This is a genomic window from Thiomicrorhabdus immobilis (assembly GCF_021654855.1).
Taxonomy (GTDB): Bacteria; Pseudomonadota; Gammaproteobacteria; order Thiomicrospirales; family Thiomicrospiraceae; genus Thiomicrorhabdus; species Thiomicrorhabdus immobilis.
On record NZ_AP024202.1, the window covers coordinates 1845483 to 1903153 of the forward strand.

Here is a 57671-nt window from a genome sequence, read left to right on the forward strand (position 1 = left end):
GGGGATTTCTATGGTGCGTATTTGACGTTTATCACCCTCTGATTGCAGAAAATCGGTTTTAACCACCTGGACATAAAACGCCCGCACACCAATCGCGACAAAACCTAAAAAAATCAGTGCAAAAACAACAGAATCACGTTTAATCTTGAACATGTTCATTATCCTGCGTCAAATTAGTAGGGTCTTGTGGATCTAGGTTGATTTCATGGATATACACATTGAAGAAATGTGCTTTGTCTAAAGTCATGTCGAGCTTTTTCTTGGCGACTTGTTCAACCATGATTGGTGAAGTTAGATGCTTCTTTTCAAGCATCAGGCGTCCCCACTGCTCCTTGGCGACCAAAGCCTGTTTCAAAGACTGGTAATACTGAGATTCTACATTACGGATTTGATGTTGTACGTGAACGATAGCCAGCAAACTTGCACAGACAAGAGTGACTAAAAGAAATAGAAAAAACCCACGCCACTTAAACGCATTTAAGTGGGTGGGTTCTGGGAACCGATTATGCATATCGACCTATCCGACAGTACAATCTAAGACTTAACTCCTCAAGAATATTCGCGGACTAACGAATACCTTAAAGAATCAGTCAGCTTGACGTCGTAAGAAAGCAGGAATATCTAAATAATTAGAACTTTCCATGCTACCGGCCGTCGCACCGTTTACTACCATCTTAGGACGAACCACTTCAGGTTCTGGCGCTAAGATTTCAGGCTGAGCCATTTCAATGGTTGTTTGCACCGCTTCGGCATTAACCACTTGAGGTGCTTCTTCAGCCACCGCTTTCACTTCTTGGTTATTAGCCTTAACCGCTTGCAGATTCGGCTTGACCACTTCTGGTCTGCCAGACATAGTCGCAACGTTTTCAAGACCGGTTGCCACCACAGTTACACGAATCTCATCGGTCATTGACTCGTCAACTGAAGTACCGATAATCACACGTGCATCCTGTGCCGCAACCTGGTCAATAACATCACCCACTTCATTGAACTCACCAAGAGTGAAGTCTAAACCGCTTGTGATATTAACCAAAAGTCCACGTGCACCAGAAACTGAAATATCTTCCAATAGAGGGTTGGCAATCGCTTTTTCCGCTGCTTTGATTGCACGATCTTCACCAGTGGCATGACCCACACCCATCATCGCCATTCCGCGCTCACCCATAACCGTACGTAAATCTTCAAAATCCACGTTGATCATACCTGGACGAGTCACCAACTCAGAGATACCCTGAACCGCACCGAACAACACTTCGTTTGCGTAATCAAAGGCTTTCGCCAAGACGAAATCACGGCCCAATACTTTCAATAATTTATCGTTTGGAACCGTGATTAAAGAATCCACATGCTCAGCTAATTCGGCAATACCGGCTTCAGCTATATGGTTGCGGCGTTCAAAACCGAAAGGCTTACTGACAACACCAACAGTCAAAATACCCATTTCACGAGCGGCTTGAGCCACAACTGGTGCAGAACCTGTTCCAGTTCCACCACCCATACCGGCGGTAATGAAAACCATATCCGCATCTCTAAGTTGCTCTTTAACTGCATCAATATCGTCTTTTGCAGCTTGTCTTCCACGCTCTGGATCCGCACCTGCACCCAAGCCGCCAGCACCCAATTGGATACAAGTGCCTACCGCTGAGTTTTCTAATGCTTGAGCATCCGTGTTTGCACACATGAACTCAACACCCTTGACATTAGAGCGTACCATATAATCCACAGCGTTACCGCCGCCTCCGCCTAAGCCAATAACTTTGATGACTGGCATACCAGGTGTCCGAACTGGTGTGACTTCTTTTCCGATAAAATTCATGACGACGATTCCCCTTAATCAGCATGATAATAAGTAAATTCAATTTTGATATTTTTTATAAGCGCTACACTTATAGTTTTTCAGCAATCCTCAATACCGCACTACGTGATCTTGAGTTTTGCTTGCACTCCTCTGTGCTTGGAAAGATAGGCTTTCCGATTTTCTTCAACACCGGCTCAATCACTTCAATTTGAATCGGTGAATCTGGAAACAGGTCTTTAATCATCGATTGATCTCTAATAAACACCTTAACAATCCTGTCTTCTAAGGAGTGGAAGCTGATGACCGAAAATCTTCCACCAGGTGCTAATATCTCAACCGCTGACTCTAATACATTCTTCAACACATCCAACTCTCTGTTCACGGCAATACGAATTGCCTGAAAGGTTCTGGTGGCTGGATGTTTATTTTTTTCTGTTTTCGGCGACACTCTTTTAACCAAGTCCGCCAAATCCAATGTTGTTTGTAATTCATCACGCTCCGAGGCTTCTTTAATCTCGCGCGCAATACGACCAGAGAAACGCTCTTCGCCGTAATTCTGTAAAACCAATTTCAAGGTTTTTTCATCTACTTGCTTCAACCAATCTTTAGCACTCAACCCCACTTCTGGATTCATTCGCATATCAAGTGGCCCTTCACGCATAAAACTGAAACCACGCTCAGCATCGTCCAACTGTGGAGAGGAAACCCCCAAATCCAGAAGCAACCCATCTACCTTGCCAACCAAACCTCGTGCTTCACAAAAAGCCTTTACATCTTCAAAACTACCGTATTGAATCTCAAAACGACTGTCGTGAATATGTTGTTTGGCATACTCAATGGCTTCAGGGTCTTGGTCGATGGCGATTAAACGGCCGTTTTCACCCAACCGCTTTAACAAAGCGTTACTGTGGCCACCACGCCCAAAAGTTCCGTCTATATAGACACCATCCGGCTTGATATTCAAACCATCTAAAGACTCATTTAAAAGAACTGAAAAATGGGTTTCTTGTGAATCCACATTGCTTGTTTGCTCTGTCACGGGAAGACCTCGTTACTACAAGTTGTTACAGCCATTACAGACTCAAGCTTGCAAGTGATTCTGAGATCTCGTTTGACATAGCCGTACCCAACATTTCTGGGCGACTGCTATCCCAAGCTTCTTGAGACCACAATTCAAATTTATTACCTTGCCCCAATAAAATGGCCGGTTTATCAATCTTTGCATGTTCACGTAGCAGGCTAGGCAATAAAACACGCCCTTGAGAATCAATTTCCATCTCAGAAGCGTGACCCAATAGTAAACGCTGGTACAATCGCGTCTGCGGATCAACGTTAGGCAAAGACATTAATTTTCGTTCAATGATTTCCCACTCATCCAGGGTATAAATCAATAAACAAGGGCTGTGCAAATCAATTGTGGCAACCAACTGGTTATCGCTGGCATCAGAAATCGACTCACGATACTTCTTAGGGATAGCCATTCTTCCCTTAGTATCGATACTGACCGAATTGATTCCTCTAAAAAATAGCATTTTTACCACTTTTCGCCACTTTGCCCCACTTAGTGCCACTATATGGAGTTTTAGCGCCACTGTCAACCTAGTAAAGACGTAAATTCCATTTAATGACAACAACTTAGCGTTAATTAAGAACAAAACACTTGATAACAAATAAAAACCAATCCTTATATTTTTCAATAAGTTATAAGCAACAAGAAAACCTGTTTTTAACTTAACAACACAACAGTTTGTCTGTTTTTGGGTAAAAATACATACTCAAAATACAGTGCATACAAAACAATATATAGTTGATAACACAAAGAAAAAACACTATATAAAGTGTCTTTATTTTTTGTTATAAAAAAAAATAAAAAAAGTGGGGAATTTTTCCCTTTTTTTACAAAAATGACAAAAAAGTGGAAATTAGCGGACGATTTTTAGAAAAAAATTACAAACAATGTGGGATTAATGGTTTAGAAAATGGCCATGGACTTATACAGTTAAAACAGCCATACCTAGCAACCAATAAAAACCGAAAGCTATTTCGATAAACACCGCAAATTGACTTCAAGCTAATCACTTATTCACAAAATAATTTCTTTTTTTCAATCAAAAACAGTGAGTTAAAAGACATTAAATTCAACTTAACTTCTTAATCGACTAAACCATCGACCCGATATATCAGGGACCAGAACCATCTTAAAATGGGTTACAGCAGATGAATATTGCAATCAAATATTCAAACTTTTCAGAGGCGGATTTATTGAACAAAATAATAAATGGATTAAATATTGAGATAGGTATCCAAGCAGGTTATTTTTATCTGGAAGGAAAAGCGAGGGAAAAAGAAAAAGTGGGTCTATAAGCCGGGTTCTGTACTCTTGCGAGCGACAACCATTCATCTGGACATAACATCACTGTTAGCCTCAAGCAACCTACCCGAAAACTCCTGCGAGCAGCAGGTTGTACCAAGCAAGCTTGATACGGTGTTTTCCTATTTGGTCTTGCACCGGATTGGGTTTTCACTGCCACTTCTGTTACCAGAAGCGCGGTGCGCTCTTACCGCACCATTTCAACCTTACCTGTTCACGCAAGCGTGTCATCGGCGGTATATTTTCTGCTGCACTGTCCGTCAGCTTTCACTGCCCAGCCGTTAGCTGGAATCCTGCTCTATGGTGCCCGGACTTTCCTCCGAAGGCAAAATGCCTCCCGCGGTTGTCCGACCCACTTTTTAGATGGCGTATAGTACAGCAATAGCGCCTAAAAGGCGAATAATCGATTTGCTATTCGAAAAAAACCTACCAGGCCTGGTAGGCTTGAGTTCTGCATAGAACATTTAATAAGCTTGTGCCAATTCCTTAGCCAGTTTGTTTCTGAAACGATAGGGAACTTTTTGGTTAATCATCATGGCAAACGGCAATAACCCCTGCTCGTTTTTCAAATAACCCGCCAAGGTGCTTACACCAATCAATGAACCGGATTTTGCAAATACACTCTGCTCAATTTCCGGAAGCAATTTCGCCCAAGGCCTAAACGCTTGCAAGACATCAACCAATTGCGATGGTGCTAGACGGTTATTGCGCGACAATCCCGCACCATCTTCGATATGAAAGGTTTGCCATCCAAAATATTCCGTTAAAAGCCGCTTGTAAACCAAAGCGACTTTCTGTTGGGTTGCTTCCCCACCCAGTAGCTCAGCACTTAAATTCAGGGCGAGTTGATTGGCTATAAAATTGGTCGAGTATTTCATCATCGGCTTGATCACTTCGGCCAAGGTGCGGCTATTGAAGTGGGTATACAACAGAACCGGATGATTGGCGCCGTTGTCTTGAGTTTTAGGCAGAGCCTTAAGAAGCACTTGGTTTTCTACATCCAAGCCTTGTTGCTCCATAAACCACCGCAATAACTCGGAAAAATAACGTTGATTGAGAGTCGCATCGTTCCCCAAATTAATACGTTGCACCAACCCTTCTTTGGTTTTTTTGAAAACCGTAATCGTTTTGGCGATTTGCAGCCCCGCTGGTGTCATTGGTGTTTGCGGCTCTGCAGAAAGCAGCTCTGAACCCTGTTTTTTAACAAAAATACTGTTGAAATTGGCGGCAATGGCAGCCGGAATCGCATCATAAGGATTATCACTTTCACCGGTTCCCGGCATTATCAGCCCCGGTTGGTAAAAACTACTGTCTAATTGAATGGCTTTAATGTGATGAATACCTTTCGCTTGCAGTTGCGTTTTTAAACCTTCAACCAACAAAGGGAACTCTTCTGAAACCAGAAAAGGGTCGCCATAGCCCTTAACCACCAATACGGCCGAATCTTCAACCCTTTCGGTTAGATAGAATTCGGTTTTAAAACGATAGTCTTCACCCCAGTGCTTTAACGCCAAAAACGCGGTAATCAGTTTAGTAGTGGATGCCGGAACATAAAATTGCTGTGAATTTTTAGACTCCAAGGGCTGTTTATGCTGATCCAACAATAAAAACCCCGCCTCATTCAGCGTCGAAAAATATTGCCAATTGGGGCCATGTAACCCAGACATTTTGTATTGGCTTTGTGCAGAGGCCACACCAGCTTGCGACAGCAACGCAAGACTCCATAGAGAAGATAGAATCCATTTTAAAAAAAGAGGTGTTTTTTTAATCATTTAACTGTGTCTTTTGGCTACAGGCCTTGGCAAAATAGAATTCATTATAAGGCAGATTTCGATATCTGAATATCACCCGTTTGCGTACAAGGATTTTTAGTTCCACTCATTTAGCATGTTTGGTTTAAGATATCTGCTAAATTTTATTGAAGCCGATTAAACTGATGAATGTGCAAAACCGCCAACCACAACAACAAACCTCGCAGTCGACCGCAAGACTAACGCATCCATTAACTAAAACTATTTTTTATGGTTTTATCTGGGCGCTGGCTTTTTCGGTTTTACTGCCGCAAAATAAAATTGAATTTTGGCAATACAGTTTTTTTGTAGGTTCAGTGCCAAGCACCCTACTATGGGATATCTTTAATATACAAAATAATCTAAGCATGGTTTTAGTCGCCCTTGCCAATAGTTTCATCCTATTCATTCCTTATATCTACTACCTCAAAACCGGGCAACAATATTGGTGGCTTTATTGGAGTATTTCGCTGTATGGCTTTATCAATGCCTCGCTCGGTTTTACCATCATCATTAGCGTTAAGGATTCCACATTTTAAATGACAAACCTCGCCTGCATAGCCAACACCTATCCCGACAAAGCATCGGCGTTAAGCCGTCAACTCGGGCTTTCCATTTGCAAAACATCCGAAATTGAGCAATGGTTAGATTGGGTAAGCGACAAAAAAGACTCTGAACTCAAGCTTGCATTATGCTCTAAAACCCAAGGCCCGGTTTTTGTCGATTTCTTAGCAGGGAAAAAAGCGCATCGTCGCCAATTTGGTGGAGGTAAAGGCCAGCCTTTAGTTCGTGCCATGGGGCAATTGGAAAATGCATTGCCGACAATCATCGATGCCACGGCCGGAATGGGAGGAGACAGTTATGTACTGGCCAGCCTAGGTTTTAAGGTCACCATGATTGAACGTTCACCGATTGTGGCCAGCCTGCTCGAAGATGCGTTGAATAGAGCCCAAGCACACAAATCGGAACTACCGCAAGAGTTAAAAGAGAGCATCGAAAAACTCAGCCTCATTAATGCCGACAGTGCCCGTTATCTATTAGACTTTCAGCCAGAAATTGATGTGATTTACATGGATCCGATGTACCCGGAAAAAAAGAAGAAAGCTGCGGCTAAAAAAGAGATGCAAGCTTTACAGCACTTGGTTGGCCCCGATTTAGACAGCGAAAAGCTATTGGAAGCCGCATTGAAAACAGCCCGATATCGTGTGGTCGTCAAACGCCCCAAAGGAGCTGACCCAGTAGTTTGCCGGCACAACAACATTCAACCGACAGCACAAATTAGCAGCCCCAACACTCGTTATGACATCTATGTCATTAAAGCCTTAACTGCATCAGGGCAATTGTAAGAGTGCTTTGATATTATGACTGTTCACACTATACTAAGTACAATCAACATAAAAGCTGTGTAAATTAGATGATAAAAATTCTTATTTTAGATGATGCCAAGGTTATTAGAGCCCTATTGAGGCTCACCCTTGAAAGCGATGGCATTTATTGTAATGAAGCCGCTACGGTTGAAGAAGCTCTGCAATTCGCTCTGCAGACCGAGTATGACTTAATGATTATCGACTATATGTTGGAAGATGGTCATAACGGTCTGGAACTGGTGCAATCCATAAAGTCACAAGGTAAAAACATCGATACACCTTGCGTGATGTTAAGTGCCGAAGATGGTAACGAGTGTAAATTGGACGCTATGGATTTAGGCGTGAAAGCTTGGTTAAAAAAACCTTTTGCGCCCACCAGCCTGCTTAAAATCGTTTATAAAGTGCTTGGCAAAGACTATCAAATACAAAACCTTGAAAAGCATTCCATGCATCATCACGACTAGTCATTTATCAACTTTTCACCTGACCGAAAAATCAACTTTGCGCTTTAAGCTCTAACACTCTTTGGTAAATCGGTTTTTTCTTTTCTCCGGTCAGTTCTGCAATAATTTCCGAAATCTGCTTTACCGGCAAAGACTGCTTCAACATCACCTGAATCATTTTATCTTGTTCGATTAATGCCGCTTCACCTGCCTCTTCCGACTTTTCAGGCGCCCCCTTCAACATCAATACAAACTCACCACGAACCTTATCCGAGTTTTCAATAAAATACCCATAAACATCGTGTAACTTACCCGAAACAAACTGCTCAAACTTCTTGGTCAGCTCACGAGCCACTACGATTTCACGCTCTTCGCCAAATGCTGTTTGCATAGACTGCAAACATTCCATCAAACGGTGCGGTGATTCATAAAACACCAAAGTACGCACTTCCGTAGCCAAACCTTCTAAAATCGCCAGACGCTTGTTGGCTTTAGCCGGCAAAAAACCTTCATAGGTAAATCGATCCGTTGGCAAACCAGCGGCACTTAATGCGGTAATCACCGCACTTGGCCCAGGCAAAGGCACAACATTGACCCCTTCATCACGCAATAACTTCACTAAATGGTAACCTGGATCATTAATCAGCGGCGTGCCGGCATCCGAAATCAAGGCACCATTTTCGCCATTTTTCAATTTAGCCAACAACTGTTCACTACGTTGCAACTCATTATGCTCATGCAGACTGATTAAGGTTTGATTTATACCCAGGGCATGCAATAAAGGTTTACTATGGCGGGTATCTTCGGCAGCCACCCAGTCAACTTTCTCCAGGGTTTCAACCGCTCTACGGGTAATATCCGCTAGGTTTCCAATAGGCGTCGCTACCACATAAAGCGTTCCTGGCGTTTGAGTTTGATTGTAAAGCGACATAATATCCTTTGAAAATTTGCAAGATAAAAACAAGTTAAATTAAACAGATAAGCAAGATTACCCAATCCAAATAAAGTTTGGGATATAATTCTTAAACGCCTTTTAACAACGATAAGCTATTTTAAAACAAAATGAATCAGACCTCGCCTTTTTACCACTTAAAACCTCTCAAACTCTTAACGGTTAGCGCCTTCGTTTTTGGGCTTGCCGCTTGCGGTACTGTGCCAAACAAACCGATTAAGCCTGAAAGCGATGCCCAGACCAAACAAGTGAGCGACAAACGTAATAACGCTGGGGTTGGCGCTAACGCGCCAAAAGCTTACAGTGTCGATGAACTCAGAACCTTACAAGCCAAAGCTTCGAAACAAGGTAACTGGTCTGACTATCTAGTTTACAGCACTTTATTGTGGCAACACTCATCAGTAGATTCAGCATATCAAGCGCAGATAGAAGACCAGGCCTGGTCGGTGCTGAATTCGTTATCCCCCCAAATTTTAGCGACCTTAGAAAACAGCCATCATGCTGAAGTTCAAGCCTGGCTTGCACTGCTTAAGACCTTTCAAGGCTCCAGATACGAAATCAGACAAAATCTGATGAATTTAAACAGTTTTGAATCTGAGGCTATTTTTCATAAACACCTATTACCCAAATTAATCGCTCAACAACCACCGGAAGAAACGGTAAAACAAATTGCCGTATTGCTGCCAATGGAAGGTCGTTATAAAGTGGTTAGCCAGCAGATTCGTAGCGGGATTATGAAAGCCTTTTTTGCTTCTGACCAGTCAATCACCCTTAAATTTTATGACACCACTTCGCTTGAAAACCTAGAAAGTGTATACACCCAAGCCAAACAAGAAGGTGCCGATCGAATCATTGGCCCTCTTCGAAAAGAAGCGCTTCAGGAACTCGCCAGTTTTCACGATGATAAACTGCTGGCATTGAATAACATTGATAGCAATTCGTTTACCCAATTTAGCTTCAAGGCGGCGCAACCCAGCCTTCAAATGGTGAAAAAATTCGAAGACGCTGGTTTTCAACGCATCGGAATCCTAGCCAATGATGGCAAATCATCAATGGTGAAAGCCAAGGCATTGGAAAACGCATGGAAACAAGCGAATCATCAGGCAATTTTAAGTGTATACCCGGACGAAAACCCAAAGTTACGAGAGGCTCTAGGGAGTCTGATTCATGAAAACCTCAGTGAGAGTCGTCAAAACAATTTACGTTGGTTAATCGGAGAACAGCTAAACTTCTTCCCGCGAACTCGCCAAGACTTAGATGCGATTGTGATTTTCGATAACGCATACCGCATGGCCGTTTTTAGACCACAGTTTGATTTCTTTGAACTCGATACACCGGTATTTGGCGATAGCGAGTTAACTCCCGCCAATTTCCAAGAGATTCCGCAAAACCGTGATTTAAACCGTGTCAGCTTTTTAACTTATCCGGCCACTTTAAATCCGGTAGATTTAAACTCAAAGTTTGAAGCCTTTGGTTGGGATAGTTTTATGGTCAGCACCCATATTGAAGATTTGCAAAACGGCGGCTGTTTAGCGGAAGCTAAAACCGGGGTATTAAGCCTGGATGGCAACGAAATCAGACAACGCCTAGTTTGGGCCAAATATGATAAAGAAGGTTTTTTAATCGAAGCACCGACTCAGGATGCTAAAGAGCTCGTTAATTCAACTCGTAATACCGACTTGGATTGACCCCACCATGTCTAGACTTGTTAAGCTCTTTTCCATTGGTCATCAAAAAGAGCAGCAAGCCAAAACCTGGTTAAGCCAACAGGGAATTAAAATCATCGCCGAAAACTTTTTGTGTAAAGGCGGTGAAATCGATTTGATTGGCTTGACCCAAGACCGGCAATTAATCTTCTTTGAAGTCAAATACCGCAAGCAAACCGCATTTGGTCACCCTTCCGAAATGGTGACGCCGCAAAAACAACAACGCATTTCACTTTGCGCCCAAAATTTCCTACTAAAACAGCCACAATATCAAGATTTTGCCATGCAGTTTGATGTCATCACCTTTACCGGTGACGATGAAACACCGCAGTGGATTCAAAACGCTTTCGACACTTATTAGACAAGAGTCATGGCCTCTTGGTCGATGGTTATTCAATGGTTAGAAAAACCAAAGACTATTGGCTAACGGCCAACCACTAGCGGCTCGCCAGCTTCTTCTCGGCCGCAATAATCGTCGGTAAGGTGCTTAATACCGAATCTGGATTTAAACTCATCGCATCAATGCCGAGCTCTACCAAAAATTCCGCAAACTCGGGATAATCCGATGGCGCTTGACCACAAAGGCTGATGTGTTTGCCATTACGTTTGGCACCTTCTATCGCCATCTTCACCATTTTTTTCACGCCAGGATCACGCTCATCATAGTCATAGGCGACTTTAGCTGAATCTCTATCCACACCCAAAACCAACTGCGCCAAATCGTTGGTACCAATTGAGAAACCATCAAAAAATTCCGAGAACTCATCCATCAGTAACACGTTATTTGGAATCTCGCACATCATATAGATTTTCAAGCCATTAATGCCACGCACCAAACCATTATGAGCCAAGGTATCAATCACCTTTTTTGCCTCTTCAAGACGACGGCAGAAGGGCACCATGATAATGATATTGTCAAAGCCCATAACTTCACGTACATGTTTTAAGGCCGCACATTCCATCGCAAAACTGTCTTTAAAGGAAGCATCGTTATAACGTGCCGCACCTCTAAAGCCAATCATCGGGTTTTCTTCCTTTAACTCAAATGCTCTCCCTCCAATTAAACTAGCATATTCATTCGATTTAAAATCCGACAGTCTCACCACAACCGGCTTGGGATAGAAGCCTGCCGCCAGGGTTCCAATCCCTTCGGACAACTTACAGATAAAGAGCTCTTTGCCACTGCTATAGCCCTCAGTCAACTGCTTGATTTTGGCCTTATCCTCTTCACTCTCAATCAACTCTGGTTGCAATAATGCTTGCGGATGAATCTGAATTTTATTGTTAATAATAAATTCCATTCGTGCCAATCCAAGACCATCATTTGGTAATCTATTTACCCTAAACGCCATCTCGGGATTAGCCAAATTCATCAAGATTTTGGTTTTGGGTTTTTCAATGTCCTGCAAATCCGTTTCAATGATTTCAAACGGCACCTGCCCGCTATAAACATGTCCCTCATCCCCCTCGGCACAACTTACGGTCACAATTTCGCCGGTTTTCATTAACTCGGTCGCCTTGCCAGTACCGACAACCGCTGGGATGCCCAACTCACGAGAGATAATCGCGGCATGGCAGGTTCGCCCCCCGCGATTGGTGACTAAGGCTGAGGCGATTTTCATTACGGGTTCCCAATCAGGCGTGGTGATATCCGAAACTAACACCTCCCCCGCTTTAAACTCATTTAAATGCTCAACCGATTCAATGACGCGTACTCGGCCATAGGCAATTTTGGCTCCTACCGAACGACCAATCACCAAACTTTCGGCTGGTTTCTCTGTAAGTTGATACTGCTTTAAAATCATCCCCGATTGCTGAGAAGCCACGGTTTCCGGGCGTGCTTGCACAATAAACAGTTCGCCGGTAATACCATCCTTAGCCCACTCAATATCCATAGGTCGGTTTTGCTTGGCATGGTCGCTATAATGCTTTTCAATTTTGAGGGCATATTCCGCCAACTTGAGCGCTTCGGTATCGCTAATACAAAACTTTTTCTGCTCTGAAATTCCTGTAGGAATATTACGAACAGGCTCTCTACGGTTCTCATCACTGGCATATACCATCTTGATTTTTTTAGTGCCTAAATGACGCTTAAAGACACTTCTAAAGCCTTTTTGAAAAGTGGCTTTATGCACATAAAACTCATCCGGATCAACCGCACCTTGCACCACGTTTTCACCAAGCCCATAAGCCCCGGTGATCAAAATCACATCCTCAAAACCGGTCTCAGTATCAATGGTAAATATCACCCCAGATGAAGCCATATCAGAACGCACCATGATTTGCACACCAATGGATAATCCTACCTCAAGGTGATTGAAGCCTTGGTCTGTTCTATAGTGAATCGCTCTGTCAGTAAACAAACTGGCAAAACAGTGGCGGCACGCATCAATATAGGCGGCCAAGCCTGATATATTCAAATAGGTGTCTTGCTGCCCCGCAAAACTGGCAGTGGGTAAATCTTCTGCCGTAGCTGAACTTCTTACCGCCAGCGAGACATTGCCTCCGTACTCTTTAATCAGTTTTTCATAAGCCTCAACCATCTCTTGATATAAATCATCCGGCAGTTTTGCTGCATAGACTAGACCGCGTAACTGAGCACCACGTTTTTGCAAATCATTAGAATCTTCTGGATTTAAGCCATCTAAAATTCGGGTCATTTCAGGCCAAAGGTTGTTCTCGGTCAAAATCCAACGATAGGCTTCGGCGGTAATCGCAAAACCATTAGGGATAGGCACACCTTGTGGAGAGAGTTCTTGATACATCTCACCCAATGAGGCGTTTTTTCCCCCCACTAACGGGATATCTTCAATGGCGATTTCATTAAAAAAACGGATGTATTTAGCTTGATCAGAACGACGCTGCTCAGACATGGAAAGTCTCCTTAGACAAGTGGACTAGAATTCAATAAATGATGCTACTAAGCTTACGCTGATTGGATTAGAAATGCTTAAGAATTTAGTTATTGCGAAATAAGAAATATCAATGGTTTTACCCTATACTCTCAAAAAGTATAGATTGCCACAAGGCATGCCAGGCCTGTTAAATTTTCATTTTTAAAAATGAAGCCAACTACAAACGCCAAGATTCCCCTTGGAATAAATTGTGCAAAGGTCTTAACGTAGTGAACGTTCAAAAACTTCAGCTGTTTGAGCGAAGCGAGTTCTGAAGTTTCAGTGAACAAGTTTAGAACTTGCCAATTTTTGGAGTGGGGTGCCTTTTCTTTGCTTCCTTTCTTTGGGCAAACAAAGGAAGGAAGGGGAAGCCTAAAAATAGATATTAAAGGTATATAAATATCTGTAAAGGCTTCTCAACAGATAAGAGTAAATTAAACCTTAAAACTCAATTTACCAGGCCTGATAGGCCCTCTTTCTAGCCATGTCTTGTAAGCTTAAGGTAAAAGCTATTTCTCAACCACAATACGAACAAACCGCCCATCACGTTGTGGGGTGTTTTCTATGAGTTTAAAGCCCGCCGATTTGAGCATAAACACGATATCATCAGCATGATAACGGTTATGCTCTAAGAAGTGTTCGAACACATCCTCCAATTCATCACGCGACAAATCGTTGTTCCATAACTCCGCATCCGGGTATTTATGGGTTAAATAATCCGCCAAAGGCTGACGTACCAGATCGATAATGCAAAAACGCCCGCCTGGTTTTAGCCACTTGTAAACCGCTTTAAACATGTTCACAGGCTGGGGTAGTTCATGCACCAACATATTCGCCATTACCGTAGCGACCTTACCGTTTTCGATATGAGCACCAGGCTCATTCAAATCATCTTTCAACATACGGGCGTTGTCAGGTAATGAGATTTGGGCGGCCAACATGTATTCCGCAGCATCAATCCCGATAGCCGTATTGTCCGGATAACGAATCGCCAGGTCTTCAATAAATTGGCCGATCCCGGCACCTAAATCCACCAGGTAGTCACCTTTAGAAATGACCACTCCCATTTGCGCGTTCCAAAACTCCCAGAAATCGATATCGTGGCGACGGGCATAGGTTTGGGTAATCATTGTACGGGCGTGCTCTGCGTTTCCGCCGTGGTGGCGTAAAATTTGTGCTTGGGTTTTTTCCATAATCTGTCTCTTTTATTACTGTCTTTGAATTAAAAGCGAATTCCATTTAGCGTTTAATTTAACTCATGCCAAATATCTAAATAACTGAAATAGAGCACCCATTTTTGTGGGCGGCTTTCAATTTGTTCAAATAATTGGCCGTATCTTTGCAACTGCGGCTGATATTTCTCAACCTGCCTTTGTATAAATGTGCGGCTGTCTTTATCGTCACTCACACTGGTTTTGTAATCCACAATCCAACGAACCCCTTCGTCATCCACAAACGTACGGTCAACGATGTGGTTGGCAACCCCCTCTTCTTCAATCGAAGTCAGCGGATATTCGACCGCTGAATGCGCCAAGGTGTTTTGCAACGCCCAACGCACTGTTGAATTATTTAGGCCATTGAAAATAGACTGTTTCACACGACTTAACGCTTCTGGCAATTCGCTTTCCGGCAAACCTTGTTGGAGCAACCAAAGTTCATAAATCGGCCATCGCTCTTGCAGTTTGGACTCGTCCCAAGTTTCAATACCATCAAGCACTATCTGTTCAAAAATGGCGTGAACCAAGTTACCTACAGTCGTATTCAGCAAGGCGTTTTGTTGACTGAACACCAGGCCTGGAGGGTTTGATTGCCCGTTGTCCGTTGCTGATTGATCAAACTCATTATCAAGGGTTATTTGGCCTGGTTTGGCTTTTGCAACCGGTGACGGCACAGTGAACAAAGGCGGAGGACTAAAGCTGGCAAAGCCTTGGCGTTGCATTGGCAAGCGGCTGACTTTAGGCCATGGCATTTCGGTTTCTTCGCCGCCACTATCCTGCGGGTCATAAGCCTTAGCCAGTTCATCAAACTCTTTTTGTACGTAAGGCCACATGCTTTCCAACAGGCTGTCTTTGGTTGGCGTGACTTTACAATCATCCTTTTCAATCTGTTTTTCAGTCGGCTTATAGTTTACCTGGGCAAACAAATGCAACCGATTCTTGGCTCGTGTAGCCGCCACATACAGCAACCGTCCCAATTCATAGCGCTGCTTTTCCGCCTCGAACCCTTTGAGTAAAGTGCGTAAGCTCGAGGTCGCCTGACCTTTACGGTCAAGCGGTGCAATCACCAATTGCTCTTCACCGTTTTGTGCTAGAAATTGAAACCAGGAAACCAATTCGGCGTCATCACTACGCGGTTTTTTACCCAGGCCAGGTAGGATGACCGTATCAAATTCCAAACCTTTGGATTTGTGCATGGTCATCAACTCGATACGTTGGCTGTCCGGGTCGCTGTCGGGGCGTGCAAATAGGGTTTCCATCTGTTTTTCGAGCTGTTTGATATCGAGAATTTCAGTTTCGCTATTGGCCAATGTTTGACAAAACACATCGACGTTTTCCAATGCCAACCGGTTTTCAACACTTTGCGGGCCATCCAACTGCAACCAGGTTTCGCGAACCAAATCGGCAAACGACAAGCTACCCAATCTTTTTACCGCATTTTCGAGAATCGGCAAGGCTCTAGAGAAACGGGTTTCCCCAACATCTGAAAGCTTCTCGAAACTGGAAACACAACAAGGCTTCCGGCAGTTTTTTTGTTCCTCGTCATCCCTATTTTTGGCCTTACATTCACAATAATGCAACGCATGCCAAACCGTATTAAAAGGCTGTTCACCAATCAGAAGATAAATATCCTTTAAATCCAAACCAATCAAAGGCGAACGCAGCAAAGCAATCCACGCCGCTTTGTCGGCCAAATGCAGTAAGGCACGACTCAACGCCAAAACATCTTGCACCTCTTGGCGGTCAGCCAGGTTTTCCAAATCCACCGCTCTAAAGCCGATGTTCTGCTGTTTCAACAGTTGGGCAATCCCCATCAAACTGGAACGGGTGCGCCCCAAGATGGCGATTTTTTTGATTTTAGCCTTAACATCGGATGCTTTTTGCTCGGCCGCCAGCTCTGCCAAACGTTGTTGAATCACCGCCAGGATTTGTTGCGCCTCTTCTGCCGGCGATTGATTCAAAGCCCAGTGCGTGCTGACCGCCAGATTATTATCGTTAGAGAACGCCGTAGAATCGCTGTAACTTACCGCCCCAGTCTCTTTGTCATCTTGGCCTGGCAATATCTGTTTAAAGGCATCATTAACCCAATTGACCACTCCGGCGGTAGAGCGGAAGTTGACCTGTAGATTGAGCTGCTTCAAACGCACCGAGCCCAACTGACCTTGCCAAGCCTCTAAGAAATTGCCCACCTCGGCTTCACGAAAGCGGTAGATAGACTGCATAGGATCTCCCACCAAAAACAGCGTGCGGCCGTCATCGGGTTGCCAGCCGGCAATCAGCTGTTTCAACAACTTGTACTGTTCGCTACTGGTATCTTGAAACTCATCCACCAATAGATGTTGGATTTGGTAGTCGAGTTGTTGCGCCAAATCGGTCGGCTCCAACTCGCTACCCAACGCCTGGCTGGCCGCTTGCGCTATTTCAATATAATCGGCTTGCCCGGTTTGCTGGAATACCAGTTTTAAAAAGCCGGCACTGAGGGTTAACAGCTGAATCAACCACTGCAGATCTTGCCATTGTTCATCGGTGTAATCCGGTTGCGGCAAATTTTTCAAAGTCACCAGGCCTGGTAACACCTCGGAATGACTGGCGGCGGCAACTCTTACTTGTTCCAACACGGCTAAAAATCGGTCTTTCTGCTCTTTAGCCTCACCTTTTCCTGCCGGAAAACCGTTGTTTTTAGTCACCGTTTTACGCACTTCGTTTTGATTGGTTAATAACCAGTCAGCCAACACCCGCCATTTTTCGGTTTCACTGGTGTCTTCGGCAATCGGCCAGGCGCCACATAATATGGCTAACTGCGGCTGGTCGTTTTGCACCGCATATTCGGCGATGCTGCAAACTTCTTCAAAAGCTGGTTTCAGATAATAGAGTGCGCCAAGCTGTTCTGCCAACACCTTGTTGACGATCTCTTGCAGCGCCTGTTCCAGCACCTCACGCGCGGCTTCGCCTTGATATTGGATCAAGGTACGCATCCATTGATCACGTTTGGCGAGCATATTCATCAATAACGATTCGGCACGACCAAAACGGCCATTCACCAAGCGCAACAGACGACCGACCGGCTCCTCAAGTTGTGGCATTTTAAGCACTTGGCGCACCGCCTCTTGATAGGCCGGGGTCGCATCTTGCAGCAGCTGCGACTGGCCGCCCATTTTGGAGAGCAACGGCATCTGCCCCACCAAATAGCTGTTTAAACCGTCGATGGTTTTGATACGCAAACGGTTCGGGTTTTTCAACAATGACCACCCCTGTTCCTGGTCACGTTGTAACGCTTTGCGAGCCAATTTCCAGGTGTTGCTTTCCACCAAATTGGCATTATCCGCGAGCGGTTTTTCCCCCAACATCAAAGCTTCGACAATACGCTCACGCATCTCAGCAGCCGCTTTTTTGGTAAAGGTCATCGCCACAATCTGCTCAGGCGAGTTCACTTGTGACAACAATGCCAAGAAACGTTGCGCCAATAAGGAGGTTTTTCCCGAACCCGCAGGGGCTTGCACAATGAAAGAGTGGTGCGGATACACACCTTGAAAACGAGCCAAACCATCGGGTAAAGTCTCATCCGCTTGCAGTCCGAAGTGTTGCTCTAAAAAATGGTTATTCATGCCTGCATGACTTTCTACCAGGCCTGGTTGGTTTGCTGAATCAGCTATTGAGAACAGGGAACCTTGTTGCATCGTTGGTGACATTATTGCGCGCCCTCTTGTTCTTCATACAAATTTTCAATATCTTTGCGCTGCTGCAATACCTCGGGGACTCGTAATGCCAAATGGCCCGCCGCGTAGTCGATATCCGCCAAAGCATTGAAGGACATCTGCGCTTGTCCTTGCTGGATTTGGCTAGCCAGTTCCCTCACTTGCTGTTTTAAACTTTGCAAAAAATCGATCCAGGTGGTTTGGTAATAATCACCGCCCTCCTTTTCGGCCATTTTGGCAAACACCTGAATGCTCCGCTGTTTGAACAGCACCTCCTCTTCCTCGACAATCGCGCTGATTTTCACGCCATCATCGGAGTGCAATAAAGCGTAACCGATTCCGGCGACATCTTCACTGATCGCCTCTAAATACACCGCCAATTGCGGTGCGGCCAACGGCGTTTTAAGTAAACTATTAATCGAGGCTTTTCCGGTTTTGTAATCCAAAATCACCTTTTGGCCATCCACTTCGTCCACACGGTCAATAATCACTTTAAAATCTATGCCCGCCAAGGTAACGGTGTGGGCTTTCTCACGCTCAACCACCTTAAAGCTACTGCGCTGTGTTTCCAGCTCCAGCCACTGTAAACACAATTCCAAAATACGTTTGTGCTCTACCTCTAAAATGCCTTGGGCCAAACTGGCTTGCAGGCTTGCAAAGGCGTTTTCAATATGTGCATTAAGTTTATCCACAACTTCTTCATGACTTAATCTCAATAGCGCCACTTGGGTTTTCACCTCGAGCCAAAAATGCTCCAACACTTGGTGAATCAAGGTTCCCTGATTGGTATTTTGCAAACTGTCTTCAACTTGCTGGAAACCGTATTTCGCCCCCAAACGATAATCCACATAAGCCATCAACGGACACAGGCTTTGCGCTTGCAGGATACCGGTTCCACCGGGGGCTTGTTGGCCTAGCGGAATTTCCGCGCCCTGCCAATCCTCTTCCCAAACGATGGGGTTTTGCGGGTCTCTTAAAGCAAACAGCGCTTCGGCCAAGGTTCGATAAGCCGTTGGTTGATACAAAGCTACCTGTTCGGGGAACTGCTTATGATTGGGCAATATCGAACTCGGTAGCAAAGTCGCCTCGCCCGATTGCTGTGGATAACTCCAAATAACTTGGTTAGCGGAGAGTAATAATCGTTGACTGATTTGCATGGCATAGCTCAACTCACGGTTGGCGTCACTGCGAGGCAAATGGTATTGACGTTGCAAATTCATCGGAATAAACGGATTAGGACTAGGCATTCTCGGCCAAGCTTCGTTGGTCAACCCCATTATCCACAAAGCATCAAATTCTTGACCACCGGCCTCGAGCATACCCATGATTTGAATCGGTTGATGCCCCACACTCTGCGGTTGATGCACCAGTTCACTCAGGTAACGTTTCAATAAACTCAGCCACTTGCTGTAAGTTTGCTTGCCGCCGATATCCGCCAGTTTGGAGAACTCGACCAAGGCGTTTTCAAACGCCGTTTTCTGTTGAAACTCTTCCGATTGCAAGGTGCGGTTGCCCGGCCAACCCAAAGCGTCCAAAACCGACCAGGCCTGTTCAATAAAATCGGACAAACCAACCGATGCGCTTTGTCGTTCCTTATTGGCAATCGCTTTCAATGCCTTATGCAGCGATTGCGGCAAACTGTTGGCGGCGTTGCTTTCCAGCAGATTCGGCCACAACACATTGGCCCACTGCAGGCGTCTGAATTCGGCGTCTGCCTGCTGTCTTTGAGTGAAATCGCCCAAGGTATAAGGCGATATCAGCCACTGACTCCAGTTTTGATAACTGGTGGACTTTTGCGGCTGTAAGAACAGCTGCAGAGTTTGCCAGGCGTTTTCAATAATCGGCAATGAAAACAGCGGTTCGCCTAGAGAGAGGTTATAGAGTTTGTGATGGCTATTGACGCCATTCAACTGCGAGTGAAGCTGATTCAAGCCATTGAGATAGAGCTGTTCATCCAGACATTGGCTTAAGGCGGTTTTATAGTCGGCCACATTGGGAGCGACCACCGCGACCTTGATCAGTTCAATCGGCTTATGTTGCAACTGTTCCGCCACCTGCTGAATCGCCCAATTGCTCACCTGTTGTACTTCATCAAACAAGTCTTGAGCCGCATAACAACTCAGCCCACCAGCAGGCAGTTGCATCGTTTGGTTCGCCCCGACCTCACTCATATCTGTGTCGACATCCACCTTGCACCCCATGGATTCAACCGTTTGTCTCCATGTCTGGATATGCGGGGAAAGATCATCAAAACCGTGCAAACAGAAACGCTGTGGCAACTGGGATTGACCAATTTTTTGGTCATTCAACCAGGTTAGACGTTGCTGGGCTTGCAAGGCGTCATCTTGCCAACTTTTGCTTTTTAGACAAGCCAAATAGCGTTGCAACACCGCAATAAACAGACGAGCTTCATCAGACAACAGGCTTTGTTGCTGCCAACTCTGCGGCAACCACTCCGCACTTAATGACCAGGCCTGGTAGAGTTGTTTGGCGGTGGTATGCACATTCAACAATGCAATGGCTTGTGCCTGAAAACCATTGTCGTTGTCGCTTGCAGATTCTTGTTGTCCTGTTTGCTCCAAACGGCTATCCAGCTCGTCTTGCAGACACTGCTCCCACAACCATTGCGCCTCAAAACCATTCAAGACTTTCTTGCGCAGTTCATCCGCCGGCAAATCACCCGCAAACAACGCATTGTTTTGCCAAAGCTGCCACCACTGTTTCAAGGTCATTACCCGAGGGGTCTGAATCACATTCTGTCCGGATGACAAAATCGCATGCTCTTTAATCACAGCGGTCAAACGACTGTTAGCCGTAATATGGATAGTTTGCAAGTTTGTGGAATCCGCAGTTTGCGTTTCAGCGTTTGACGTAATGGGTGTATTGGACATAGAGTAAGATGCTCGAATCAAAGATTATTTTTATAAACAGGAAGGTTTATTTATTGACCACCAAAGTGGCAGCAATCATATCGTGCAGACCTTGCTTCTTTTCAGTAAAGGCCACCATAATAAAACCGATAAACAGCAACAAGGCAGACAGGATTTTACTGAAATAACGTGCACTCGCTCTTAAAAAACTGATGCGTCCACCGTTTAAATCGGTGACTTTCATGCCCAGCAGCGACTTGCCAAAAGTGCCTTGTTTAGACGAACTTTCCATGCCGGCATAATAGAACCAAGTGAGCATCAAGGTAATCAAATTACCCATTAAACTCACGCCCAGCATCGCAGTTTCATCCTCCGGATCCAAGCCTTTGAACGCTAAAAACACCCCCATGATAATCATCAAGACAAAACTCAATAACATCAGAATCAACCAGTCGATGATATAGGCGGCGACACGTTTCCAAAAACCACCATAAGTGACCGGCTTGGTTTGAATGGCGGTTTGGATGGTGTTTTCGTTGGCGGTTTCATTGGCAATTTGATTGTCTTGCATATCCAGCTTCCTTAAAAAATGACTTAAAAAGGTGTATTTAAATGATTACGCTAAAAAATCGATCCAGGCACGTCCATGCTGTTTAATGACTTTTTTTGCACCTGGCGTTTGCGGGTAATGTTTTTGCACTAAATCCCAAAAGGCTTTGGAGTGATTGGCGTGCACTAGATGGGCGAGTTCATGCACAATCACATAATCAATCACCCATTCAGGGGCTTGCAGCAAACGCCAGTTGAATTGGATGCGCCCATCGGAATAGCAGCTTCCCCAACGAGATTTATACCCTTTAACGGTCACCGAGCGGAATTTCACGGCCATCTTCTCGGCATAAAAATCCAGCTTAGGAAGAAAATAACTTTGCGCTTGCCGTTTAAACAACTGCTCAAGCGCCTGGCGACTGTGTTGCTGTTTTTGTGGCTCGCTTAAAGCGGGGTTCAAATAGACATGCGCCTTGAAGCTTGTTTCACATAAATCGATTAGGGGGTCTTTAGCCGTCAAGCTTTCAGAGCTTGGAGCCAACTCGACATCTAACCAGCTAAGCATATAGTTTTGCCCAAACAGCATAAAGCTTTCGCCATGCAATCCCTTGAATATTTCAGGAGCATTGGCCATAAAAACATCAATGCGTTTAGCTAACCACAACTGGTTTTGCTGTAGGACTTGATTCAAGCGTTTCGTGGAAATCGATTGGGGCACAGCCAAAACCAAAACGCCGTTATGCTGCTTTACCGCAATGTTTTTTCTGCGCGCCGAACGCACAATCGGCAAATGGTGATGACCGATGGTGTAATGACTGGCTTGCGGCTGTGCTGTGTGCAAACCGGATAATAGCTGATTAAACATGACTCACCTCAGCCTTTCTCGCTGCAAGATCGACAACCCACAAAAACATCCCCCGCATAAACCTAAATTCAAAGTCTGTTAAATGAAAAACGCCCTGTTTTAATCAAGCAGAGCGTTCTCTATAAAATTCTCGATATTTAAATAGAACATCCATTCTGTAGACCAGAATTGGACATTTATAGCAGCGTAACGCCCTGGTAAACAAGAACGTTAAGCGGCTTCTAACCCCGCCATGGTTTTATAAGCCCAGCTGTTGGCATTCATATAAGCCGATGAAACTTGCATGATATCCATACCGCTGTTCATCACATTTGAGTTCCCCTGTTCTAAGGAACGCACCACAAAAAGCGCCTTACCCATATCTCCAGACTGATCGACTAAAGCATCCTTAACAACCTGAGAAAGCGGCAACTGATCGACGATGTCAATCATAGAAGCTTTTAGAAAGGCATTGAGTGTTGAGAACATGCCGGTCATAAAGTAACGGTCTTTGTCGGTGCTTTTACCTTGCTTATCGGCTAACACCTCCATGAATTTGGCACGAACCAAAGCCGTGGTCAACAGCTCTTTTGGAACATCATTGATTTCGGACAACATCATCATGTTCACCCAAAATTTCAAACGCTTTAAGCCCATGAAATTGACGGCGTCTTTTAAGGTTTCGACCACTTGCGGGATATTATTACTTGGATGATTGATAACACTTAACAACTTGTGCGTTAAACCGACGTCCGAACCGATTGTTTCCACAATTTTGTCGAACGCCACATCAGGGTCATTGACTTCGGCCAACAACTTCAACATCGCCAGTTTATTGCCGGAAAGTTCTTTTTCACCGGAAATAATCGGATTGGTAAAGAAGTACCCTTGGAATAGGGAAGCGCCACTGAGGGCATAATCAGCGAACTGCTCTTCCGTTTCAATCCCACTGATTATGGTTTGAATGTTTTGCATTTTCAACGCACTCACCAAAACTTTAGCCTCACCCGCACTAAAATCATGCACATCCAACTTAACAAGGGAGGCAATATTGAGGAGTTTTTTGTATGCATCTGAGTTTTCATAACCCAATAAAACCACCTTGGCACCAGTTTTGATAATCTCTTTTAAGGCTTCCAAAGCGGGCTTGTTTTTCAGTAGCGACAAATCCACCTCGACCAGCATCGATGACATGGATTCAACCTTAGGTAACCACTCTACTTTTAGGACTTCTAATGGCGCATGGAAATAGACTTCTTTATTATCGGTTAATCCACTCATACCATCATGCTCGGCGACTCGATCACAAAACGCCTGCATGACACTTTCCCATTCAACTGTAGATGGATCAGCATCATTCACCAATTCCAACGACAGGTGATAACCGTTTAATGCCTGATTCACATCGAGTACAGGTTGTTTATTCAAGAAAAGTTGAGCTTGTTGCATTGTGTAAAGTTCCCCAATTAAGGCACTGAGCAGTGTATTTTCAAGCGCTCTTACTGACAAGCTTGCTTAAAATGACCACCCCTAATTTCTACATAAAAATTAACCAATAATGATTATGCATTATAGAAATATAATTACAAAGGGAAAGGCTAAATTTGCGAAAATATTGAAACTAATTTGCCGTTTTCTTGATGTCTGTTAAAAATCAATCAGATAGCCTAAAACAAACCTACCCACCCAAATGATTCAGCTTTGATAAACTATAGTCATGACAAATCAACCCGACCACGCTTGCCAACATTTTAAAATCACCAGCCCTGGTGAGATTAACGCTTTGGATTTATTAGCCAGCCACAGCGGTTTAAGTAAACAGCTATTGAAAGACTATGCCCAAAAAGGCGCGGTATGGATTGAGCGAACCCTTTCTTCACAAAAGAGTAAACCGGAACGCTTACGACGCTTAAAGAAAGAGGTGCCCGCTGGACAGGTTTTAGATTTTTATTACAATCCGCTACTGTTGGAGCAACAACCTCAAGCGCCTACTTTGATAGCCGATTTTGAGAGTTATTCGGTATGGATCAAGCCCAGAGGAATGTTATCCCAAGGGAGCAAGTGGGCGGATCATACGGCGCTTTATCGTTGGATAGAAATGCATTACCAGCCCAACAACCAACTCCGCCAGGCCTGGATAGTCCACCGTCTGGATCGGGCAACCCATGGATTAATGTTGATTGCCCACAGTAAAAAAATGGCCAACAGCTTAAGCCGAGCGTTTGAAAACAACCAGGTGCATAAGGTCTACCAAGCAATGGTGTGGGGACATTACCCAGCCGACCCCCAAACCATTCGGCACCCTATTGACGATAAGCCTGCGGTTAGCCATGTTTCACGACTTAACTATGACGCCAAGCAAAATATCTCTCACCTACAGATAGCCATTGAAACCGGGCGAAAACATCAAATCCGTAGCCATTTATCAGCAAGCGGCTATCCGATTGTTGGCGACCGGTTATATGGAGAGTTGGAAAAAGACCATCAGCTTTGTCCCATGCCGGACTTACAGCTCACGGCTTACCAATTGTGTTTACAATGTCCGATTGACGATAAGCAAAAATGTTTCACACTGCAAGACAATCAACTGGATTTAATCGTCCTAAACGAATAAGACTTCATCGTCTTGAAAAGTGGGGTTTATGAGAAGAAGCGTGCAATTCCCAATTAAGGGCACATTTTATTATGCTGCGGATATGGCGATAGAGCTATCGCTGCTCGCTATTGATGAGACCTTGCGTTTTCAACTCGAACCAGAAAACCCTTACGATGAAAATGCCGTGCAAATATGGCTTCCCAAAGCCGTTCATGCCTACATTAAGAACCATTCAAAACAAGAGATGACACACGGCCTATTACTCGGTTATGTACCGCGAAGCCTTGCCCCTAAAATCGCTTCTCACGTTCAACATCCAGAGTCGTTAGACTTAAGAATCAAGCATTACGCCAAGCATGGCAAACAGATTGAGATTGACTGCTTAGTCACCATTGACCAGGCCTGGTTGAATTATTTAAGCTTGTTGATTCACAGCAAATTCATTAGCCAAATCGAGCGTTTTAAACGTTTCAAACAAAGAACCTGGAATAAAAGCACCTAGTTAACGAGCATTTATGCACAAGTTTTGCATTTGTTGTTAAAATCGCCATTAATCGATTTTTAGTCATCCAACCAGCAAAGTAACGAATATGATGCCATCAGCAGAACAACAAGCCTGTATAGACCAACTGACTCAATCCGGAAATTTTCAGGTACTGCACAAACTCCACCCCCTAAGCGAGTTCAATCCACCTTCTACCCAGCAAACCCACAAGGTTTGCATTATCGATACCGAAACCACCGGTCTAGACACCGATGTGTGTGAAATCATCGAGCTGGGTTATCAAATTGTTGAATTTGATTCGGCTGGCCATTTTTACCGAGTATTGAGTGCACAAAACTACCTTAACGAACCCAAAGGGGAAATTACCGCTGAAGTGACTCAGGTAACCGGCCTGACCTTTGAAGATGTTCAAGGCCATACCATCCCTTGGGAAAAAGTCGAAGCGGAAATTGCCGAAGTTCAACTGTGTGTGGCGCACAATGCGGGATTTGACCGTCCGGTGTTAGAACGCTATAGCGATATGTTTATGGATAAGATTTGGGGCTGTTCCGTTGCTCAAATTGACTGGCTAAAGCTAGCGCATGTCGGCTCGAAAAGCCAGGAGTTTTTATGCTGGAAAGTCGGCCAGTTTTTCTATGGTGCACACCGTGCTTTGGACGATGTTCAGGCTTTAACACAATTGCTATCCTGCCAAATCTCCGACCAGAAAGTACCGGCTTTTAGTTTTTTACTCAGTGCGGTACGTCAAAGCAAATCGCTTATTAAAGCCACTGGCGCACCGTTTGATATTAAAGATGCGTTGCGCTCAAGGGGTTATCGCTGGAATGTTGGGGAACGTGTATGGCAAACCGTTCTTGATGATTCAAAATTACAGGATGAATTGGCGTGGTTGATTGACAACAACACCCCCAATCCAAATGTAATTAAATTGAAAGCGACCGATAGCTTTTCGGTGAGAGCTAGGTAAACTAGGACACTACGGCCACCAGGTTATAAATTAAAGAAAACCATCATGACACTCCACCCAACAACAGAACTTCTAAACAGCCTTTATTGGATAACCCTCTTTGCGGTTATCGTTTCTTCGGCGTCGGGGGTATTGAAAGCGGGATTCCGTCAATATGACCTGTTTGGTGTCATCATTATCGGCATCACCACCGGTTTAGGAGGTGGTTCCTTAAGAGATATGTTGTTGGGTAGAGACGCCTTCTGGATTGTCGACCAAGCGTTCTTTATCGCCTCTTTGGGTAGCGCCATCATTATGTTTATTCTGGCAAGAAACATCACCATTTCGCCACGTTTCTTCTTGATTCCCGATGCGGCGGGTTTGGCGACATTCAGTGTAGCGGGAACCCTAGCCTCATTGATGCTTGGCGCACCGTGGCTGGTTGCCAGCTTCATGGGGGTCATGACCGGCATTATGGGCGGGATTTTTCGCGACATTCTCTGCAACGCCTCTCCGGTTGTCTTCCAAAGCCCTTTATATGGCACCGTTTCATGGTTGGGTTCGTTATTCTTCATTGGCTTATTACAGCTTGATATCGATGCCACCATAGCCGCCATTTCCACCGGTATCGTTATATTTGTCAGCCGACTCCTCGCGCTGCATTTCGACATCAGTTTACCTAAGTTCCGCTTTAAAGGTTAATTCCCTTTTATCGGCGAATTTCAATCATTTCTTGGGCAAACGAACGCATATGAAAACCACTCTGCGAAAGTCTACATAAGACAAGCACAACACAAAACGAACACAAGGAAAATACTTTGATTATTGAAATCCCAGGTCGTGAAACCCTTGATATCCAGCATATTATTTTTGACTATAACGGCACCATTGCCTTGGATGGTAAGGTGATTGATGGCGTTACCGATAAAATCCAACAATTGGCAGGCCTGGTCGATTTCCATGTTGTCACCGCGGATACTTATGGCACGGCTGAAAAAGAGTTGCTAGGCGTTGCCTGCAAGGTAATCAACCTGGCAAACTCCCCCCATTTCAAAAGTAAAACCGTGTATTTGGCCTCTTTGGGTGCAGAACATACCCTAAGTGTAGGCAATGGTTTTAATGATAAAGAGCTGCTTAAACAGAGTAGAATTGGAGTGGCTTTGATTCAAGACGAGGGACTTTGCATTGACACTTTGATTGCGGCAGACATTGTTTGTAAATCGGTTATGGATGTATTCGCCTATATTGAAAAACCGAATCGCCTCAAAGCCACTTTAAGGGTTTAGTCGGCTAGCAAAAGGCAATAAGGCTCAATACCCCACCCAACTCGTAATCGCCATAAACAGAGAGACTAAAATGAAAAACTTCTTCAAAACTTTATTTAAACCACTATTAAACCTGTTTGAGCAAGGTGATGATGCCTACAACTATCGCCCTTCCCATCGAAAAATCTTGGCCGTTATGGGTGTGCTGTTTTTAATCATCGCGGCGGTAGCACTCTATTTCGGCATGGCAACGGGCGTAACCGAAGCCTTGCTCCCGGTTGTACTGTTTGCTGCAATTGGTGTGGTTTGCCTTATTGTCGCATGGCTAGGCAGTGATAGAGCGGTAGCGAAAATATGGCGCAACCGCTGATTTGAAGGGCGGCCACTGTAATGCGGAGTTGACACAAAACGGATTGGGAATCCGTTTTTTCCACCGATTAAAGCTTGGCAGAGGCCTGGTAATTTTACATTAAAAATCGTGTTTTGAGATTGCGCTTAAGGTCGCGATGTTGGTGTATCAACCTCAAACACCCAAGCAACCCCTTCACCACGATTATCTGAAGCCGCTTGCCAAGCTTTATCGGTATTTACCAGCAGTTGCACATCACCCATATAGTTGTTCTTTTTAAGTGAGTACCCCATCAACTCCAGCTCTTGTTTGACCTGATCAGGCAAATCCGGATTATAGGCAATCAGATCTTTCGGTAACAGCTGGTGATGCACTCGTGGTGCGTCTACCGCTTGCTGGGCACTCATCCGCTCCTCAACCACATTCACGATGGTTTGAAAAACCGAGGTAATAATCGTTGAACCACCAGGGGTTCCCACCACCATTTGTACTTGGCCATCTTTTAATAAAATGGTTGGCGACATGGAGGACAACATTCGTTTCCGGGGAGCGATCGCATTTGCTTGCCCCCCGACAACACCAAACACATTGGCCACCCCTGGCTTGGTACTGAAGTCATCCATCTCATCATTCATCAAAAAACCAGCACCTTCAATCACCACACCGCTGCCAAACGGCATATTTAAGGTATAGGTATTGGAAACCGCATTGCCTTGGGCATCCACAATCGAAAAATGGGTTGTCTCAGGCAGTTCAATTTTTCCAGGCTTAATCAGCTCAGATTCTGAAATCTCATCCAACAAAACACCCTGGCCGCGTTCTCTCAAATACTCATCAGAAATCAGCTTATCGACTGGAACATCGATGAAATCCGGATCACCCAGAAAATGCGCTCTATCCGCGTAAACGCGTTTTTCCAGCTCGGCATAAAAATGGGTTTTAATGGTTGTTTCGGACAATCCCGATTTTCTAGCTTGCAACAGCGCTTTATCCAACTTATCCACAAGTTGTTGTTTCATCTTTAACAGCTGCACAATGGCGATTCCGCCAGAACTAGGTGGCGGCGCTGAAACCACCTGATAGCCAAGCCACTCGCCCACAACCGGCTTGCGCCACTTGGCTTGATAGCCAGCCAAATCTTGCAAGGTAATCAAGCCATCATGCTTTTGCAACTGCTTGACCATCATTTTTGCGGTTTCACCTAGGTAGAAATCTTCCGCCCCCTGCTTGGCAATGCGTTTTAAGGTTTTTGCCAACTCTGGTTGCTTTAAAACCTGCCCTACTTTCAGCCCACCAAAATAGCTTTCAAAATTCAATGGTGTGGAGGATTTATCGGCGATCCACCGTTTAAACCATTGTGAGCGATCCGCTAACTGCGACGAGACTTCAAAGCCGTTTTGCGCCAACTCGATTGCAGGTTGTAAAAGGGTTTGCCAAGCAAGAGAGGCGAAACGTTGATGCACTTGCCACAACCCCATCACCGTTCCAGGCACTCCAGAGGCTTGATAGCCTACCAGCGACTTATACGGGATCACTTGGTTGTTGTCATCTAAATACATGTCCTGGCTCGCGGCCAATGGGGCTTGTTCTCGATAATCTAGAAAATGGACGTTCAAAGCATTGTTTTCAGCGTCTTTATCCGTTGGTGAATTCGGTACAACTATCTTTGGGGTATACAAAGTCATAAAGCCACCGCCACCCAAATTACCCGCTTCAGGATAGGTAACCGCCAACACAAAAGCCGATGCCACCGCCGCATCTACGGCATTGCCGCCCTGTTGTAATATTTGTTTGGCGACCTGCGCACTGTATTTGTCGGGCATGGCTACTGCGGCATAATGAGCATAATGAACATTAGCCCAAACAGAGCTGAAACCGGTGGATGCCAGCAATAAAGCGGTCATAATCAGACGTTGTAATTTGAATAAATTCATCGATGTTCACTCATTGGAGATAGAGGTTAATTGCCTGTGATGTTTGAGCAATGAAAACTAAAGACTAAGACGGGGAATCGGTGCATTCATTGTGGCGGCGATGGCTAGAACCAACTCTTTTTCAACCGAGTTGACCTTACCGTCATGTTCAACACAAAGCACCAAGGCTTCAACAATTTTCTGTTTTAAAGGCTCTGAACAATATAGGAGCTTTTCGGTCGCGGTTTTAAATAGGTTTTGCTGTGATGCCGTGACATCAATACGTTGTAGGTTTTGTAACCCCAGCTTTTCAACCGCCCTGTTAAAGGCCAAATCCATACTCAAATTGAGTCCATACTTAGATTCCTGCTTAGAATCCTTGATGTCATTTCCATAATAAACCAATGCCGAGAAAATCAATTGAAGCTCAATCGCGACTTGTTTCGCCTTTCTATAACGCACACGTTGTTGTGATGCCAAACCGAAGTGGACATCCAAATAACGAGTAACCAATTGAAACACACTCTGTTCAAAGATACTTTGCTGGTGATCCAAATCCATCACCTGTTGCAACAAGCCTTTGAATTGCAGGTATTGATTATCAGAAAGAGTCTTCAAAGCCGGCATGGTCAACTCGACTAAAGGCAACCTATTGGATAAATCGGTAGATAATAACAAGCTGACCTGCTGACTCACCATTTTATCTAACCCGGTAATCTCACTGCTGGCTAACAACCTTTTCCAGTCGGAATCGGCTTGCAGGGTTTCGGGCTCCTCACAAATCAAAATGGCCAAAACCAATGCCATCGCTTCCATGGGGTCTTTGGATTTATCAATCAACTCCAACAACACCTTTTGGGATTTTTGACTGAGCTGCTCGACCATCACCCCTGCCGCCATCAACATGGCCAAAGGCTCGGGAAGTTTATCGGCCAGCGCATTGAGCGGATGATTCACCTGTCCGGCTAGACTTGTTGAAGCCTCCATTTTTTCAGCCGAACTCGGCTGTGACGTTACCTGTGGCTTAAGATATTGGCCATCCCAACTAGGTTGAATCCTTAAAATCCGCATCTCAACCGGCGGATGGGTCGCAAACAAAAACGCCAATCGTGTATGAAACGCTTGCCCAAAAAATAGATGTGCCACTTCACTGACATCGGTATTTTTCAAACGAGAGCTTTCCGTCACCCCTCCGATGACTTTCAAGGCATCTGCAATGGCCGTTGGATCACGAGTGAATTGCACCGATGATGCATCCGCTAAAAACTCACGTTGCCGACTCACCGCAGCTTGAATCATATTGCCGAACAACACCCCAAACCAACCGATTAGACGCAAAGCGATTCCCGCTAAAACAATCGCACCATTGCCTTTACCTTTACTGCGTGAAGAACGAGAAGAGCTGGAACGACTACTGGATGTCAAGATACGCCCCAACAAGCCAATAAACTCGATGCCATAGAGCAACATAATGATTCGTAAATTCAAGCGCATATCACCATTGAGAATGTGACTAAACTCATGACCGACAACCCCCTGGAGTTGGCTACGGCTCAATTTATCGATGCAACCTTGCGTTAAACCGATGACCGCATCTTGCGGGGATAGTCCGGCAGCAAAAGCATTAATTGCCGACTCTTTTCTTAACACGAACACTTCCGGCACAGGCATCCCTGAAGCAATCGCCATCTCTTCGACCACATTGAGCGCTTTACGTTCATTGATGTTATCGGAATTGGGCGACAACTTGACACCCCCTAACGCGCTGGCGATGACCGCGCCACCTTTGGATAAATGACGACTTTTGACAAAAGAGCTGATTAAGGCTCCGCCGATAACAAAAGCACCCGTTGCGAATAAGGTAGGTAAACTTTGGGGAGAGAAAAGTAAGTAGTGCCAATCTAAGGTGATATGGTTAGCGGTGAAAAACGGCAGTAACAACATCAAGACCAGAGTGCTCAACAGCGTCAACACCATCAGTATCAAGATATACAACAACACCAAATATTTGGTTTTCTTTTTGGCGTTGTCCTGCGCAGAATAGAAATTCATAGACTCAAGATTCAACCGACCAAGTTGGGTCATCAAAACGACCCGACCAGGTAGGTTGAAAGACCTTTAAAACTGAACTTTAGGCGCTTGTTGAATGGCTTGACGGTCTTCAAACTCAAGCATTTGAGCATCAACGGGATGACCGAACATCGCTGCAAAAACCGTTTGCGGAAAACTTTGGCGATAGGTGTTATACCCCATGACCGCATCATTGAACGCCTGGCGGGCGAACGCCACTTTATTTTCCGTTGAGGTAAGTTCTTCGGTCAGTTGCATCATGTTTTGATTGGTTTTCAAATCCGGATAAGCTTCCATAACCATATTGAATCGAGACATGGCACCACCCAAGATACCTTCTGCATTTGAGAGTTTACCCATGATTTGCGCATCACCAGGATTAGCGGCGGCGGCTTTAAGCAAGCTAGACGCTTCGTTACGAGCGGCAATCACGGCTTCCAAGGTTTCACGTTCATGGGCCATCGCTTTTTTGGCGACTTCAATCAGATTGGGAATCAAATCATAACGACGTTTCAACTGCACATCGATTTGGGCAAACGCATTTTCAAAACGATTCTTTAACGCCACCAAGGTGTTGAAGATATTGATTAAATAAAGAACAAACAGCACAACGATGACTAAAAAAACAATAGTTCCAGTACTCACAAAAACCTCCTCCGCTTTCTGAGATAGAAATACCTAACAAACTTATTTTACACATAAAATTCGCTTTTTTAGCAGTGTTTTTAAATAATGACTGCCTCCTAAGACAAGGCTGTAAAACCATTGAAGCGAACCCATCATCTTCATTATTTTTTCACAATTAAAGTTCAACCAGAGTACATTTATGATTAAAATGAGATTACTTTGACAAGCAATCTATTAAACAAGGACGGGATGTCACCATGCTTAAAGGTCTATTTCAAAAAACGGCTATATTAACCTTAGCCTTATCAAGCCTAGCTTTTTTCTCAATGCACAGTTATGCCGATGATGAATACAGCGAATCCGAAGCGCAAATGACTCAGGATGTATCGGACGCCGAATTTGAACAAACCATTGCCGCATTCCAAAAAGCCCCGCAGTCTGCAGCTTTTTTTGATCACTCTTACGGTTATGCCGTCTTTCCAACAATCGGCAAGGTTGGTTTTGTCATTGGTGGAGCCTATGGTAAAGGACGAGTCTACGAACAAGGGCGCTTTTCAGGCAATGTTGAAATGACCCAGGCAACCATCGGATTTCAATTAGGCGGCCAAGCCTTTAGTCAGATTATCTTCTTTCAAGACCAACGCGCTTATGATGAATTCACCAGCGGTAATTTCGAATTTGGAGCACAAGCTTCAGCAATCGTCATTACCGCCGGAGCCAATGCCGAAGCCTCAACCAAAGGGACTTCCGCTTCAGCCAATGCCGGCAATAAATATGTAAAAGCCGATGGCCAATACTATAAAGGGATGGCCGTATTCAGTTTGGCGAAAGGTGGATTGATGTATGAAGCCACTCTAGGTGGACAAAAATTCAACTTTTACCCTAATTAAATCCCCCACAACCTCTTTGAATCAAGAGTCGGTTAAAGCGATTTAACAGGCTCTTTTTTATGAAACCAAGCGTTTTGAATGAGCCACACTTGAGCCACACTTAAGCCATTCAAAACCCTTAAACTAGAACAGCAAGGCAAATAATCGATGGATATTTTAGGTTGGTTAAATGATATTTTGTTACATGTTTCAGCTTGGATGAAAGGCTATTTAAACCAAATCGTACTGTCAATGGTAGCGACTTTACTGGTCATCTACGGCGACAATATTTTGAAAATGGTAAAACAGCAAATTGGTAGCTTGAAAATCTTTTTGCGTATTACCCTGTTTGTCGCTTTCTGTGCCTTTGGCTTCAGCTTTATCACTTCGATTGCCGCGCCATTTTTAAGCAACTGGCTAGCTCAAGCAAATGCGCCCTTATTGCCTTTTATCATCGTGCTGATTTATTACCTACTCGGCTATTTAGCGCAACGTAAAGGCATGTTGTGATAATTTGGACTATTTTATCGAGTCGATAAACTAAAAAACCCGATTGACCAGGCCAGGTCAATCGGGTTTTTTAGTAAACGTTTTAACGAGTTACCACAACTTAACTGCGGCTAGTAACCTCTAGCAAATGATAACCAAACTGGGTTTTAACCGGGCCTTCTACCGAACCGACTTCTGCACTGAAAACCACTTTATCGAATTCCGGAACCATCATTCCTGGACCAAACTGACCTAAATCACCACCATTTGCACCAGATGGACATTTAGAGTTGACCTTAGCCACATCCGCAAAATCCGCTCCATTAGCAATTTGATCTTTTAATTGGTTACATTGTTCTTCTGTATCAACCAGAATATGACGAGCCGTTGCTAAAGCCATAATTAAGTTCCTTTTTTAATTTTCAAAAAACGCATTTCAACGCGATTAAACTTCAATATAGGGTCTAAATTTTAAGATTCAAGTTTTCAATGGATTTTGATGAGGTTTTTTAGAATTTTCCTGCCCGTACGTAGGGTTGCTCATTTATAATATCGCCATGACTACACAAACAGAAAACCTTACACAAAAATTCGCCTCTATCCCGATGCAGGCAGTTGGTCCATTTAAACTGATCGGTGACGTCGAAGTTGACGATTTAATGGTTCCGATGGCGACCTATGAAACCCCGCTGTGGCCTTCCGTTGCTCGTGGAGCACGTGTCGCTGTACACTCTGGCGGCATTCGTGTTACCGTGGTAGACGAACGCATGACCCGTTCTGTTTTACTGCAAGCCCCTAATGCTGGGATTGCGGCTTTAAGGTTGAAGCAGATTCAGGCGGAACATGACGAACTACAAAAAGTGGTTTCTCAAACCAGTCGTTTTGCCAAACTGATTGATACCCATTATCAGGTAGTGGGCAATTTAATCTATCTGCGCCTTGAGTTTCATACCGGCGATGCCTCCGGCCACAACATGGTGACCAATGCGGCCGACAAGCTGTTGCCTTGGCTACTTGAGCGTTATAACGATTTACAATATGTCTCCATCTCGGCTAACTACTGCACCGACAAAAAAGTCTCTGCTGTTAACGGCATTTTAGGGCGAGGTAAATATGTCGTCTGTGAAACGACCATCCCAAGAAAATTCTGTAAACGTTTTCTGAAAACCACGCCAGAAGCCTTGGTTGATTTACACATCAAAAAAGATCTGATTGGCAGTATCGTCTCCGGTGGCTTGCGCAGTGCAAACGCCCATGTTGCCAATATGCTACTTGGATTTTATTTAGCCACAGGCCAAGATGCCGCCAATATCGTGGAAGGCTCGCAGGCGATAAACCACGCCGAAGTCACACCTGAAGGCGATTTATATTTCTCCAGCACGCTTCCCAACTTGATTGTAGGTACGGTCGGCAACGGCAAAGGCCTGGATTTCGTATTGGAAAACCTCACCTTACTTGGCTGCGCAAATAACGATGCCCAACCAGGTGAAAATGCACGCCGTCTAGCTTGTATTGCTGGTGCTACCGCTTTTTGTGGCGAACTTTCCCTTCTTGCCGCACAAACCAATCCGGGCGAATTGATGGAAGCACACATCAAACTCGAACGTGCGCATAACGTTTGATGGTTTGAATAATGAGTCATATCAATTCATCTCCCCTGGCAAACTTGGCCAAACAGGTTACCGATAGAAAACAGGATCATATCGATGCGGTGCTCAACGACCCGTTGGTTGAACGTAACACCCAGGGGTTTGAAAACATCAGACTCATGCACCGTGCCCTGCCCGAGTGTGACTTTGCAAACATCGACACCACAACAACTTTTCTCGGAAAATCGATACGATTCCCTTTTCTCATCGCCTCCATGACGGGAGGGGCATCCCAAAACTTAGGCGACATCAATCGCCATCTGGCGGAAGCCGCACAAGCGTGTAATGTGCCCATGGCGGTAGGTTCACAAAGAGCGATGATTGTGGATGAAGCCGCCAAACAGAGTTTTGCGATTCGCAAATTTGCACCAGACGTGCCTTTAATCGCCAATCTGGGAGCGGTCCAACTAAATTATGGTTTTGGGGTAGATGAGGCTCGTCGTGCAATCGATGTTTTACAGGCCGATGCACTCTATCTTCACCTAAACCCTTTGCAAGAAGTCATTCAACCTGAAGGTGACACCAACTTTGCCCGATTAGCTGAAAAAATCCACCTCTTAGCCGAACAGATTGACGTCCCCATCATTCTCAAGGAAGTGGGTTCCGGGCTATCACCGCAAGACATTGAACTGGGTTTAGCGGCTGGCATAACGCTTTTTGACCTTGCCGGACGAGGAGGAACCTCTTGGAGCCGTATCGAAGCCCACCGTTCAGACAATGATCTAGGGATTTTATTCCAAGACTGGGGTCTGACCACCGTTGAGAGTTTAAGATTGAGCGAACCTTATCAGGAAAAAGCTCAGTTTATTGCCAGTGGTGGAATACGAAACGGAATTGATATGATAAAAGCTGTTATAATGGGCGGTCGATTGTGCGGAGTAGCGGCGCCTTTGCTTGCGCCCGCCCAAGAATCAACTGAACAAGTTGTGGCTAGAATCGAACAATTTAAGCAAGAGTTCCAAACCGCGCAATTCTTGCTTGGCATCAAAGATATCGATGCACTACACTTAAACACCGCTTTGATTGCCCCTCTTTAAAAGGTAAAAAAATCAAAGATGATTTACAACCCATTATTCAACATGAATAACAGAACTAGAACGAATCCACTTTAGATTATGAAAGTAGGCATTGATTTAATCCATTTCGCTACAGCAGATTATTATTTAGGTTTAGATACCTTTGCTGCTGAAAAGCACATAGATGTTGAAAAATTCACCATTGGAATCGGTCAGGAAAGGATGTCAATCGCTCCGCCTGATGAAGATGTGGTTAGTTTAGCGGCCAAAGCCGCTGCGCCATTATTGGAGCAGATTAACGCTAACGAAATTAGCGCCGTGTTGTTTGCCACTGAAACCGGTGTTGATCAATCCAAGTCAGCCGGTGTTTTCCTACATGGTCTATTAGGTTTATCCAACCGTTGTCGAGTGATTGAGTTTAAACACGCCTGTTATGCTGGTGCGGCGGCCTTACAAATGGCCACGACCATGGTGCGCGCCAATCCTAAAGAAAAAATTCTGGTCATTGCCGCTGATATTGCAAAATATGACATTGATACCTCTGGCGAGGCGACTCAAGGTTGTGGAGCGGTCGCGATGTTGATTACCGAGTCGCCACGTATTATTGAAATCGAACCGGGTTCAGGTTTTTATACCGATGACGTGATGGATTTTTGGCGTCCCAACCATAGAACAACGGCACTGGTTGATGGAAAATATTCAACCAAAGTCTATCTAAACAGTTTAAAGCATGCTTGGGAGCACTTTACCGAGCAAACCGGTCGTACGTTTAATGATATTGATTATTTCTGCTATCACATTCCGTTTACCAAAATGGCCGAAAAAGCACATAAAACCTTAGTGAAAAAGGTGGGGGCAAAACTCACCCAAGCGCAGTTTGACGCTCAAACCTTGCCTAGCCAACTGTACAACCGTATCGTTGGGAATAGCTACAGTGCATCACTTTTTGTTGGTTTTATCTCTTTACTCGACAACAGCCTGCAGAACTTGGAAGGTAAACGCATCAGCTTCTTTAGTTATGGTTCAGGATGTGTTGCCGAGTTCTTTACCGGCATAATGCAACCAGGCTACCAAAAAGTGTTAATGACCGCCGATCACCGAAAACAGATCGATCAGCGTCAACCATTAAGCTATCAAGCCTATTTGGATTTTTACCATAAAACCGACTGCACTTTAGAAAATGTGGTTTTCCCTTTAAATAATAAAGGGCCATATCGTTTAGCCGGTATAGAAGACCATAAACGTTATTACGAAAAAACCAACCACTAATCGCTTTTCATTTAAATGGTTTGAACCCAGCTCTAAGCTGAATTAGGTCAATTGGCTCAATTACCGCAAACCATTTAACGCTTAGGAATGACCAGTGCAAACAACGCAATCAAAGCAATTTTCTTGTTCGATTCCTGCAAAACTCATTCTTTCTGGTGAGCACTCGGTGCTTTATGACTGCCCCGCATTGAGCATGGCAGTCAAACTATACACCCATTGCGAAAGTCACTTTACGCCAAGTTCAACCAATAGCATCACCATTGAACTCAGCGATTTCCAACAAAAGCACTGTTTTCCAAAACCCGTTTGGCAAAACTTGGCAACCGATATCGAAGCCCGATATCAGCTGTACCTCAACCAGAATACCGCTATCCAAAGTGTCCTATCCAAACCTGTCGACCTGGTTCTTGTCACCCTGCATCATTTTGATGTGTTTCACACGATAAAGAGCGGCAACTGGTACTTTAAAATACACTCTGAGGTTCCAATCGGCCGCGGTTTGGGAAGTTCTGCGGGTGTGATAGTGGGATTGTTGAGTAGCCTGGTAAAACACCATGACTTGGATGTGGACAAAGAAACCCTGTTAGCACTTGCCCGCAAGATAGAATCGCGCCAGCACGGCCAGTCTAGCGGCATTGACCCGGCAACCATCCTTTATGGTGGCTTGCTCGAATTTCACGCCAGATACACCACCAAACAGCATAAGGCACACGAATTCAAAGCCTGGTTAATCGACACCGGTTCACCTAACAGCACGACTGGGCAAGCCGTTTACCAAGTTAAATCACAGCATGGCGACAATAGCGCCTTATGGAAGCAATTCGGCAAAACCACTCAAAAAATCATCCAGGCCTGGTCTAAACAAAACGCCGCACAACTTTATACTGGTATTCGCGAAAACCAAGCTTTACTAGAACAGATCGGTATTGTGCCAAGCAAAGTGGCGACCTTTATTCAGAAGTTGGATGAAGATTATCAAGCGGTAGCGAAAGTCTGCGGTTCGGGTAGCGTTAAAGGTGATAACGCAGGTGTGTTATTATGCTTCTCAGAACAAGAACCCAAGGCTCTCTGCGACGAGTATGGCTATACATGCACCGCCATTAGCGTGGCCAACAAGGGAGCCACATGTCAGCCAGTTTAACCCTCCAACAAACCTGGCAAAGCCAAGCACCTGCCAACATGATGATTTTAGGTGAACACAGTGTGGTTTATGGCCACCCTGCTCTAGCCTGCGCGCTCAATCAATATGTAACCATCGATTGGCAAGCACGCAGCGACACGGCGATTAACTTCTACTCCGCCCTTGGTGAACACCACACTCAACTGGAACACATCAGCCACCACCCTAAACTCAACTTTGCGGTGGCGGCACTGCAAGCGTTTCAAAAAAAACTGCAGTTTGGCTTGGATGTTACCATCCACAGCGATTTCTCATCGACTATCGGTTTGGGTAGCTCGGCTGCAGTATTAGCTGCGATGCTTTCAGGCTTGAATGAAATTTGCAAAACCGATTACGATTTGACCAAACTCTTTGAGATTGGCCATAAAATCATTATTGATATTCAAGGCCGTGGCTCAGGAACCGACTTGGCGGCCAGCTTAGCTGGTGGTTTGATTTTCTTTCAGCCAAAAACCGAGATACAGCCTTTTCCTATCATTCAAAAAATGGAGATCGTTTTACCGTTGATTCTTATCTATGCCGGTTATAAAACGCCTACCGCCAAGGTTTTAGAGTTGGTCGCGGAAAACTGGCAAGACAAACCTCATGAGCTTGAGATGTTATATCGTTCAATGGCTAAAGTCACCAAACAAGGTTTTCATGCATTGGAAAATCAAGAGTTAGACGCTTTCTATCAGGCCTGTGCCGACTATCAAGCATTGATGGCCAATTTAGGTGTGAATGATAAAACCTTACAGAAAATCATCGATACACTCTATCAGTGCGGCTCGGTTAAAACAGCAAAGATTTCAGGCTCTGGGCTGGGAGATTGTATTTTAGGGATTGGGGATTTAGAAGACTGTGAAGCCGACACTCAAAAAACCTTAAATCTTTTTCAATCCATTGCCATTGAAATCACGCTACAGGGTGCTAAAACCGCAATCATCACTTAACCATCGCTTTCATTTAAAATAACGTATAAGAAGCAAAAATATTCCCTCTTTTGATTTACAGGAAATTCCATGCCCCAAACCATTCAGCAAAAATTTGTTCACCAAGTTATCGGTCACTCTGCAACGAACAACCGTCTTGCCAGCAAGAACAAAATCGGTAGCGGTTCCGCTCCGGTAAATATCGCATTAAGTAAGTACTGGGGCAAACGGGATGCGACATTGAATTTACCAACCAATGGCAGTCTTTCCATCAGCTTACCAGGCCTAGGAACTAAAACCCAAATTGAACGTTTAGAGTCTCAAAACCAGCAAACGGACTTGGTCTCTTTAAACGGCCAACGGCTTGACCAAGACAATGCTTTTGCCAAAAGGGTGAGTCAATTTTTAAACTATTTTAGAGAAACTCCCCAGACTTTTTTTAAAGTCGACACCGAGAACAGCGTCCCGACCGCTGCGGGTCTAGCATCCTCAGCATCAGGCTATGCCGCTCTGGTTTTGGCACTTAATGACCTATTTGCTTGGAACTTGGACAATAAATCACTCTCTCTATTGGCGCGTTTAGGTAGCGGTAGCGCAAGCCGTTCACTGTTCAATGGTTTTGCACTGTGGCACCAAGGCCAACAAGCCGATGGTTTGGATAGCTATGCCGAGGCAATTGATACAACTTGGCCGGAGTTTTGTGTCGGCTTATTGGAAATAGACGTTAAACAAAAGCCGGTCAGCTCTACTCAAGGCATGCAAAACACCGTCGAAACCTGCGCTTTATACCAGGCCTGGCCACAGCAAGCCAACCAAGATATGCAGACGATTCTACAGGCGATTAAAGACCATGATTTTGCAACCTTAGGGAAAACGGCGGAACATAATGCCCTGACCATGCATGCCACCATGATTGCAACCTGGCCACCCATTGTTTACTGGCAACCTGAATCGGTTGAAGCGATGCATAAGATTTGGCGATTACGCGAACAAGGTGTCGCCGTTTATTTCACCATGGATGCCGGGCCTAACTTGAAACTGCTGTTCTTAGAAACAGAAAAGCCTGCAATTTTGCAGGCTTTCAAACAGATAAAGATACTCGAACCTTTCAAAAGTTAGCCCGTCACAAAACGGACTTCCTCTGAACCGACTTTATTTCACAATGGATAACGTCGGTTTTTTCTTGGAACTTTGAGCCTTTTTATTTGGCTTTTTGTCGGAATCTTCCGAGTCGACCGTTTGCAAATTTGGCTTATCCTCAGCAAGGGCGTCGGAGTTTTCTGGATAAGGTTCCGCCGGAAACGGCATCCCCTGGCCATTCTCTCTAGCAAACACCGCCAACACCGCCTCCGGTGGGAAAAAGATACTGCGTTCCACTCCCTGAAAACGGGCTTTGAAAGAGAAAAGGTCATTATCAAAACTCAAGCCAAATACCGCAGAGGGATGTGCATTCAACACAATCACACCCTCTTGCACATACTCGTGCGGCACATTGGTTCCGGGATAATTCGCGTCAATCTGAAAATGCGGAGTCCACTGGTTATCCACAATCCAATCATAGATAGCGCGAATCAAATAGGGGCGGTTCGAAATCATTTCCATAGATTAGATGACATCTCGCATATCGATTTCATCGTCAGACAGGCTTTCTGCAAACATCTCACGACTTAACACCTTCTCGGCATAGTCGATAATCGGTTTAGCGCCTTTTGGAAGCTCAATTCCCAATGAAGGAAGGCGCCATAGTAAGACCGCCATACTGATATCGACCAAAGAGTAATCATCACTCATAAAGAAAGGCTTATGATCAAATACAGGAATCAGCTGAATCAAGCGCTCTTGCAGGTTACGACGAGCCACTTTAACCGCCGCTTCATCTTCACTGTTAGCGATAGTATCGACCAACGGATACCATTCCGTTTCAATCTGGCGAAGCATTTGACGCGAACGTGCTTTAGAAATCGGGTCTACAGACATCAATGGAGGATGAGGGAAACGTTCATCCAAGTACTCAATAATCACCTGTGGATCATATAGAACAAGATCTCTATCGACCAGAGTCGGTAAGGTTGCATAAGGATTTAACTCTAATAAATCTTCTGGCAAATTATCAACATCCACCTCGATGATATCCATTGGGATATCTTTCTCTTTTGCGACTAAACGCACACGATGACAGCTTGGGCTTTTAGAATCCGAGAATAAAACCATTACGGAACGTTTAGTGACTGGAATGTCGGACATGGAGCTCTCCTAAAAAGTAAATGAAGCTTAATCAAACCGCGCTATGAAATTTCATGCAAAATGAGTAATTAAGTTTGAGTTTAAAGATTTATTATACACCCTCTGTCAAGCCCCCTAAGCAGGGTGAATAAAGCCAACCCTCATGTAGGCAGGTTGCCCGTTAAGCGGCCAGTCAAAAGGGAGTTGAAACGGTAATAATAACCGACTTACCAGGCCTGGTAGGATTGGATTATGGGCATTTAAATGTCTTGCTCATGCATCCCTTAAACCATAACTGATGCCCTGTTCTATGTTCTGCAGATTCTGTTGCAGAGCAAACAGACGATCCATCCCTAAAGCCACCCCGCTGCAATCAGGCAAGCCTTGGGTTTCCAGCAACTCCAACAGGTTTTCATCCAAAGGAACCAGCGGCAAATTAGCTTGCTTACGGATTAACAACGAGTCATTGAAACGTTGCCGGTAAAGCTTAGCGTCGGTTAACTCCTGATAACCGTTAGCCAACTCCATACCATTCATAAACACTTCAAAACGTTCAGCTACCAGAGGGTTATCTTCGCTGATTTGCGCCAAGGCCGCGTCTTTCGCTGGAAAATGATAAATTACCGCAATTCCATCCTGACCCAATCGTGGCTCAATCACCTCGGTCAACACCAGTTGTTCCCACAGAGCCGTATCCTCATCATCCACCCCCACAATTTCAGGCACACCATTGGCGGTCAAGCAGGCCTGGTAGGTTTGTGAACTTGCCTCAAACACATTTTCAATCAAGGCGTACTTAGCAAACATCTGTTGATATGAAAGCATTTCAAGATTTAAAGGTGTTTTGATGACATCTTGAATCAACTCAACCACTTCGTCGATTAAATCCCGCATAGTAAAATCCAATCGATACCACTCGAGCATGGTAAATTCGACTTGATGGCGTGGACTGTAATCCGCATCACGAAACACTTTACCCAAATAAAAAATATCACCACTGCCTTCACACAACAGCCGCTTCATTGGGTATTCCGGCGAGGTATGCAAATAGTAGCTTTGCGGCTCTTTGATTCCTGGAACTTGAATTTGTGTTTTTAAGGAATGCAGATGCACATCGGGTGTGGCCGCCTGAGACAATATCGGGGTATCGACCTCGATAACCGAACGCGCATAAAAAAACGCCCTAACCTGTTGTAACAAGCTAGAGCGTTTTTGTAAGATGTCACGTCGATTTAATATAGTTTGCATAACCATTATCAATCTTTTATAAGGCTAATTATCGGGTTAATTAGCGGACTAACGTGACTGACTCAATCTGACTGTTTGAGTCTTACTTAGCACGTGAAACGTATTCACCTTTTTCAGTGTTTACAATCACCTTTTCACCAATCTGCACGAACAATGGGACTTGCACCACCGCACCGGTAGATAAGGTCGCAGGCTTGCCGCCTGTTCCGGCCGTATCGCCTTTCAGACCTGGATCGGTTTCCACGATTTCCAAGGTAATCTGCTTTGGAGGCGTCACCGAGATAGGCTGACCATTAAACAAAGTCACCAAACAAGAATCTTGTTCTACCAACCACTGTTTGACATCCGCTACCGCAGATTCAGCCGCTTGATATTGTTCAAATGAACTTTCATCCATGAAGTGCCAAAACTCACCGTCGTTATACAAATACTGTAAATCAGTATCCACAACGTCTGCCGCATCGACTTTCTCACCTGATTTAAAGGTTTTTTCCAATACCTTACCAGTAATCAAATTACGGTATTTTACACGGTTAAACGCTTGTCCTTTACCAGGAGAAACTTGAGTGTTTTCAACAATTGAACATGGTTGACCGTCCATTAAGAACTTTAAACCACCTTTAAATTCGGTTGTGCTGTAAGTTGCCATATCTTTACCTGAGTACATCACTTAAAATAATCGGCGTATTCTAACTCAAAAACCAGCAAACTAAAAATAATCTAAACTTGTAAATCAAAATATGTCTAAATCTGTTACCGAACTTTGTAAAATCTTAAACTTATCCAAAGATGAAATTGATGGCGTTGAAGACAGCGCTTTTCCCCTCAAAGTTCCTGCCGATTTTTTACAGCAAATTCAGCCAGGAAACGGTAACGACCCGCTTCTTAAACAAGTTTTACCCCTTAAGGATGAACTGAAACAAGGCACAGGGTTCAGCCAAGACCCGGTTGGCGATTTATTGAAGAACCCGACACCTTCATTGATTCATAAGTACCAAGGGCGGGTGTTATTGATTGCCAGCCCAAAGTGTGACATACATTGTCGTTACTGTTTTAGACGTCACTTCCCTTATCAAGAACACAGTAATCAACGCCACTGGCAAAAGGCGATAGAAACCATTGCCGCGGACAGTTCCATCCATGAAGTGATTTTAAGTGGCGGCGACCCGATGAGTTTAGCGGAAAACGCCTTGCTGGCGCTGATTGAACAAATTGAAAAAATCCCGCACATTACCACCTTACGCATTCACTCTCGAACCCCTATTGTGGCACCCTCTAAAGCCCCGAAAACCAGACTGTTAACTTGGGCGAAACAGAGCCGCTTGAATAAGGTATTGGTTGTGCACTGTAACCACAAAAATGAACTCAGCGATAAAACCGCCGAGTTGTTAACGCAATACCGTAACAGCGGTTTCCACCTGCTGAATCAAAGTGTGTTACTTAAAGGGGTTAACGATAGTGCCGCTACCTTGCAAGAACTTAGCCATGCCTTATTTGAGCAAGGGGTTTTGCCCTATTATCTGCATCAATTAGACAAGGTTCAAGGCGCCAGCCATTTTGAGGTAAGTGATAGTGGCGCCCTGCAAATCATGCAGCAACTGCGCGCCCAACTCCCAGGTTATTTAGTGCCCAAGTTGGTCAGGGAAGTGGCCGGAGAAGCCAACAAGACCCCAATCATAGACCTTTAATTTATAGAGCTGTAATTGACAGAGCTTCAATATGAAGCCGTTTTCTTAATCGAACATGCACTCTTACCAGGCCTGGTAGGTTTATTCAAAACCGTATTTTCGTTTGAAACCACAGCCGTTTTCTATAACTGGAAACCAGTCTGGGGCGGTGTAAAACTTATCATTCACCTTAGTTAAAATCTGCTGACGATACAACGCATAATTGAAACCGCTACCCTCAATCAGATAATAGGTGGTTTGCTCATCGATTTTCAACGGTTTGACGTGCATGGACTGAAAATACGGACTGATTTTAGCCGCCTCTTTTTCATGGGTGATCAAAATCGTTAAGCTTTGCCCATCCAGTGCCTTGAAATCGGTGAGCTTGTCATCTTCACGGCCGTACTTGGAAACACTGGCAAACACATGCACATTATCGTTACCGCAATGGTACGCCAAAGCCGACTGACTGCTGTAACCCAAGGTAAAGAACGCTGTGTTTTCAGGCAGGTATTCACAGACCTTTTCAGACTGGGTATAGACCGCTACATGATGTTGCTGGGTTGGCGAAATCAACTGATTGACAAACCCCAATGCCACCAGCAGAATCACCGCCACCCCGTTTGAAAAAACGGCATTAAACACAAACAGTTTTTTAAGCTGTCCTTGAGATAAACCTGAATATAAAACATACAATAGGGTAACGGAAATCAATGGCCAATGTAGCCCCACTGTATTGGTGAAGCTCACCAACAACAGAACGACCAGCAATGGAATAGCGGCAAACAGCACCAGCGTTTTAGGGTTTGAAAATGCGCTTACAGCCGGTAAATCATGCTGTTTTGATTGCACCAAATACCATAAGCCCAAAGGCGACAACAGCAGTAAAATCATGCCGACATAGGCGGCGACATTATGCAAAGCGAACTGGCTCTCCTCAGTGCGAGAGAAAAAATTGAACAGGATATTGTTCCAACAATGGGTGGCATTGAAATAGAGGTTTTCCGCCACCGCCAAGGCAACCATCAACACCATCAGCATAAGCTGTTTGAGATTGATGTTTCGCCAAAACCACAAAGCATAGGCCAATAGACCAATCAACATGAAAGCCGCAAAATACTTGGATAAAAACGCCAACCCTAAAAACAAGCCGGCCAACAAGGTGTCCAGCCAACTTTGCATGTGAATCGCCTTGGCAAAAAAGTACACCCCCAAAACCGCAAACAGCACTAACACCGTGTCATTGGCGGTAACCACAAACATCAAAGAGATCGGCGAAACCAAAAAGGCTAAAGCCACCCAGATAGCGGTTGTCTTTTCAACCAAGTCATTCAGCGTGATGAGTTTATAGAGTAAATAGGCGATCAATAACGCTGAGAAAAAGGCAAAAGAGCGATACCAAAACAAATCATCGCCCACTAGACTCAAGAAGTATAAAACCCAACCGACCGCTGGAGGGTGGTCGTAATACCCCAACGAAAGGTTTTGCCCCCAGGTGATGAAATACGCCTCATCGCCGGTCAACGGCAACAGGACAATCAGCGCTATTTTCAATAAGATAAATGCCACAAGCAGAGCTTTTTGCGGCAAACTCAAAGTGAGCCAGAATGCGGTTAAATTTGAAACCTTAGACATATTCAAGCTTGTACTCCACCCAGAATAACAAACAAGCCATAAGCCACCACAGCCCCTACCGCGATGCCGGCTAGAATCTCTATTTTGCTGTGCCCCATCCGCTCTCTAAGCGGCTTGCTACCATCCACTTCTTTGAGCTGATTGATGGCAACCGCATGTTTACCGACTTGCTGGCGTAAACTGTTGGCATCCAATAGCACGATAAACGCCAAGGTCACTGCCACCCCAAACGCCGGATGGCTAATGCCCTCTTTAAGGGCAATTAAAAACACCATACTGCTGACAATGGCGCTGTGATTACTCGGCAAGCCGCCATAACCTATCAAGCCAAAAGCCAATTGTTTGGCTTTGATTGAATTGACGATAAACTTGGTAATCCCAGCCACCAACCAGGCCATAAAAGGGGTAATCAGATAGATGTATTCCATTTATACAGCTCCTGCCGGCCACAACGCCCAAAGGCTGACGCCAATCCAACCGACAACGGTCAATAACAATTGTTTATCTGCAAACAGTGCATCAGTTGGTGATTCACCCTCGCCCAAGGCTTCGGTCACATACCAATAGCGAAACAGACCGAACAAGACAAAAGGAATGGTCAACACCATCTCAGGACGGGCGTTCATCACAAACAGGCTGTAAAATAGTAAAGCCCCAGTAGCCGACATTTCGGCGTAACGGTCAACCAAAGATACGGTGTATTTTTCTAAAACCGCACGCCCTTGCTGGGTGGTTTGCAACAGCTCTTGACGGCGCTTGATTGCCGCCAGATACAACGCCAAACATAAGGTGGTGACAAACATCCACGAAGACAATGGCACAGAAATCGCCACCGCACCGGCATAGACACGCAACACAAAACCAATGGCGATGGTGAAGATATCCAGAACCGGTTGATGTTTCAGATAAAAACTGTAAGCCACATTCAACAGCAAATAACCGGCAATTACCGCCATAACTAATGGTTGAAAATACACACCTAGCAATAAAGTCGCATAAAGCCCCACTAACCACTGTTTAGCCTGAGCAGGTGTCACTTGACCTGAAGCCAGCGGGCGTTTTATAGATTTGATGGGGTGTTTTTTGTCTTGTTCAATGTCTTTTAAATCATTGACCACATAGGTAGCGGATGACGCCAGGCTGAATAAAACAAACGCAATCACGGTCTGTGTAACCGAAGCCAAGTCTAAAAACAGACCGGTAAACATCAAAGGTGCGAAGACAAAACCATTTTTAACCCACTGTTTGGGGCGCATGAGTTTGATAAGACCGAGCAATACGGATTTATTACCGACTGCAGAAGTGTTAGAATTCATGAATTACTTTACCATCCTAAAATTAAGCCAATACGATGGCATACGCAAACAAGAGTTTGATGACTCAAATGCACTACCCATTAGACTAAATAACAGACTAAAACAGCAGAAACACCCACCAATGAAGATTGCAATAATGTACACGATTTTTGCGGTAATCTCTACCATCGCAAACATCTGGAGCCAAGATATCAGCTTTAGGATTTACCAAGGCAGTTATGCCCTTTGGCTGGCGATTTTTGTCGGTACCGCGGTGGGATTAGTGGTGAAATACGGCTTGGATAAACGCTATATTTTCAAATACCAAACCACCTCGATTGCACATGGTTCAAAAACATTCTACCTGTATACCTTGATGGGTTTGTTTACCACCGTGATATTTTGGGGCTTTGAATATACCTTCGATGCCGTCTATCAAACCGCGGAGATGCGTTATCTGGGCGGTGTCATCGGGCTGGCAATCGGTTACTTCGTCAAGTACCAACTCGACAAACGATTTGTTTTTAAATAGGAACTGGCTTTGAAACTATCCGGCTGGGGGCGCTACCCCATTATCCAAACCGAAAACGCCTATCCAAACCAACCAGGCCTGGTCAGTTCGCTGGTGAGTGTTGCAACAGACCAGCCCAAAACCACAACGCAAATTGCCCGAGGTTTGGGGCGAAGTTATGGCGACAGCAGTTTGGCAGAAAAAAGCATCAACCTATCTAAACTGGACCACTTTATCGAGTTTGATGAACAAAGCGGCCAACTCACCTGCTCGGCGGGCGTCAGCTTTGCGGAAATCTTGCGGTTTTTTGTGCCTAAAGGCTGGTTTTTACCCGTCACCCCAGGTACACAGTTTGTGACGGTAGGCGGTGCCATTGCCAGTGATGTGCATGGAAAAAACCACCATATTGACGGTGCCTTTTGCGAACACGTCAATGCGCTAGAGTTGTGCTTAGCCAGCGGTGAAGTGGTTGAATGCTCTAAAATCCATCACCCACATCTTTTTAGAGCGACCTGCGGCGGCATGGGATTGACCGGCATTATTTTGCAGGCCACCTTTACGCTCAAACGCATTGAAACCGCATTTATTCAAGAAACCACCTATAAAACCGCCAACTTAGCCGAAACACTCGCAAAATTTGAAGAGCATGACGCTGCCACTTATTCGGTTGCCTGGATTGATTGTCTGGCCACCGGCGCCAATTTAGGGCGTTCTTTGCTGATGCTGGGGGAACATGCCTCTGAAGAAGAGGTGAAGTCCCATCCAAGTGCGACAGAAACATTACAGGCCGGCAAAACCAGCAAACTCAATATGCCTTTTGATTTACCGGCTTTCACCCTTAATAGCTTTAGCGTGAAAGCCTTTAATGCCCTCTATTATGGCAAGGCTCGCCAAGCACAGAGCCAACGCCTTGTGCATTACGCCCCCTTCTTTTACCCATTGGACAGCATCCAGAACTGGAATCGTATGTATGGCAAAAACGGTTTTGCGCAATATCAGTTCGTCATTCCAAAATCAGCAGGCCTGGTAGGATTAACCGAGATATTAACCGAAATCGCCAACTCCAAACGAGGCTCTTTTTTGGCGGTTTTGAAAGTATTTGGCCAAGGCAACGACAACTACTTGAGCTTTCCTGAAGAGGGGTATACCTTGGCGTTGGATTTTAAAATGGACAGCACATTATTCGAGTTCTTGAACAAACTGGACGCCATTGTTTTGCATTATGGCGGCAAACTCTATTTGACCAAAGACGCCCGCATGAGTGAGCAGATGTTCAAACAGAGCTATCCTCAGTGGCAAGAGTTTCAGAAGATTCGCCATCAATATGGTGCACACCAGGCTTTTAATTCACTACAATCTACCCGCTTGGGTTTGTAACAGGCCTACATTTACAATAATTTACGTTAACAGAGAACCTTTCATGCAAAAAAACATCCTGATTATTGGTGCGACTTCAGCCATTGCCAAAGCCACTTTAAGAATGTACGCCGAACAGAATCACAATCTGTTTTTAGTGGCACGCAATGAAGCCCTGTTACACACCATTGCCGAAGACGCTAAAATTCGTGGCGCTCATCAAGTGGAATACCAAGCGTGTGATTTGGCCGATTTACATAGCCACCCCTCTCTTCTAGAAACCATCACCGCAACTTACCCAAAACTGGATATTGTATTGATTGCCCACGGCACTTTACCTAATCAACAAGCTTGCCAGGCGAGTGTTGAAACCACTTTACAAGAAATCAATATCAATGCCCTGAGCACAATCTCTTTACTGACGTTATTGGCCAATCAGTTTGAAAAACAGCAAGACGGAACCATTGCAGTCATAACCAGTGTGGCGGGTGACCGTGGTCGCCAATCCAACTATGTATATGGTGCGGCCAAAGGGATGGTCTCGACTTTTTTACAAGGCTTACGCAATCGTCTAAATGACAGTAACGTGCAAGTATTGGATATCAAACCCGGCTTTGTCGATACCCCCATGACCGCAGACTTTAAAAAAGGCGCTTTATGGGCGCAACCCGAGCAGATTGCCAAAAGTATTCTAAAAGCAATCGATAACCAGCGTAACACCCTTTACACCCCTTGGTTTTGGTGGGGAATCATGCTGATTATCCGTACCATCCCAGAGTGCATATTTAAAAAGTTAAAACTCTAAATCCACTTATATCCCATAAAGAAACATCATGATGCAAGCCAAAAAACTCACCGCCCAGACCGCCAGCTTTTTACTGGTTGGTTTTATGACATTACTGCACCTGTTTTTAGCCTTCAATGTGGAATTGGGTGGCGATGAGGCACACTATGCGCTGTATGGCTCGATGCCCGATTGGAGTTATTTTGACCACCCTCCAATGATTGGATGGTTGCAAATCATTCCTATGTGGTTAGCACCCACTGATTGGAGTGCACGATTGATTCCTATCGCATTATATGCGGTTTTGAACTATCTGCTTTACCAAATCACGGTACAGTTTTATCCTTCAAACCAAACCGACCAGGCCTGGTCAATTGAATGGAAAGGCTTTGCCAGCTTGGTTATTCTCAACACTAGCCTGATCCTTGCCTTGATGGGCATGGCGATGTTGCCGGACAATCCTTTAATGGTTGCGGTGCTCGCGCTGGTGCTGATCACCCATAAACTGCTACATACCAATCAAATCAAATACTGGGTGTTGTTGGGGCTTTTTGTTGGTTTGGCGGCTTTATCAAAATACACCGCCGTTACCGTCATCGCCTCGCTGATCCTAATCATGCTGATTGAAAAAAGATGGCAATGGCTAACATCCAAAGGGTTGTGGGTGGCCATTTTTATCGCGCTGATATTGATTAGCCCAATCCTATATTGGAACGCCGTTCATGATTGGGCTTCGTTCATTTATCAGATTGACCACGGTACCAAAAGTAGCGAATGGCGACTCTCTCGTTTATTGCAAACCCAAGCCATTCAGTTCGCCGCATACACGCCATTTCTATTCATTTTTGGCTGGTGGATGATGTTGAAACCGGCTAACTACCTGCAACAAAACACGCGCCTGTTACTGCTGTTTTCACTGCCTATCACCCTGCTGTTTGCATGGGGTTCCGGTTTTGAAAAAAGCTTGCCGCACTGGGTCTCGTTGGCATGGGTGTTGTTGATTCCAATCATCGTTAATTTTTTATGGCAGATTCGTCATAAAACCTGGGTGAAAACAATCACCGTTTTACACGTAGTTCTATTTGGCGCTGGCGTATTGGTAACACACAGCTTGTTATTCAAACCCTGGATCGCCTTTGCCGACCATAAAAACCCGCTACAAGGTGATTACGGCTGGCCACAGGCGGCCAAAACCGCGATTGAACTCCAAAAGGCGCATACAGACAACCCTGCTGACTTACCGCTATTTGTATCTAACTGGAGCTATGCCAGCCACCTCACCTGGTACGCCCGCCCACAGCCGGTTTACATCACCAGCGGAAAACAGACACAATTTGAGTTTTGGTTTGGCAAACCTAAAAAGGGGATGAACGGTATTTTGGTCGCGCCCCATTACGAAGACAATCCGCCAATAACGGGAATGGTGAACCATTTTTCCAGCTGTAAACCGCTTAAAACCGAAGATATGAAAGAAGCCGGTGCGATTGTGGTCACTTATCACTATTATTTGTGTACTAACTTCATAGCAGAGCAACCAGGCCTGGTGACGTTACCACCCACCGCCATAGAGTCGGTAAAATAGAATCGTCATGTCGAACCTTGCCAACCTAACCACTCATTTCGCTCAATTGCTGGTCACCATCATGTTGTGGCCTTTCAAAAAGCCGTATCTCATCGCGCAGGACATCATCCATCAACCCGGCAAAGCCTTCCCTGTTGTGGACTTTTTAAAGGGCTTGAGTGTGTTGATGGTAATACTGTTCCATATATTTTTTGCGGTGTTTTTTCTGTTTAAAAAAGACCCTGAAAAACTGCAACTTTTTGTCGACAGCATACCGGCCTGGTTCAGTTTTATTTTGGCCTTTGACAAGGCGGTAGACATCTTTTTCATGCTCAGTAGCTTTTTGCTGAGTTACGCTCTGTTGAAGGTTTACGATAAGAAACAGAGCATCCATATTGGGCGTTTTTATCTACACCGTTTCTTCAGGATTTACCCGCTGTTTTTAGTGGCTCTGCTACTGTATGGACTAGCCGATATCAACAAGCTGTTGCAAGACGGCTGGTATAGTTTGCTGTTTATCGAAAACATCTACAGCAAAGGCATTATTCCGGTGCAATGGAGCCTGTCGATTGAGATGCAGTTTTATTTGATTTTGCCTTTTTTACTGCTGTTCTTGGCCAAAAGCAAACGACCAATCTTGTGGTTGACCGTTTTGATTATTTTATCGATTGGCTTACGTTTTGTCTTGGCTCTGCAATCGCCGGTCATCTACCAAACCCACTGGTATGACTTTTTAGATTCTGCTAAGGGCAAAATCTACATGGACACCATGTATTATGTGATTGAAAGTCGTATAACGCCTTTATTGCTGGGGATGTTGTGGGCGATTATCCTGTGGCGCTACCCGCTTGCCCAATTGAACTTCAGCAAAATCAAATTGGCGATTTTTTGGACGTTCGGTTTAGCGATTATTTATCTATCCATGCGTTTTCCAATCTATTATCAAGACTCGGTGTATTTTCAAAACTTCAACGAAACCTTGAACCTGTTTGTGGTGAGTTTGCATCGTATCGTGTTCAGTATGGCGATTTTAGGATTGGTGCTATTGGCCCACTACCAAATCCGCAATCCACATCAGGACCTTCTACAAAAATTCAATCATGCATTGGTTAACTTTAAAGGGTGGCGCCTTTTGTCCGAAGTGGCCTACCCCATGTACTTCTTTCACTTTCCGTTTATTGTGCTTGCCTGGGCGATAGTGTTAGGCACGGTAAAGGCCGAACAAGTCCAAACCATTCCACTCTATTTGATTCCTTTAGCCTATGTTTTGGCGGTGCTGTTTACACTTTATCTGTCGTTATGGCTTAACTTTTTAGTCGAAGCACGCTTTATCCGCATTGGAAAACAGATTGAAACCAAATGGTTTGGCGGGCATAATGCCTCCACTACACCGAATAACAACCACTCAAAATAGAGTCGAAGTCATGATATCGATTATTGTTCCTACTTATCAGGAAGTTAAAAACCTTCAGCCACTCAGTGAAATGATTCAAACCGCCCTCACTGAAGCCGGCGAATCTTCCTATGAAATCATCATCATGGACGACAACTCACAAGATGGCTCTATTGAAAAAGTAGCCGAACTGCAAGCGATCCACCCGATTCGCATTGTGACGCGAACAGAGAACCGTGGCCTATCACCAGCGGTGATTGACGGTTTTAATGAAGCACAAGGTGACTTTGTGGTGGTGATGGATGCGGATCTTTCTCACCCGGCGTCGGCTATTCCTAAAATGGTTGCGCAATTACGCGATGGCGAAAGTGACTTCGTTTTGGGTTCACGTTACGTTGAGGGGGGAAGCATTGATGAAAGCTGGACTTTATGGCGCTATATCAACTCGGTCGTGGCGACGATTCCTGCTTTGCCCATTACACGTGTAAAAGACCCAATGTCTGGTTTTTTTGCGATTCGTAAGGCAGATATTCCCTGTTCGCAAAACCTCTCGCCAATTGGCTATAAAATCGCCTTAGAAGTCATGGTCAAGGGAGACTTTCCGGTTGTTTCCGAAGTGCCGATTCATTTTGTCGACCGCATTCATGGTGAATCCAAACTCACTTTGGGTGAACAACTAAAATATTTACGCCACCTGCGTCGCCTGTACCAATACAAATTTCAAACCAAAGCCGAATTCTTTCAGTTTGCCTTTGTCGGTGCCAGCGGCTTTATCGTTGATTTAGCGTTTTACTTGGTCTTGCAGATGTTTGGCGCATCACATACCGTAGCACGAGCCATCTCGTTTTGGCCTGCAGTCACTTGGAACTGGATGCTCAACCGCACCATCACTTTCAGCCATAGAGAAAAAACGAAAAAGACCACCCAATGGGGAGCCTTCGCCACCAGCTCTTTACTTGGTTTTACCGTGAACTATGGAACCTATTACACCCTGACCAAATATGTGCCGTTCTTTACAGAACACATGATTTTGGCGTTAATCATTGGGGTACTGATGGGAATGGGCTTTAATTTTTCGATTTCCAACCTCTTTATCTTCAAAAAACTCAGAGAAGAAGTGGATCACGAAAAACTCAACGAAAAGCACTAAAAAAGTTAATCTGCGTTTTGTCTAAAGGCCAGTTGTTGCTGCTGCATCTTTTCAAAAGCGGTCAATAGCGGCTGATACTTGTCAGTTGAATTTTCAAGCTGGGACAATAATTCATAAATCGCCTCAATCGTCGATAACGACTGTTCATCTTTCTGTTTTCTAATCTGGTAACCGGATGCGCTTTTCGGCGTTAACGCAATTCTTGGCAAGGCATTTAACGATGGGTTAATCTGCATCATTTTAAAAGTCTTACGCCAAGTACCATCCAAGATAAGCACCTTGAAATGGTTTAGGTATTGTGACTTTATTTCATCAATCGCTAAATTGGCCACCACGGTAGTCTGATTTTCAGTTTCAGGATAAAGCAATAAAACCGGCTTATCATCCTGCAACCAACTTACCAGGCCTGGTAATGCATCAACTGACTCACCAACCCAGTACTGACAATGGCTTAACGCGTGGATGGCAATGATGGCGGTACCTTTTATCTGCTTTACTTCGGATGGGTGCTGTAAAATACCAATCTCGATGCCGTTAACAATTGGCTTGATAAAATCGCAAATACAGACCTTTTGCGGACGCTGACATTGGCTACAAATCACTCTAGACATGTTATTGCAGTAACCCTATAAAAGAATAAACCATAGATACAAACACCGACAAAAGACTTAACGCCAAGATGCCAAACGCCCTTACCTTTGAAGTCGCTTCCAGCGAAGCCTTTTACGAAATCAAACATTTCTTAAAAAGAAACCAAACTCACTCTGCAAACCGTGGCGATAAAATCTATATTGTCAGAAACCACCTCAAGCTCATTGGTGTAGCGCGTTTATTGCCGGTGGAGGATAGCCCTACAACTTTTTGGCTAAGAGGGCTATTTGTAGAATCCGCTTGGCGTAAACAAGGCATTGCCAGTCAGCTGCTAGAGCATATCGCCAATCAAGAAAAATCCAATCGTGAAATCAAAATGATTGCCGCATTTGCCGAACCCCATCTACTCAAGTTCTATCAGCGCAATCACTACACTGAAACGGCCATAACAAATTTACCAGACAGTTTAAAACAACGTATTGAACAGGCGCAATCGCAAGGTAAAACGTGGCGCTGCCTACAAATTACGCTCTAAAATTAATCGATAAAAAACATTTCTTCAATCTTACCAGGCCTGGTAAGTTGGTTCGTTTTAGTCATCCGTCAATTCAGCTAACGCTTCGGTGGTCAGCTCTGCTTCATTTAAGAGATGTTGTGGTATCTCTTTTTTGGTTTTGCCCGCCAAATTCTTTAACATCTCAGCTTGCCTGACCAAATTACCTTGTCCTGAAATCATCTGTTTATGCGACTGCTCATAGGTAGTTTGTGCCGTTTGCAACTGTTTACCAACTTTTTCAAAGCTCTCGACAAAACCGACAAACTTGTCATGAACTTCTGCCGCTCTTTTAATCAGTTTGACGGTATTTTCACTTTGACGTTCATAACGCCACAGCTGCTCGATGGTTTTCAGCGTAGTAAACAAAGTGGTTGGCGTGACCACCGCAACCCGTTTTTCAAAGGCATCCTCGAAAATACGACTGTCGGCTTCAATCGCCATCAGATAAGCGCCCTCTACAGGTACAAACATCAATACAAAATCCGGTGCATTCAGTTGGTCTAAATGTTCATAACGTTTATCGGCAAGAGTAGCGATATGTTTTTGCAAACTGACTAAATGCGACTTTAAGGCTATGGATTTTGCAGAAGGGTCATCGGCGTTTAAAGCCTGCTCATAATGTAGTAAAGAGACTTTGGAATCGATGACTACATGCTTGTTGTCAGGCATATTGATAATCACATCGGGGCGCAGACGTTTGCCATGGTCATCGGTAAAACTCTTTTCACGCTCGAACTCTACCCCCTCAGTTAACCCCGAACGCTCCAACAAACGTTCTAGAATCAACTCACCCCAATTACCTTGGGTTTTACTATCACCTTTTAAAGCCTGGGTTAAGTTTTGCGCTTCTTCGGTCATTTGCGAGTTTAACGCATGCAGTTGCTTTAACTGTTCTTTTAAACTGGCACGACCCTCCAAGTCCTCTTTATGAACCAACTCCACTCGGCTTTTGAACGCATCCAAGGCCCCTTGCATCGGCTTTAAGACGGCTTCGATAGTGGATTGACTGGATTGTGTGAATTGCGCCTGCTTCTGATCGAAAATTTGATTGGCCAATACCTTGAATTCATCTGCCAACTGTTTTTTTGCCGACTCAAGCAGCGCTATTTTCTCTGAAGAGGACTCCTTTTCAGATTGTAAAGCAATCTGTAATTCCGCAAGTTGCGATTCACTGCTTAACAATCTTTCTCGGAGTTTTTCTAAAGCCAATTCTTTTTCATCTAACTGTTGGTTCAATACAGTCTGCTGCTTAGTAAGCTGCTCTGCCTGACCTTTAATCGCCTGCAATTCATCGATTTGCAGGCGATTGGCCTGCACAACCACTTCAAGTTTAGCGTAACTGGTTGAAAGATTCTCATACTGAGATTGCTGGTAATTGAGCTGGTTCTCCAAATCTTGACTGATTTGAATTTGATTAGCCAAACGTTGATTTTTGGAATAGATGGAACGCGATAATAGCAAAATAATCGTTACGCTTATCGACAAGGCAACAAGCGTAACAGTCGAGATATCAATAATCATTTTTTGGTGGGATCAGCGTTTAAAATCTGA

Annotated in this window: 55 protein-coding genes and 1 other RNA gene (2 of these 56 cut by a window edge); 27 read left to right on the plus strand and 29 right to left on the minus strand. The window is 44.6% G+C overall.

Annotated elements, in window-relative coordinates:
• From L6421_RS08425 to L6421_RS08455, 7 genes are all read right to left on the minus strand, one after another.
• Window positions 1-153, minus strand: the 5' end (the start) of a protein-coding gene (locus L6421_RS08425) for a peptidoglycan D,D-transpeptidase FtsI family protein (protein WP_237261331.1). It extends 1788 nt beyond the left edge of the window; 153 of the gene's 1941 nt are visible here — the first part of the coding sequence; the start codon lies at window positions 151-153; its stop codon lies beyond the left edge, outside the window.
• Window positions 140-511, minus strand: a complete 372-nt coding sequence (ftsL, locus tag L6421_RS08430) for a cell division protein FtsL (RefSeq protein WP_237261333.1) — start codon at window positions 509-511, stop codon at window positions 140-142. The genes L6421_RS08425 and ftsL overlap by 14 nt, the downstream gene beginning before the upstream one ends.
• A 75-nt stretch (window positions 512-586) precedes the next feature.
• On the minus strand, window positions 587-1816 hold the full coding sequence (gene ftsZ / locus L6421_RS08435; RefSeq protein WP_237261335.1) for a cell division protein FtsZ: 1230 nt from the start codon (window positions 1814-1816) through the stop codon (window positions 587-589).
• Between the two features lie 70 nt (window positions 1817-1886).
• A complete protein-coding gene (gene rsmH / locus L6421_RS08440; protein WP_237261337.1) occupies window positions 1887-2837 on the minus strand; it encodes a 16S rRNA (cytosine(1402)-N(4))-methyltransferase RsmH in 951 nt (316 codons plus the stop codon).
• A 34-nt stretch (window positions 2838-2871) separates the two neighbouring features.
• Entirely contained in the window at window positions 2872-3330 is a 459-nt protein-coding gene (mraZ, locus tag L6421_RS08445; RefSeq protein ID WP_237261339.1) for a division/cell wall cluster transcriptional repressor MraZ, read from the minus strand.
• Window positions 3331-4143: 813 nt separating this feature from the next.
• Window positions 4144-4528: RNase P RNA component class A (gene rnpB, locus L6421_RS08450), an RNA gene on the minus strand.
• 105 nt (window positions 4529-4633) lie between these two features.
• The gene (locus tag L6421_RS08455) at window positions 4634-5941 is read right to left on the minus strand and encodes a D-alanyl-D-alanine carboxypeptidase/D-alanyl-D-alanine-endopeptidase (RefSeq protein ID WP_237261341.1); all 1308 of its coding nucleotides are present in this window, start codon (window positions 5939-5941) and stop codon (window positions 4634-4636) included.
• 164 nt (window positions 5942-6105) lie between these two features.
• On the opposite strand from L6421_RS08455, the gene L6421_RS08460 reads away from it, so the two are divergent.
• From L6421_RS08460 to L6421_RS08470, 3 genes are all read left to right on the plus strand, one after another.
• Complete coding sequence (locus L6421_RS08460) at window positions 6106-6498, plus strand: hypothetical protein (RefSeq protein WP_237261342.1); 393 nt, start codon at window positions 6106-6108, stop codon at window positions 6496-6498.
• The gene (locus L6421_RS08465; protein ID WP_237261344.1) at window positions 6499-7305 is read left to right on the plus strand and encodes a class I SAM-dependent methyltransferase; all 807 of its coding nucleotides are present in this window, start codon (window positions 6499-6501) and stop codon (window positions 7303-7305) included. It abuts the gene before it with no gap.
• A gap of 68 nt (window positions 7306-7373) precedes the next feature.
• A complete protein-coding gene (locus tag L6421_RS08470) occupies window positions 7374-7790 on the plus strand; it encodes a response regulator (RefSeq protein WP_237261346.1) in 417 nt (138 codons plus the stop codon).
• Window positions 7791-7821: 31 nt separating this feature from the next.
• Here the strand turns inward: L6421_RS08470 and rsmI are convergent, their stop codons facing one another.
• Window positions 7822-8700 (minus strand): 16S rRNA (cytidine(1402)-2'-O)-methyltransferase, encoded by an 879-nt coding sequence (rsmI, locus tag L6421_RS08475; RefSeq protein ID WP_237261348.1) that lies wholly within the window; start codon window positions 8698-8700, stop codon window positions 7822-7824.
• A gap of 131 nt (window positions 8701-8831) precedes the next feature.
• On the opposite strand from rsmI, the gene L6421_RS08480 reads away from it, so the two are divergent.
• Both L6421_RS08480 and L6421_RS08485 read left to right on the plus strand, forming a co-directional pair.
• Window positions 8832-10409, plus strand: coding sequence for a penicillin-binding protein activator (locus tag L6421_RS08480; protein WP_237261350.1), 1578 nt, complete (start codon window positions 8832-8834; stop codon window positions 10407-10409).
• 7 nt (window positions 10410-10416) lie between these two features.
• Window positions 10417-10788, plus strand: a complete 372-nt coding sequence (locus L6421_RS08485) for a YraN family protein (protein ID WP_237261352.1) — start codon at window positions 10417-10419, stop codon at window positions 10786-10788.
• A 76-nt stretch (window positions 10789-10864) separates the two neighbouring features.
• Here L6421_RS08485 and ppsA read toward each other — a convergent pair whose 3' ends face one another.
• The 7 genes from ppsA to L6421_RS08520 all read right to left on the minus strand — a co-directional run bounded on the left by ppsA (window position 10865) and on the right by L6421_RS08520 (window position 23945).
• On the minus strand, window positions 10865-13300 hold the full coding sequence (ppsA, locus tag L6421_RS08490) for a phosphoenolpyruvate synthase (RefSeq protein ID WP_237261354.1): 2436 nt from the start codon (window positions 13298-13300) through the stop codon (window positions 10865-10867).
• A gap of 530 nt (window positions 13301-13830) precedes the next feature.
• Window positions 13831-14514, minus strand: a complete 684-nt coding sequence (locus tag L6421_RS08495) for a class I SAM-dependent methyltransferase (RefSeq protein ID WP_237261356.1) — start codon at window positions 14512-14514, stop codon at window positions 13831-13833.
• Window positions 14515-14567: 53 nt separating this feature from the next.
• Window positions 14568-18227 (minus strand): UvrD-helicase domain-containing protein, encoded by a 3660-nt coding sequence (locus L6421_RS08500; RefSeq protein ID WP_237261358.1) that lies wholly within the window; start codon window positions 18225-18227, stop codon window positions 14568-14570.
• A complete protein-coding gene (locus tag L6421_RS08505) occupies window positions 18227-21124 on the minus strand; it encodes a PD-(D/E)XK nuclease family protein (RefSeq protein ID WP_237261360.1) in 2898 nt (965 codons plus the stop codon). The genes L6421_RS08500 and L6421_RS08505 overlap by 1 nt, the downstream gene beginning before the upstream one ends.
• 46 nt (window positions 21125-21170) lie before the next feature.
• Window positions 21171-21674, minus strand: a complete 504-nt coding sequence (locus L6421_RS08510; protein WP_237261362.1) for an RDD family protein — start codon at window positions 21672-21674, stop codon at window positions 21171-21173.
• Window positions 21675-21719: 45 nt separating this feature from the next.
• A complete protein-coding gene (locus tag L6421_RS08515) occupies window positions 21720-22517 on the minus strand; it encodes a M48 family metallopeptidase (protein WP_237261363.1) in 798 nt (265 codons plus the stop codon).
• Window positions 22518-22727: 210 nt separating this feature from the next.
• Window positions 22728-23945, minus strand: coding sequence for an EAL and HDOD domain-containing protein (locus L6421_RS08520; RefSeq protein WP_237261366.1), 1218 nt, complete (start codon window positions 23943-23945; stop codon window positions 22728-22730).
• A gap of 268 nt (window positions 23946-24213) precedes the next feature.
• Between L6421_RS08520 and L6421_RS08525 the strand changes: the two genes are divergently transcribed.
• From L6421_RS08525 to L6421_RS08550, 6 genes are all read left to right on the plus strand, one after another.
• The gene (locus L6421_RS08525) at window positions 24214-25110 is read left to right on the plus strand and encodes an RluA family pseudouridine synthase (RefSeq protein WP_237261368.1); all 897 of its coding nucleotides are present in this window, start codon (window positions 24214-24216) and stop codon (window positions 25108-25110) included.
• 40 nt (window positions 25111-25150) lie between these two features.
• Window positions 25151-25594 (plus strand): HIRAN domain-containing protein, encoded by a 444-nt coding sequence (locus tag L6421_RS08530; protein WP_237261370.1) that lies wholly within the window; start codon window positions 25151-25153, stop codon window positions 25592-25594.
• A gap of 88 nt (window positions 25595-25682) precedes the next feature.
• The gene (locus tag L6421_RS08535) at window positions 25683-26564 is read left to right on the plus strand and encodes a 3'-5' exonuclease (protein WP_237261372.1); all 882 of its coding nucleotides are present in this window, start codon (window positions 25683-25685) and stop codon (window positions 26562-26564) included.
• A gap of 45 nt (window positions 26565-26609) precedes the next feature.
• On the plus strand, window positions 26610-27245 hold the full coding sequence (locus L6421_RS08540; RefSeq protein WP_237261374.1) for a trimeric intracellular cation channel family protein: 636 nt from the start codon (window positions 26610-26612) through the stop codon (window positions 27243-27245).
• Between the two features lie 116 nt (window positions 27246-27361).
• Complete coding sequence (locus L6421_RS08545; protein ID WP_237261376.1) at window positions 27362-27829, plus strand: HAD family hydrolase; 468 nt, start codon at window positions 27362-27364, stop codon at window positions 27827-27829.
• Window positions 27830-27899: 70 nt separating this feature from the next.
• Complete coding sequence (locus L6421_RS08550) at window positions 27900-28178, plus strand: hypothetical protein (protein WP_237261378.1); 279 nt, start codon at window positions 27900-27902, stop codon at window positions 28176-28178.
• 125 nt (window positions 28179-28303) lie between these two features.
• Here L6421_RS08550 and ggt read toward each other — a convergent pair whose 3' ends face one another.
• From ggt to L6421_RS08565, 3 genes are read right to left on the minus strand one after another with little or no spacing between them, the layout of a single operon-like run.
• A complete protein-coding gene (gene ggt / locus L6421_RS08555) occupies window positions 28304-30091 on the minus strand; it encodes a gamma-glutamyltransferase (RefSeq protein WP_237261380.1) in 1788 nt (595 codons plus the stop codon).
• 57 nt (window positions 30092-30148) lie between these two features.
• The gene (locus L6421_RS08560; RefSeq protein ID WP_237261382.1) at window positions 30149-32155 is read right to left on the minus strand and encodes a M48 family metallopeptidase; all 2007 of its coding nucleotides are present in this window, start codon (window positions 32153-32155) and stop codon (window positions 30149-30151) included.
• A gap of 33 nt (window positions 32156-32188) precedes the next feature.
• The gene (locus L6421_RS08565; RefSeq protein WP_237261384.1) at window positions 32189-32785 is read right to left on the minus strand and encodes a LemA family protein; all 597 of its coding nucleotides are present in this window, start codon (window positions 32783-32785) and stop codon (window positions 32189-32191) included.
• A 239-nt stretch (window positions 32786-33024) separates the two neighbouring features.
• Between L6421_RS08565 and L6421_RS08570 the strand changes: the two genes are divergently transcribed.
• Together L6421_RS08570 and L6421_RS08575 are read left to right on the plus strand one after the other, a co-directional pair.
• Entirely contained in the window at window positions 33025-33657 is a 633-nt protein-coding gene (locus L6421_RS08570) for a lipid-binding SYLF domain-containing protein (RefSeq protein ID WP_237261386.1), read from the plus strand.
• Window positions 33658-33804: 147 nt separating this feature from the next.
• On the plus strand, window positions 33805-34146 hold the full coding sequence (locus tag L6421_RS08575; protein WP_237261388.1) for a DUF3392 family protein: 342 nt from the start codon (window positions 33805-33807) through the stop codon (window positions 34144-34146).
• A gap of 100 nt (window positions 34147-34246) precedes the next feature.
• On the opposite strand, the gene L6421_RS08580 is transcribed toward L6421_RS08575, so the two are convergent.
• Window positions 34247-34525 carry a peptidylprolyl isomerase gene (locus L6421_RS08580; protein WP_311195275.1) on the minus strand — a complete coding sequence of 93 codons (279 nt, stop codon included), beginning with the start codon at window positions 34523-34525 and terminating at the stop codon, window positions 34247-34249.
• Window positions 34526-34682: 157 nt separating this feature from the next.
• On the opposite strand from L6421_RS08580, the gene L6421_RS08585 reads away from it, so the two are divergent.
• The 6 genes from L6421_RS08585 (at window position 34683) to mvaD (ending at window position 41269) form a co-directional block, all read left to right on the plus strand.
• A complete protein-coding gene (locus L6421_RS08585) occupies window positions 34683-35747 on the plus strand; it encodes a hydroxymethylglutaryl-coenzyme A reductase family protein (RefSeq protein WP_237261389.1) in 1065 nt (354 codons plus the stop codon).
• Between the two features lie 11 nt (window positions 35748-35758).
• Window positions 35759-36811 (plus strand): type 2 isopentenyl-diphosphate Delta-isomerase, encoded by a 1053-nt coding sequence (fni, locus tag L6421_RS08590; protein WP_237261391.1) that lies wholly within the window; start codon window positions 35759-35761, stop codon window positions 36809-36811.
• A 78-nt stretch (window positions 36812-36889) separates the two neighbouring features.
• A complete protein-coding gene (locus L6421_RS08595) occupies window positions 36890-38059 on the plus strand; it encodes a hydroxymethylglutaryl-CoA synthase (RefSeq protein ID WP_237261392.1) in 1170 nt (389 codons plus the stop codon).
• Between the two features lie 94 nt (window positions 38060-38153).
• The gene (locus L6421_RS08600) at window positions 38154-39200 is read left to right on the plus strand and encodes a mevalonate kinase family protein (protein WP_237261394.1); all 1047 of its coding nucleotides are present in this window, start codon (window positions 38154-38156) and stop codon (window positions 39198-39200) included.
• On the plus strand, window positions 39185-40171 hold the full coding sequence (locus tag L6421_RS08605) for a mevalonate kinase family protein (RefSeq protein ID WP_237261396.1): 987 nt from the start codon (window positions 39185-39187) through the stop codon (window positions 40169-40171). The genes L6421_RS08600 and L6421_RS08605 overlap by 16 nt, the downstream gene beginning before the upstream one ends.
• A gap of 69 nt (window positions 40172-40240) precedes the next feature.
• On the plus strand, window positions 40241-41269 hold the full coding sequence (mvaD, locus tag L6421_RS08610; RefSeq protein WP_237261397.1) for a diphosphomevalonate decarboxylase: 1029 nt from the start codon (window positions 40241-40243) through the stop codon (window positions 41267-41269).
• A 33-nt stretch (window positions 41270-41302) separates the two neighbouring features.
• On the opposite strand, the gene L6421_RS08615 is transcribed toward mvaD, so the two are convergent.
• The 4 genes from L6421_RS08615 to efp form a co-directional block, all read right to left on the minus strand.
• On the minus strand, window positions 41303-41752 hold the full coding sequence (locus tag L6421_RS08615; RefSeq protein WP_237261399.1) for a ClpXP protease specificity-enhancing factor: 450 nt from the start codon (window positions 41750-41752) through the stop codon (window positions 41303-41305).
• Window positions 41753-41755: 3 nt separating this feature from the next.
• Entirely contained in the window at window positions 41756-42394 is a 639-nt protein-coding gene (locus tag L6421_RS08620) for a glutathione S-transferase N-terminal domain-containing protein (protein ID WP_237261401.1), read from the minus strand.
• A gap of 252 nt (window positions 42395-42646) precedes the next feature.
• Window positions 42647-43621, minus strand: a complete 975-nt coding sequence (epmA, locus tag L6421_RS08625) for an EF-P lysine aminoacylase EpmA (RefSeq protein ID WP_237261403.1) — start codon at window positions 43619-43621, stop codon at window positions 42647-42649.
• Window positions 43622-43703: 82 nt separating this feature from the next.
• On the minus strand, window positions 43704-44270 hold the full coding sequence (gene efp, locus L6421_RS08630; RefSeq protein WP_237261404.1) for an elongation factor P: 567 nt from the start codon (window positions 44268-44270) through the stop codon (window positions 43704-43706).
• A 91-nt stretch (window positions 44271-44361) separates the two neighbouring features.
• Here efp and epmB point away from each other — a divergent pair, with 91 nt between their 5' ends.
• Entirely contained in the window at window positions 44362-45309 is a 948-nt protein-coding gene (gene epmB / locus L6421_RS08635) for an EF-P beta-lysylation protein EpmB (protein WP_237261405.1), read from the plus strand.
• Between the two features lie 81 nt (window positions 45310-45390).
• Here epmB and L6421_RS08640 read toward each other — a convergent pair whose 3' ends face one another.
• From L6421_RS08640 to L6421_RS08650, 3 genes are read right to left on the minus strand one after another with little or no spacing between them, the layout of a single operon-like run.
• Window positions 45391-46923 carry an ArnT family glycosyltransferase gene (locus tag L6421_RS08640; protein ID WP_237261406.1) on the minus strand — a complete coding sequence of 511 codons (1533 nt, stop codon included), beginning with the start codon at window positions 46921-46923 and terminating at the stop codon, window positions 45391-45393.
• 2 nt (window positions 46924-46925) lie between these two features.
• Window positions 46926-47351 (minus strand): divergent PAP2 family protein, encoded by a 426-nt coding sequence (locus L6421_RS08645; protein WP_237261407.1) that lies wholly within the window; start codon window positions 47349-47351, stop codon window positions 46926-46928.
• Window positions 47352-48239, minus strand: coding sequence for a decaprenyl-phosphate phosphoribosyltransferase (locus L6421_RS08650; RefSeq protein WP_237261408.1), 888 nt, complete (start codon window positions 48237-48239; stop codon window positions 47352-47354).
• On the opposite strand from L6421_RS08650, the gene L6421_RS08655 reads away from it, so the two are divergent.
• From L6421_RS08655 to L6421_RS08680, 6 genes are read left to right on the plus strand one after another with little or no spacing between them, the layout of a single operon-like run.
• Window positions 48238-48750 (plus strand): GtrA family protein, encoded by a 513-nt coding sequence (locus tag L6421_RS08655; RefSeq protein WP_237261409.1) that lies wholly within the window; start codon window positions 48238-48240, stop codon window positions 48748-48750. The two genes, L6421_RS08650 and L6421_RS08655, sit on opposite strands and share 2 nt — an antisense overlap.
• Before the next feature lie 9 nt (window positions 48751-48759).
• Window positions 48760-50106: an FAD-binding oxidoreductase gene (locus tag L6421_RS08660; protein ID WP_237261410.1), complete on the plus strand. Its 1347-nt coding sequence runs from the start codon at window positions 48760-48762 to the stop codon at window positions 50104-50106.
• A gap of 43 nt (window positions 50107-50149) precedes the next feature.
• A complete protein-coding gene (locus tag L6421_RS08665; protein WP_237261411.1) occupies window positions 50150-50890 on the plus strand; it encodes an SDR family oxidoreductase in 741 nt (246 codons plus the stop codon).
• A 28-nt stretch (window positions 50891-50918) separates the two neighbouring features.
• Window positions 50919-52451, plus strand: a complete 1533-nt coding sequence (locus L6421_RS08670) for an ArnT family glycosyltransferase (RefSeq protein ID WP_237261412.1) — start codon at window positions 50919-50921, stop codon at window positions 52449-52451.
• A 7-nt stretch (window positions 52452-52458) separates the two neighbouring features.
• Entirely contained in the window at window positions 52459-53844 is a 1386-nt protein-coding gene (locus L6421_RS08675; protein ID WP_237261413.1) for an acyltransferase family protein, read from the plus strand.
• A gap of 10 nt (window positions 53845-53854) precedes the next feature.
• Window positions 53855-54973, plus strand: a complete 1119-nt coding sequence (locus tag L6421_RS08680; RefSeq protein ID WP_237261414.1) for a glycosyltransferase — start codon at window positions 53855-53857, stop codon at window positions 54971-54973.
• A 5-nt stretch (window positions 54974-54978) separates the two neighbouring features.
• Here the strand turns inward: L6421_RS08680 and L6421_RS08685 are convergent, their stop codons facing one another.
• Window positions 54979-55584: a tRNA-uridine aminocarboxypropyltransferase gene (locus L6421_RS08685; protein WP_237261415.1), complete on the minus strand. Its 606-nt coding sequence runs from the start codon at window positions 55582-55584 to the stop codon at window positions 54979-54981.
• Between the two features lie 68 nt (window positions 55585-55652).
• Here L6421_RS08685 and L6421_RS08690 point away from each other — a divergent pair, with 68 nt between their 5' ends.
• Complete coding sequence (locus L6421_RS08690; protein ID WP_237261416.1) at window positions 55653-56099, plus strand: GNAT family N-acetyltransferase; 447 nt, start codon at window positions 55653-55655, stop codon at window positions 56097-56099.
• 57 nt (window positions 56100-56156) lie between these two features.
• On the opposite strand, the gene L6421_RS08695 is transcribed toward L6421_RS08690, so the two are convergent.
• Both L6421_RS08695 and L6421_RS08700 read right to left on the minus strand, forming a co-directional pair.
• Window positions 56157-57641, minus strand: coding sequence for a DNA recombination protein RmuC (locus L6421_RS08695; RefSeq protein WP_237261417.1), 1485 nt, complete (start codon window positions 57639-57641; stop codon window positions 56157-56159).
• Window positions 57638-57671: the 3' end of a hypothetical protein gene (locus L6421_RS08700; protein WP_237261418.1), read on the minus strand. The gene runs 602 nt beyond the window's last position; 34 of the gene's 636 nt are visible here — the last part of the coding sequence; its start codon lies off the right edge, out of view — the gene reads right to left on this strand; its stop codon occupies window positions 57638-57640. The genes L6421_RS08695 and L6421_RS08700 overlap by 4 nt, the downstream gene beginning before the upstream one ends.

Excerpts from the sequence above, each read along its gene's own strand:
- ftsL (WP_237261333.1), bottom strand. The coding sequence starts at position 511 with ATGCATAATCGGTTCCCAGAACCCACCCACTTAAATGCGTTTAAGTGG.
- ftsZ (WP_237261335.1), bottom strand. The coding sequence starts at position 1,816 with ATGAATTTTATCGGAAAAGAAGTCACACCAGTTCGGACACCTGGTATG.
- mraZ (WP_237261339.1), bottom strand. The coding sequence starts at position 3,330 with ATGCTATTTTTTAGAGGAATCAATTCGGTCAGTATCGATACTAAGGGA.
- L6421_RS08455 (WP_237261341.1), bottom strand. The coding sequence starts at position 5,941 with ATGATTAAAAAAACACCTCTTTTTTTAAAATGGATTCTATCTTCTCTA.
- L6421_RS08460 (WP_237261342.1), top strand. The coding sequence starts at position 6,106 with ATGAATGTGCAAAACCGCCAACCACAACAACAAACCTCGCAGTCGACC.
- L6421_RS08465 (WP_237261344.1), top strand. The coding sequence starts at position 6,499 with ATGACAAACCTCGCCTGCATAGCCAACACCTATCCCGACAAAGCATCG.
- L6421_RS08470 (WP_237261346.1), top strand. The coding sequence starts at position 7,374 with ATGATAAAAATTCTTATTTTAGATGATGCCAAGGTTATTAGAGCCCTA.
- rsmI (WP_237261348.1), bottom strand. The coding sequence starts at position 8,700 with ATGTCGCTTTACAATCAAACTCAAACGCCAGGAACGCTTTATGTGGTA.
- L6421_RS08480 (WP_237261350.1), top strand. The coding sequence starts at position 8,832 with ATGAATCAGACCTCGCCTTTTTACCACTTAAAACCTCTCAAACTCTTA.
- L6421_RS08485 (WP_237261352.1), top strand. The coding sequence starts at position 10,417 with ATGTCTAGACTTGTTAAGCTCTTTTCCATTGGTCATCAAAAAGAGCAG.
- ppsA (WP_237261354.1), bottom strand. The coding sequence starts at position 13,300 with ATGTCTGAGCAGCGTCGTTCTGATCAAGCTAAATACATCCGTTTTTTT.
- L6421_RS08495 (WP_237261356.1), bottom strand. The coding sequence starts at position 14,514 with ATGGAAAAAACCCAAGCACAAATTTTACGCCACCACGGCGGAAACGCA.
- L6421_RS08500 (WP_237261358.1), bottom strand. The coding sequence starts at position 18,227 with ATGTCACCAACGATGCAACAAGGTTCCCTGTTCTCAATAGCTGATTCA.
- L6421_RS08505 (WP_237261360.1), bottom strand. The coding sequence starts at position 21,124 with ATGTCCAATACACCCATTACGTCAAACGCTGAAACGCAAACTGCGGAT.
- L6421_RS08510 (WP_237261362.1), bottom strand. The coding sequence starts at position 21,674 with ATGCAAGACAATCAAATTGCCAATGAAACCGCCAACGAAAACACCATC.
- L6421_RS08515 (WP_237261363.1), bottom strand. The coding sequence starts at position 22,517 with ATGTTTAATCAGCTATTATCCGGTTTGCACACAGCACAGCCGCAAGCC.
- L6421_RS08520 (WP_237261366.1), bottom strand. The coding sequence starts at position 23,945 with ATGCAACAAGCTCAACTTTTCTTGAATAAACAACCTGTACTCGATGTG.
- L6421_RS08525 (WP_237261368.1), top strand. The coding sequence starts at position 24,214 with ATGACAAATCAACCCGACCACGCTTGCCAACATTTTAAAATCACCAGC.
- L6421_RS08535 (WP_237261372.1), top strand. The coding sequence starts at position 25,683 with ATGATGCCATCAGCAGAACAACAAGCCTGTATAGACCAACTGACTCAA.
- L6421_RS08540 (WP_237261374.1), top strand. The coding sequence starts at position 26,610 with ATGACACTCCACCCAACAACAGAACTTCTAAACAGCCTTTATTGGATA.
- L6421_RS08550 (WP_237261378.1), top strand. The coding sequence starts at position 27,900 with ATGAAAAACTTCTTCAAAACTTTATTTAAACCACTATTAAACCTGTTT.
- ggt (WP_237261380.1), bottom strand. The coding sequence starts at position 30,091 with ATGAATTTATTCAAATTACAACGTCTGATTATGACCGCTTTATTGCTG.
- L6421_RS08560 (WP_237261382.1), bottom strand. The coding sequence starts at position 32,155 with ATGACCCAACTTGGTCGGTTGAATCTTGAGTCTATGAATTTCTATTCT.
- L6421_RS08570 (WP_237261386.1), top strand. The coding sequence starts at position 33,025 with ATGCTTAAAGGTCTATTTCAAAAAACGGCTATATTAACCTTAGCCTTA.
- L6421_RS08575 (WP_237261388.1), top strand. The coding sequence starts at position 33,805 with ATGGATATTTTAGGTTGGTTAAATGATATTTTGTTACATGTTTCAGCT.
- L6421_RS08580 (WP_311195275.1), bottom strand. The coding sequence starts at position 34,525 with ATGGCTTTAGCAACGGCTCGTCATATTCTGGTTGATACAGAAGAACAA.
- L6421_RS08585 (WP_237261389.1), top strand. The coding sequence starts at position 34,683 with ATGACTACACAAACAGAAAACCTTACACAAAAATTCGCCTCTATCCCG.
- fni (WP_237261391.1), top strand. The coding sequence starts at position 35,759 with ATGAGTCATATCAATTCATCTCCCCTGGCAAACTTGGCCAAACAGGTT.
- L6421_RS08595 (WP_237261392.1), top strand. The coding sequence starts at position 36,890 with ATGAAAGTAGGCATTGATTTAATCCATTTCGCTACAGCAGATTATTAT.
- L6421_RS08605 (WP_237261396.1), top strand. The coding sequence starts at position 39,185 with ATGTCAGCCAGTTTAACCCTCCAACAAACCTGGCAAAGCCAAGCACCT.
- mvaD (WP_237261397.1), top strand. The coding sequence starts at position 40,241 with ATGCCCCAAACCATTCAGCAAAAATTTGTTCACCAAGTTATCGGTCAC.
- L6421_RS08615 (WP_237261399.1), bottom strand. The coding sequence starts at position 41,752 with ATGGAAATGATTTCGAACCGCCCCTATTTGATTCGCGCTATCTATGAT.
- L6421_RS08620 (WP_237261401.1), bottom strand. The coding sequence starts at position 42,394 with ATGTCCGACATTCCAGTCACTAAACGTTCCGTAATGGTTTTATTCTCG.
- epmA (WP_237261403.1), bottom strand. The coding sequence starts at position 43,621 with ATGCAAACTATATTAAATCGACGTGACATCTTACAAAAACGCTCTAGC.
- efp (WP_237261404.1), bottom strand. The coding sequence starts at position 44,270 with ATGGCAACTTACAGCACAACCGAATTTAAAGGTGGTTTAAAGTTCTTA.
- epmB (WP_237261405.1), top strand. The coding sequence starts at position 44,362 with ATGTCTAAATCTGTTACCGAACTTTGTAAAATCTTAAACTTATCCAAA.
- L6421_RS08640 (WP_237261406.1), bottom strand. The coding sequence starts at position 46,923 with ATGTCTAAGGTTTCAAATTTAACCGCATTCTGGCTCACTTTGAGTTTG.
- L6421_RS08645 (WP_237261407.1), bottom strand. The coding sequence starts at position 47,351 with ATGGAATACATCTATCTGATTACCCCTTTTATGGCCTGGTTGGTGGCT.
- L6421_RS08655 (WP_237261409.1), top strand. The coding sequence starts at position 48,238 with ATGAATTACTTTACCATCCTAAAATTAAGCCAATACGATGGCATACGC.
- L6421_RS08650 (WP_237261408.1), bottom strand. The coding sequence starts at position 48,239 with ATGAATTCTAACACTTCTGCAGTCGGTAATAAATCCGTATTGCTCGGT.
- L6421_RS08665 (WP_237261411.1), top strand. The coding sequence starts at position 50,150 with ATGCAAAAAAACATCCTGATTATTGGTGCGACTTCAGCCATTGCCAAA.
- L6421_RS08670 (WP_237261412.1), top strand. The coding sequence starts at position 50,919 with ATGATGCAAGCCAAAAAACTCACCGCCCAGACCGCCAGCTTTTTACTG.
- L6421_RS08675 (WP_237261413.1), top strand. The coding sequence starts at position 52,459 with ATGTCGAACCTTGCCAACCTAACCACTCATTTCGCTCAATTGCTGGTC.
- L6421_RS08680 (WP_237261414.1), top strand. The coding sequence starts at position 53,855 with ATGATATCGATTATTGTTCCTACTTATCAGGAAGTTAAAAACCTTCAG.
- L6421_RS08685 (WP_237261415.1), bottom strand. The coding sequence starts at position 55,584 with ATGTCTAGAGTGATTTGTAGCCAATGTCAGCGTCCGCAAAAGGTCTGT.
- L6421_RS08690 (WP_237261416.1), top strand. The coding sequence starts at position 55,653 with ATGCCAAACGCCCTTACCTTTGAAGTCGCTTCCAGCGAAGCCTTTTAC.
- L6421_RS08695 (WP_237261417.1), bottom strand. The coding sequence starts at position 57,641 with ATGATTATTGATATCTCGACTGTTACGCTTGTTGCCTTGTCGATAAGC.